At 44.9% G+C, this 57,671-nt stretch carries 54 protein-coding genes and 2 pseudogenes (1 of these 56 running past the window's edge); 20 read left to right on the plus strand and 36 right to left on the minus strand.

What is annotated here, in order from left to right; genetic code table 11:
- Positions 1 to 90: 90 nt before the first annotated feature.
- Together KJS52_RS24590 and KJS52_RS24595 are read right to left on the minus strand one after the other, a co-directional pair.
- On the minus strand, positions 91 to 1,014 hold the full coding sequence (locus KJS52_RS24590) for an ABC transporter ATP-binding protein (protein ID WP_213519947.1): 924 nt from the start codon (positions 1,012 to 1,014) through the stop codon (positions 91 to 93).
- Between the two features lie 69 nt (positions 1,015 to 1,083).
- Positions 1,084 to 3,171 carry a multicopper oxidase family protein gene (locus KJS52_RS24595; RefSeq protein ID WP_213519948.1) on the minus strand — a complete coding sequence of 696 codons (2,088 nt, stop codon included), beginning with the start codon at positions 3,169 to 3,171 and terminating at the stop codon, positions 1,084 to 1,086.
- A 179-nt stretch (positions 3,172 to 3,350) separates the two neighbouring features.
- On the opposite strand from KJS52_RS24595, the gene KJS52_RS24600 reads away from it, so the two are divergent.
- Positions 3,351 to 3,827 carry a MarR family winged helix-turn-helix transcriptional regulator gene (locus tag KJS52_RS24600; protein ID WP_213519949.1) on the plus strand — a complete coding sequence of 159 codons (477 nt, stop codon included), beginning with the start codon at positions 3,351 to 3,353 and terminating at the stop codon, positions 3,825 to 3,827.
- A gap of 158 nt (positions 3,828 to 3,985) precedes the next feature.
- On the opposite strand, the gene KJS52_RS24605 is transcribed toward KJS52_RS24600, so the two are convergent.
- The 4 genes from KJS52_RS24605 to KJS52_RS24620 all read right to left on the minus strand — a co-directional run bounded on the left by KJS52_RS24605 (position 3,986) and on the right by KJS52_RS24620 (position 10,094).
- On the minus strand, positions 3,986 to 4,417 hold the full coding sequence (locus KJS52_RS24605) for an SRPBCC family protein (protein WP_213519950.1): 432 nt from the start codon (positions 4,415 to 4,417) through the stop codon (positions 3,986 to 3,988).
- Between the two features lie 35 nt (positions 4,418 to 4,452).
- Positions 4,453 to 6,084, minus strand: coding sequence for an FAD-dependent monooxygenase (locus KJS52_RS24610; protein WP_213519951.1), 1,632 nt, complete (start codon positions 6,082 to 6,084; stop codon positions 4,453 to 4,455).
- A gap of 676 nt (positions 6,085 to 6,760) precedes the next feature.
- Complete coding sequence (gene ilvB / locus KJS52_RS24615) at positions 6,761 to 8,491, minus strand: biosynthetic-type acetolactate synthase large subunit (protein WP_213519952.1); 1,731 nt, start codon at positions 8,489 to 8,491, stop codon at positions 6,761 to 6,763.
- Positions 8,492 to 9,215: 724 nt separating this feature from the next.
- On the minus strand, positions 9,216 to 10,094 hold the full coding sequence (locus KJS52_RS24620) for a helix-turn-helix transcriptional regulator (RefSeq protein ID WP_213519953.1): 879 nt from the start codon (positions 10,092 to 10,094) through the stop codon (positions 9,216 to 9,218).
- A 192-nt stretch (positions 10,095 to 10,286) separates the two neighbouring features.
- Here KJS52_RS24620 and KJS52_RS24625 point away from each other — a divergent pair, with 192 nt between their 5' ends.
- Together KJS52_RS24625 and KJS52_RS24630 are read left to right on the plus strand one after the other, a co-directional pair.
- Positions 10,287 to 10,850 (plus strand): NADPH-dependent FMN reductase, encoded by a 564-nt coding sequence (locus KJS52_RS24625; RefSeq protein WP_213520098.1) that lies wholly within the window; start codon positions 10,287 to 10,289, stop codon positions 10,848 to 10,850.
- 29 nt (positions 10,851 to 10,879) lie between these two features.
- Positions 10,880 to 11,182, plus strand: a complete 303-nt coding sequence (locus KJS52_RS24630) for a Dabb family protein (RefSeq protein WP_213519954.1) — start codon at positions 10,880 to 10,882, stop codon at positions 11,180 to 11,182.
- 109 nt (positions 11,183 to 11,291) lie between these two features.
- On the opposite strand, the gene KJS52_RS24635 is transcribed toward KJS52_RS24630, so the two are convergent.
- Entirely contained in the window at positions 11,292 to 11,735 is a 444-nt protein-coding gene (locus KJS52_RS24635; protein ID WP_306433597.1) for an SgcJ/EcaC family oxidoreductase, read from the minus strand.
- 221 nt (positions 11,736 to 11,956) lie between these two features.
- Here KJS52_RS24635 and KJS52_RS24640 point away from each other — a divergent pair, with 221 nt between their 5' ends.
- Complete coding sequence (locus KJS52_RS24640) at positions 11,957 to 12,460, plus strand: MarR family transcriptional regulator (protein WP_213519955.1); 504 nt, start codon at positions 11,957 to 11,959, stop codon at positions 12,458 to 12,460.
- 265 nt (positions 12,461 to 12,725) lie between these two features.
- Here the strand turns inward: KJS52_RS24640 and KJS52_RS24645 are convergent, their stop codons facing one another.
- Together KJS52_RS24645 and KJS52_RS24650 are read right to left on the minus strand one after the other, a co-directional pair.
- Entirely contained in the window at positions 12,726 to 14,135 is a 1,410-nt protein-coding gene (locus KJS52_RS24645) for a M23/M56 family metallopeptidase (RefSeq protein ID WP_213519956.1), read from the minus strand.
- Positions 14,136 to 14,504, minus strand: coding sequence for a BlaI/MecI/CopY family transcriptional regulator (locus tag KJS52_RS24650; protein ID WP_281425700.1), 369 nt, complete (start codon positions 14,502 to 14,504; stop codon positions 14,136 to 14,138).
- Between the two features lie 224 nt (positions 14,505 to 14,728).
- Here KJS52_RS24650 and KJS52_RS24655 point away from each other — a divergent pair, with 224 nt between their 5' ends.
- On the plus strand, positions 14,729 to 16,792 hold the full coding sequence (locus KJS52_RS24655; RefSeq protein WP_213519957.1) for a beta-galactosidase: 2,064 nt from the start codon (positions 14,729 to 14,731) through the stop codon (positions 16,790 to 16,792).
- Between the two features lie 193 nt (positions 16,793 to 16,985).
- On the plus strand, positions 16,986 to 17,486 hold the full coding sequence (locus KJS52_RS24660) for a C40 family peptidase (protein ID WP_213519958.1): 501 nt from the start codon (positions 16,986 to 16,988) through the stop codon (positions 17,484 to 17,486).
- 45 nt (positions 17,487 to 17,531) lie between these two features.
- On the opposite strand, the gene KJS52_RS24665 is transcribed toward KJS52_RS24660, so the two are convergent.
- From KJS52_RS24665 to KJS52_RS24680, 4 genes are all read right to left on the minus strand, one after another.
- Positions 17,532 to 18,695, minus strand: a complete 1,164-nt coding sequence (locus KJS52_RS24665; RefSeq protein ID WP_213519959.1) for an NAD(P)/FAD-dependent oxidoreductase — start codon at positions 18,693 to 18,695, stop codon at positions 17,532 to 17,534.
- 71 nt (positions 18,696 to 18,766) lie between these two features.
- Positions 18,767 to 19,471 carry a methyltransferase domain-containing protein gene (locus KJS52_RS24670; RefSeq protein WP_213520105.1) on the minus strand — a complete coding sequence of 235 codons (705 nt, stop codon included), beginning with the start codon at positions 19,469 to 19,471 and terminating at the stop codon, positions 18,767 to 18,769.
- Positions 19,464 to 20,615 (minus strand): type III polyketide synthase, encoded by a 1,152-nt coding sequence (locus KJS52_RS24675; protein WP_213519960.1) that lies wholly within the window; start codon positions 20,613 to 20,615, stop codon positions 19,464 to 19,466. The genes KJS52_RS24670 and KJS52_RS24675 overlap by 8 nt, the downstream gene beginning before the upstream one ends.
- Positions 20,616 to 20,813: 198 nt before the next feature.
- Complete coding sequence (locus KJS52_RS24680; RefSeq protein ID WP_213519961.1) at positions 20,814 to 21,404, minus strand: TetR/AcrR family transcriptional regulator; 591 nt, start codon at positions 21,402 to 21,404, stop codon at positions 20,814 to 20,816.
- A gap of 187 nt (positions 21,405 to 21,591) precedes the next feature.
- On the opposite strand from KJS52_RS24680, the gene KJS52_RS24685 reads away from it, so the two are divergent.
- Positions 21,592 to 22,764, plus strand: coding sequence for an MFS transporter (locus tag KJS52_RS24685; protein ID WP_213519962.1), 1,173 nt, complete (start codon positions 21,592 to 21,594; stop codon positions 22,762 to 22,764).
- 150 nt (positions 22,765 to 22,914) lie between these two features.
- Here the strand turns inward: KJS52_RS24685 and KJS52_RS24690 are convergent, their stop codons facing one another.
- Entirely contained in the window at positions 22,915 to 23,550 is a 636-nt protein-coding gene (locus KJS52_RS24690) for an Rpn family recombination-promoting nuclease/putative transposase (protein ID WP_281425703.1), read from the minus strand.
- An 89-nt stretch (positions 23,551 to 23,639) separates the two neighbouring features.
- On the opposite strand from KJS52_RS24690, the gene KJS52_RS24695 reads away from it, so the two are divergent.
- Complete coding sequence (locus KJS52_RS24695) at positions 23,640 to 24,224, plus strand: DUF4304 domain-containing protein (RefSeq protein ID WP_306433602.1); 585 nt, start codon at positions 23,640 to 23,642, stop codon at positions 24,222 to 24,224.
- 117 nt (positions 24,225 to 24,341) lie between these two features.
- On the opposite strand, the gene KJS52_RS24700 is transcribed toward KJS52_RS24695, so the two are convergent.
- Positions 24,342 to 24,986, minus strand: a complete 645-nt coding sequence (locus KJS52_RS24700; RefSeq protein WP_246563926.1) for a helix-turn-helix transcriptional regulator — start codon at positions 24,984 to 24,986, stop codon at positions 24,342 to 24,344.
- A gap of 201 nt (positions 24,987 to 25,187) precedes the next feature.
- Here KJS52_RS24700 and KJS52_RS24705 point away from each other — a divergent pair, with 201 nt between their 5' ends.
- Both KJS52_RS24705 and fdxA read left to right on the plus strand, forming a co-directional pair.
- The gene (locus tag KJS52_RS24705) at positions 25,188 to 25,799 is read left to right on the plus strand and encodes a superoxide dismutase (protein WP_213519963.1); all 612 of its coding nucleotides are present in this window, start codon (positions 25,188 to 25,190) and stop codon (positions 25,797 to 25,799) included.
- Between the two features lie 54 nt (positions 25,800 to 25,853).
- Positions 25,854 to 26,093, plus strand: a complete 240-nt coding sequence (gene fdxA / locus KJS52_RS24710; protein WP_213519964.1) for a 4Fe-4S ferredoxin — start codon at positions 25,854 to 25,856, stop codon at positions 26,091 to 26,093.
- A 66-nt stretch (positions 26,094 to 26,159) separates the two neighbouring features.
- On the opposite strand, the gene KJS52_RS24715 is transcribed toward fdxA, so the two are convergent.
- The 3 genes and pseudogenes from KJS52_RS24715 to KJS52_RS24725 form a co-directional block, all read right to left on the minus strand.
- Entirely contained in the window at positions 26,160 to 26,699 is a 540-nt protein-coding gene (locus KJS52_RS24715) for an NADPH-dependent FMN reductase (RefSeq protein WP_213519965.1), read from the minus strand.
- A gap of 193 nt (positions 26,700 to 26,892) precedes the next feature.
- The gene (locus tag KJS52_RS24720) at positions 26,893 to 27,246 is read right to left on the minus strand and encodes a HesB/IscA family protein (RefSeq protein ID WP_213519966.1); all 354 of its coding nucleotides are present in this window, start codon (positions 27,244 to 27,246) and stop codon (positions 26,893 to 26,895) included.
- 183 nt (positions 27,247 to 27,429) lie between these two features.
- A pseudogene (locus tag KJS52_RS24725) lies at positions 27,430 to 27,786 on the minus strand (MerR family transcriptional regulator); the annotation flags it as partial.
- Positions 27,787 to 27,988: 202 nt separating this feature from the next.
- Between KJS52_RS24725 and KJS52_RS24730 the strand changes: the two are divergent.
- Positions 27,989 to 28,921, plus strand: coding sequence for an alpha/beta hydrolase family protein (locus KJS52_RS24730; RefSeq protein WP_213519968.1), 933 nt, complete (start codon positions 27,989 to 27,991; stop codon positions 28,919 to 28,921).
- A gap of 86 nt (positions 28,922 to 29,007) precedes the next feature.
- Here KJS52_RS24730 and KJS52_RS24735 read toward each other — a convergent pair whose 3' ends face one another.
- Complete coding sequence (locus KJS52_RS24735; protein WP_213519969.1) at positions 29,008 to 29,619, minus strand: TetR/AcrR family transcriptional regulator; 612 nt, start codon at positions 29,617 to 29,619, stop codon at positions 29,008 to 29,010.
- A 150-nt stretch (positions 29,620 to 29,769) separates the two neighbouring features.
- Between KJS52_RS24735 and KJS52_RS24740 the strand changes: the two genes are divergently transcribed.
- Positions 29,770 to 31,065 (plus strand): FAD-dependent oxidoreductase, encoded by a 1,296-nt coding sequence (locus KJS52_RS24740; RefSeq protein ID WP_213519970.1) that lies wholly within the window; start codon positions 29,770 to 29,772, stop codon positions 31,063 to 31,065.
- A gap of 90 nt (positions 31,066 to 31,155) precedes the next feature.
- Here the strand turns inward: KJS52_RS24740 and KJS52_RS24745 are convergent, their stop codons facing one another.
- The gene (locus tag KJS52_RS24745; protein WP_213519971.1) at positions 31,156 to 31,758 is read right to left on the minus strand and encodes a TetR/AcrR family transcriptional regulator; all 603 of its coding nucleotides are present in this window, start codon (positions 31,756 to 31,758) and stop codon (positions 31,156 to 31,158) included.
- 140 nt (positions 31,759 to 31,898) lie between these two features.
- Here KJS52_RS24745 and KJS52_RS24750 point away from each other — a divergent pair, with 140 nt between their 5' ends.
- Entirely contained in the window at positions 31,899 to 33,242 is a 1,344-nt protein-coding gene (locus KJS52_RS24750) for an MFS transporter (protein WP_213519972.1), read from the plus strand.
- Positions 33,243 to 33,444: 202 nt separating this feature from the next.
- Here the strand turns inward: KJS52_RS24750 and KJS52_RS24755 are convergent, their stop codons facing one another.
- Positions 33,445 to 34,245: an SDR family NAD(P)-dependent oxidoreductase gene (locus tag KJS52_RS24755; RefSeq protein ID WP_213519973.1), complete on the minus strand. Its 801-nt coding sequence runs from the start codon at positions 34,243 to 34,245 to the stop codon at positions 33,445 to 33,447.
- Between the two features lie 247 nt (positions 34,246 to 34,492).
- Here KJS52_RS24755 and KJS52_RS24760 point away from each other — a divergent pair, with 247 nt between their 5' ends.
- Together KJS52_RS24760 and KJS52_RS24765 are read left to right on the plus strand one after the other, a co-directional pair.
- Complete coding sequence (locus KJS52_RS24760; RefSeq protein ID WP_246563928.1) at positions 34,493 to 35,344, plus strand: helix-turn-helix transcriptional regulator; 852 nt, start codon at positions 34,493 to 34,495, stop codon at positions 35,342 to 35,344.
- 96 nt (positions 35,345 to 35,440) lie between these two features.
- Positions 35,441 to 36,313 carry an SDR family oxidoreductase gene (locus tag KJS52_RS24765; protein WP_213519975.1) on the plus strand — a complete coding sequence of 291 codons (873 nt, stop codon included), beginning with the start codon at positions 35,441 to 35,443 and terminating at the stop codon, positions 36,311 to 36,313.
- Between the two features lie 295 nt (positions 36,314 to 36,608).
- On the opposite strand, the gene KJS52_RS24770 is transcribed toward KJS52_RS24765, so the two are convergent.
- Both KJS52_RS24770 and KJS52_RS24775 read right to left on the minus strand, forming a co-directional pair.
- Entirely contained in the window at positions 36,609 to 37,451 is an 843-nt protein-coding gene (locus KJS52_RS24770) for an oxidoreductase (RefSeq protein WP_213519976.1), read from the minus strand.
- Between the two features lie 56 nt (positions 37,452 to 37,507).
- Positions 37,508 to 37,897, minus strand: coding sequence for a MerR family transcriptional regulator (locus KJS52_RS24775; RefSeq protein WP_213519977.1), 390 nt, complete (start codon positions 37,895 to 37,897; stop codon positions 37,508 to 37,510).
- A gap of 628 nt (positions 37,898 to 38,525) precedes the next feature.
- Between KJS52_RS24775 and KJS52_RS24780 the strand changes: the two genes are divergently transcribed.
- Positions 38,526 to 39,683, plus strand: a complete 1,158-nt coding sequence (locus tag KJS52_RS24780) for an epoxide hydrolase family protein (protein ID WP_213519978.1) — start codon at positions 38,526 to 38,528, stop codon at positions 39,681 to 39,683.
- A 295-nt stretch (positions 39,684 to 39,978) separates the two neighbouring features.
- Here KJS52_RS24780 and KJS52_RS24785 read toward each other — a convergent pair whose 3' ends face one another.
- On the minus strand, positions 39,979 to 40,455 hold the full coding sequence (locus KJS52_RS24785) for a MarR family transcriptional regulator (protein WP_213519979.1): 477 nt from the start codon (positions 40,453 to 40,455) through the stop codon (positions 39,979 to 39,981).
- Between the two features lie 129 nt (positions 40,456 to 40,584).
- Between KJS52_RS24785 and KJS52_RS24790 the strand changes: the two genes are divergently transcribed.
- Both KJS52_RS24790 and KJS52_RS24795 read left to right on the plus strand, forming a co-directional pair.
- Positions 40,585 to 41,088 carry a RidA family protein gene (locus KJS52_RS24790; RefSeq protein WP_246563930.1) on the plus strand — a complete coding sequence of 168 codons (504 nt, stop codon included), beginning with the start codon at positions 40,585 to 40,587 and terminating at the stop codon, positions 41,086 to 41,088.
- Positions 41,089 to 41,112: 24 nt separating this feature from the next.
- The gene (locus tag KJS52_RS24795) at positions 41,113 to 42,609 is read left to right on the plus strand and encodes a monooxygenase (protein WP_213519980.1); all 1,497 of its coding nucleotides are present in this window, start codon (positions 41,113 to 41,115) and stop codon (positions 42,607 to 42,609) included.
- A 71-nt stretch (positions 42,610 to 42,680) separates the two neighbouring features.
- Here the strand turns inward: KJS52_RS24795 and KJS52_RS24800 are convergent, their stop codons facing one another.
- The 8 genes and pseudogenes from KJS52_RS24800 to KJS52_RS24835 form a co-directional block, all read right to left on the minus strand.
- Positions 42,681 to 43,856: an MFS transporter gene (locus KJS52_RS24800; protein WP_213519981.1), complete on the minus strand. Its 1,176-nt coding sequence runs from the start codon at positions 43,854 to 43,856 to the stop codon at positions 42,681 to 42,683.
- Positions 43,857 to 43,986: 130 nt separating this feature from the next.
- Positions 43,987 to 45,063 carry an LLM class flavin-dependent oxidoreductase gene (locus tag KJS52_RS24805; protein WP_373871390.1) on the minus strand — a complete coding sequence of 359 codons (1,077 nt, stop codon included), beginning with the start codon at positions 45,061 to 45,063 and terminating at the stop codon, positions 43,987 to 43,989.
- Positions 45,064 to 45,153: 90 nt separating this feature from the next.
- A complete protein-coding gene (locus KJS52_RS24810; RefSeq protein ID WP_213519982.1) occupies positions 45,154 to 45,435 on the minus strand; it encodes an ArsR/SmtB family transcription factor in 282 nt (93 codons plus the stop codon).
- 167 nt (positions 45,436 to 45,602) lie between these two features.
- Positions 45,603 to 45,861: pseudogene (locus KJS52_RS24815) on the minus strand (MFS transporter); the annotation flags it as partial.
- Positions 45,862 to 45,934: 73 nt separating this feature from the next.
- The gene (locus KJS52_RS24820; RefSeq protein WP_213519983.1) at positions 45,935 to 47,551 is read right to left on the minus strand and encodes a xylulokinase; all 1,617 of its coding nucleotides are present in this window, start codon (positions 47,549 to 47,551) and stop codon (positions 45,935 to 45,937) included.
- A 440-nt stretch (positions 47,552 to 47,991) separates the two neighbouring features.
- Positions 47,992 to 49,179 carry an MFS transporter gene (locus KJS52_RS24825; protein WP_213519984.1) on the minus strand — a complete coding sequence of 396 codons (1,188 nt, stop codon included), beginning with the start codon at positions 49,177 to 49,179 and terminating at the stop codon, positions 47,992 to 47,994.
- A 130-nt stretch (positions 49,180 to 49,309) separates the two neighbouring features.
- The gene (locus KJS52_RS24830; RefSeq protein ID WP_213519985.1) at positions 49,310 to 49,612 is read right to left on the minus strand and encodes an ArsR/SmtB family transcription factor; all 303 of its coding nucleotides are present in this window, start codon (positions 49,610 to 49,612) and stop codon (positions 49,310 to 49,312) included.
- Positions 49,613 to 49,691: 79 nt separating this feature from the next.
- On the minus strand, positions 49,692 to 50,297 hold the full coding sequence (locus tag KJS52_RS24835; RefSeq protein WP_213519987.1) for a TetR/AcrR family transcriptional regulator: 606 nt from the start codon (positions 50,295 to 50,297) through the stop codon (positions 49,692 to 49,694).
- A 192-nt stretch (positions 50,298 to 50,489) separates the two neighbouring features.
- Here KJS52_RS24835 and KJS52_RS24840 point away from each other — a divergent pair, with 192 nt between their 5' ends.
- Together KJS52_RS24840 and KJS52_RS24845 are read left to right on the plus strand one after the other, a co-directional pair.
- Positions 50,490 to 51,269: a nuclear transport factor 2 family protein gene (locus KJS52_RS24840; protein ID WP_213519989.1), complete on the plus strand. Its 780-nt coding sequence runs from the start codon at positions 50,490 to 50,492 to the stop codon at positions 51,267 to 51,269.
- Positions 51,270 to 51,364: 95 nt separating this feature from the next.
- Positions 51,365 to 52,546: a YhgE/Pip domain-containing protein gene (locus KJS52_RS24845; protein WP_213519991.1), complete on the plus strand. Its 1,182-nt coding sequence runs from the start codon at positions 51,365 to 51,367 to the stop codon at positions 52,544 to 52,546.
- 74 nt (positions 52,547 to 52,620) lie between these two features.
- Here KJS52_RS24845 and KJS52_RS24850 read toward each other — a convergent pair whose 3' ends face one another.
- The 4 genes from KJS52_RS24850 to KJS52_RS24865 form a co-directional block, all read right to left on the minus strand.
- Positions 52,621 to 53,526: a carbohydrate ABC transporter permease gene (locus KJS52_RS24850; RefSeq protein WP_213519993.1), complete on the minus strand. Its 906-nt coding sequence runs from the start codon at positions 53,524 to 53,526 to the stop codon at positions 52,621 to 52,623.
- Positions 53,527 to 53,540: 14 nt separating this feature from the next.
- Positions 53,541 to 54,500, minus strand: coding sequence for an ABC transporter permease (locus KJS52_RS24855; protein WP_306433598.1), 960 nt, complete (start codon positions 54,498 to 54,500; stop codon positions 53,541 to 53,543).
- A 35-nt stretch (positions 54,501 to 54,535) separates the two neighbouring features.
- Positions 54,536 to 56,176 (minus strand): extracellular solute-binding protein, encoded by a 1,641-nt coding sequence (locus KJS52_RS24860; RefSeq protein ID WP_246563932.1) that lies wholly within the window; start codon positions 56,174 to 56,176, stop codon positions 54,536 to 54,538.
- Between the two features lie 165 nt (positions 56,177 to 56,341).
- Positions 56,342 to 57,671 carry the 3' portion of a helix-turn-helix transcriptional regulator gene (locus KJS52_RS24865; RefSeq protein WP_213519995.1) on the minus strand. Its footprint extends 827 nt past the window's final position, so the window shows 1,330 of its 2,157 coding nt (coding positions 828-2,157); its start codon lies beyond the right edge, outside the window — the gene reads right to left on this strand; the stop codon is at positions 56,342 to 56,344.

The raw sequence follows: 57,671 nt of genomic DNA on the forward strand, positions 1-57,671 counted from the left end.
TAAAAAGGTATCCTTCACAATTATTTAGGCGATTTTTATTTGTCAAGTATTTTTTTGAATGATAACTGTTCATCTATTAAAGTCTTGCTCTTACAATTGTTGGGGCGAACTGCATAAGTCCTGTAACGATAAATTGGCTAATTCAATCTGATGTTCTTTTGTGAAGTTAATAATATCCGTAATTAATTCTTCACCTATGTCAGTGTAAATGGAAAATTTCATATTTGCTTCTGTCACTTTATCAAGTTCTAATTGTTTAAACAATCGTTTCATTTTTTCGCTGTCCTGCAGATGTTTCATTTCTATTGAAACAACTTCACTCGAAATCTTTTTCTTTAATTCTGTAGGTGTTCCTTCAGCGATAATATTGCCGTGGTCTATTATAATTAAACGGTCACATAACGCGTCCGCTTCTTCTAAATAGTGAGTCGTTAGGAAAACGGTCATTCCATTGTCACGTAATTTTTTAATGTGCTGCCATAAATTAGCACGGTTTTGCGGATCAAGTCCTGTCGTTGGTTCATCAAGAAATAAAACCTTTGGTTCATGTAAAATTCCTTGAGCAATCTCCACACGACGTTTTTGCCCGCCAGACAATGTACGAACAAAGCGCGGAAGTAATTCATGAAAATCTAGCAATTTACTCAATTGCTTAATTCTTTGCACTGTAACGTCATTTGATAGCCCATATAATTTTCCTGATAGCTCCAGGTTTTCCCGTACTGTGGCGTTTGGATCAGCGCCACCAAGCTGACTAACATAGCCTATATTGGCACGGACTTTTTTGGCTTCAGTTAACACATTATATCCAGCTATATAAGCTGTTCCGCTACTAATGGGCAACAATGTTGTCAGTATTCTTTGTGTAGTAGTTTTACCTGCTCCGCTCGGTCCAAGAAAACCAAAAATTTCTCCTTGATCGACTGTAAAGCTAATATTATCAACGGCAATAATTTTTTCCTTTTTGCTCACATAAGTCTTACTTAAACTTTCAACACTTATTAATTTGAACATAATGTTTACCCCCTTTTTTCTTTGTTTTTCAGCTTCTTTTAATAACCATGCTTTACGATAGCATCAAGCCTATTCCGGACTATTAACCGTCTCACTTCCTATCGCGAAAGGAGTGTATACATTTTCATAAGCCACATGCATTGTCATTCCTTTTTGGGCATGATCTAGATTGTGGCAGTGATCCATCCATAGTCCGGGATTGTTTGCCAAGAAAGCAACTTCAAACGTCTCGCCGGGTTCAATATTTACAGTATCTAGGACAAGTGGGCTACCACTAATCGGTTTTCCATTTTTACTAATGACTTGGACATGGTGTCCATGAAGGTGCATCGGATGATCGGCAAAACTCCGATTTACAAATGTTGTCTTCACAAGATCTCCCTCCTTGACCATAAGGGTCGGAGTATCAGGAAACGTTTTTCCGTTAATCACCCACTGTTGTCCCGCCTCTCCGTTATAGACACCAAAATAGGTCTGATCAAGAATGAGTGTAAACGTTCTGTCGAACACGGTCGAGGTGTTGAATGGAGTCTGTGCCGGTGATCCATATTTAGTGATATCTAAAACCTCTCCTTCATCGAGTACATTTTGTTTCCCATGTCCGTCTGGGCTATACACTATTCCGATTGGTTTGCCTTCCATTAGCATTGCCAGCGTAACGGCAGTGTCAGGCATGATGAATTCGACATCGTAACGCCCCCCTCCACCGATTCGTAATAAACTAGTCGTCAGAGTACCTGGCTCATTCAACTCAAAACCATCGATGGCTACAACCTTGAAAGGCACGCCGTTCAAGGAAAACGTACGAGTTAAATTACCCGCATTTACGAGACGTAGCCGTACAGGTGTTCCTGGATTAACCATTTTCCTTTGGAATGTATCTGCCGTATCGAGAGCTGGAATATTCCTGCCGTCCGGAGTGATCCAATCATGAGCCACAATCGTCGTATCCATCGTTTTTGTTTCATGTTGACTGGATGGATGGATGATAAAGGCCCCGAATAGCCCCTTTTGCACTTGAATGGAGGACTGCTGGTGGGAATGATACCAATGAGTTCCCTCCTCATTTACAACAAAACGATAGGTATACGACTCTCCAGGCATGACGGCATCCTGCGTCATCCCTGGAACGCCATCTTCACCATTAGGGACATCTACTCCGTGCCAATGAATGGTAACCCCGCTATCGATATTTTTATTCACCAATCTTACTTCCACCAAATCCCCTTCATTGGCGACAAGCTCTGGGCCTGGGCTCTGACCATTAAACGTCCACGCTTCAATGGTTTCACCGGAAGCAAGGCGAATCTTCTTCGTCTCTGCGTAGAGGACGTATTTTTTGTCAGGAATGTCTGTTTGAGGTCCTTTCAACTCCACAACACTAATCGGCTTACTGTCTGAATTGGAATCATGATCGTCATGGTGGGCATTTGTATTTTCATCTAAGCTGGAATCTCCACCCCCAAAATCAGCAGTATGGTGATGGACCATATTCATCCTGCCAGGAAATTCACTCATTCTTTGAGAAACGACTAATCCTGTTATGGCTACTACAAACACCAAAACGAAATATACAGCTCCTCTTATAATTCTTATGCTAAATCGTGGAAGCCGCTTTTCAAGTATCCTTATCCTTCTTCCATGGTAAAGCCATAGCAGACCTGCTGAAATGATCAGTGCCCCACCATAAATCAAAAGATCTTTTGTATTAGGAATTGCAGGTATGTCTATCGTTACTAAAAAAAAGGCAAGTACTGCTCCCACAGTCATTACATGTACAGACACAATAAAGAACAGTAAAGACTTTTTATTAGCTTCCCTCGATAAGTTAGGCAGCGCAAAGATCAACACAATTGCCGCTGGCAAGCTTAACAGAGGCAATAGGTTCAAGACCCGGTCCATGATAAATAGCCATCCGTAATTTTCGAAAATGATCATGATGTCCAGTGCCCAAACCATGATTAGGGCGGTACCGATATAGACGCCAACTTTGGCTGCTTTTAGCCATAATCGGAAGCTCGATTCACTCTCTCCCACATATTTGAGGTGATTCGCGGCATAGCCAGTAGCCCCTGAAACACCCACTAGTACCAGTAATAACAAAAATTCTACTCCCATAAGGAATTCGAACACGACTGTTCCCTCTTTTCCCGACATTTATCTTAATAATTAAGATATCCTCCATAATATCAATCAGTCGTTACCTTTACCTCCGTCTCAAGGCTGATTAAGAGTTCTTATACTTTTTGTTCTGACTGCCCCAACATAAATCTCTCAGTGAACGGATCCTCTATGCTATACTTTATGTATCGAGATAAATTAAAGGGGAATGTATTATGCGACCGACACAAACAGACCTTCATCTGTCACTTTTAGAAGCTTCCAAACAGTTATCCACTCAAACTATCATGTTTCATCAGGCGATAGCTGGGCATCTTGGCCTTAACATTACAGATCATAAGTGCTTAGATTTGATTCTAAGCAGAGGAAGAGCCACTGCAGGACATCTAGCAGAGTGGACGGGACTAACCACAGGTGCTATTACAAGCGTGCTAAATCGCTTAGAAAGAGCAGGCTATATCCGCCGGACGAAGGATCCTAACGATCTCAGAGTGGTCTATGCCGAGCCCATCTATTCGCAATTGCATACAATTAAAAAGGCATTCACTCCGTTAAACGATGCCATGCTTGAACTCTACTCAAAGTACAGTCAAGAGGAGTTACAGACCCTGCTCGATTATTTGATTCTCTCCTGTCAATCTCTTCGAAAGCTTACCGACGACCTTCGTAAACCAACTATAGAGAATCAGTAAAGGCGATATCGTTAGTCCAACCCCATTTATCTTAATTATTAAGATAAATGGGGTGATGAGGTATTTCTATTACAAATTTAGAACTAATTTTAGTCCTAGACTTAGCAGGCTATGCTGAAGCCTATACCACTCTCGCACTGCAGCAAACCGTATGGATGTTAACCCTTAAGGAGAGCTTTTAAGTCAGCAGCTGTTTGCCGCTGCTCCTTCTTCATCGATTGACGCATGAAAAATTCAGCTACCTTCGGAACGTTGTCAACTTGAATTGAGAAATGAACACGGCAAGATTGATCCGAGATCAGCTCAATACGATAGCTTTCGCGAAACGATTGTTTTTCATCAGGAACTGTCTCCATCGTTAACAATTGATCCTGAACAAGCTCGGTCACGATCATGTTTTTTTCGCTCTTGAAGCCTGAGTATTTTCCACTTTCGAAATACTTGGTCCCCAACTGAGCAGGTCCTTCTGGAGTAACTCGAGCCTCCATAATACCTTTAATCCAGGAAGGTCTCCCCTTTAAATCAACGAGGCGTGAAAAAACGATAGATGCGGGATAATCATAGATTTCGGTATATTCAAAGATAAGCATAATTATTATTCCTTTCCTTATTTGATGTAGTTGATTTAACGAAAAAGGATTGTCGACAGAGCATTGGTTAACATTTTTTCCATTTCTTCCTTATTCCCCCTGGTACCCGGTTTTCGCCATCCGATATACCCGTCTGGCCGCACGATGACAGCCCCTGTGGAAGTTATACCGTATGCATCAAGAAAATCGTTCCCAGGATTATTAAAATCAGCATGCCCATCAACCTGATAAATATCTATCGGGAAACGTAGCGTATCTTTAACATGCTCAGCAGCCTCAACCCAGTTTTTTCCGTCTGATCCAACGAGTAACACAAATCGAGAACCAAACAGATCGATGGTGGAAAGCCGCTGGCCGTTACGTTCCAAAACGACGTGCGCAGCGCGGCTTCCTGGCTGACCCGTCCACGACTCTGGCTGTTGTGCAAGGGGGAGGTTCTGCTCGTCTCCTTCCGGTATGAACGCGCCGTCTGGATAGCGATAACCCATATTGACATGTAGGGTGTTTACCGTAATTCCATTTGCTCCTTCGTGTTCGCGCTGCTGGGAGAGCATGACGACCTGTTCTACGGTGTAATTCGCTATAGGGCGGCGCTCCATGTCGTAAGTGGTAAGCAAGCCCTCGCCAGCTTCACTTCGCAACACGGCAGCCAGCTTCCAAGCGAGGTTGTGCGCCTCGGCAACCCCAGTATTGCCTCCCAAGCCGCCGCTTGGAGGTTGAACGCGTGCTGCATCACCAACAATAAATATACGGTCTTGTTGGAAGCGATCAGCTACTCGAGCAGCCATTTCCCAGGTTAATACCTTCTTGAACTTGACCGGAATGTCAGGTAATCCGATAGCTGCCCTTACCAATGCAATACACCGCTCTTCCGGGTAATCGTCAATCGTTTCTTCCTCCGGATCATAGATCACATCCAATCTGTATACATGAGGCCGCCTGTTTGTGCCGGGATACAAGACAAGGCTTCCGCTTGCATCTTCATTAGCGAAGAAACACATATGTGCATTCTGGTTCTTGAAGAGATCATGGATGTCCGCGTCGAAAATGACGCTGATCAGATGAAAAAGTGTCCCCTCTCCATGCTGCCCGATTCCTAAAGCTGCACGGATACCACTTTTGCCACCGTCGGCTCCAACCATATACTCGGACCGTATTTGGCGTGTTTTGCCGTTGGTTCGATCCCGAATGGTCGCCAAGATGCTATGCTCATCTGTTTCGAATCCGATCATTTCCGTGTTGTATCGAAGATCGGCACCTGCTTGTTCAGCCTTCATCTGAAGCACAGGCTCAAGTAAATCTTGTGCAATGCCGTTTCCTTCAACAGGGCTGGCATCCGTAAAATATGCGCTCATATCTTCCATCAGATTCTCGAATACTTCCCCGGCCAGACTCTCGACAAACATGATGCCGAATTCCCGTGGGAAAGGTGGTTCTTCACGGCGTATCTCCTCTTCAACTCCGGCAGAGCGAAAGATTTCCATCGTGCGGGCAGTCAAGCTTGAGACGCGCGGATGGATGGCCGTGCCCGAATGGCGTTCGACGACGATTGACTTTATCCCTTGTTTAGCCAGAAACAGGGAGAGGGATAGACCTACGAGACTCCCCCCCCCCACAATAAGCACAGGTACCGTTTCGTCAATCGTTGTGGAATTTAACGGATTCATTATGATCATGTCCTTTCGTTATTCAATTTCTTTTTCACCCAATCGGTTATCGATTGACTCGTCTCTCTTGCGCAGCTCCTCCATGCTCCATGTCAGCCTTCAATCGTTTGATAAATACTTGCTCGATGGCGAATATTTATTACCTCGTCCTTCTCCCTTTCTTTAATTAACTGTTGCATTCGATACTGATGGATTGCTCCTCAATAAGGAAACAAAGGATGGCTAAAGCGACAGGTGACTTTTTAATATTTTTGGTAATCATAGTAATAATATAACTAGTAATAATATGACGTGTCAACAAAAAAAAATAACTTTTTTTCATTCGCGTAAAATAAAGATGTCCTCAAGGGGATTGGAAAACCGTAAAAATCATAGTAGAACCCGTGCTACATTTTCGAACCTCTTGGGACTTAGGCCCGGGAACCAACAAAAAACAGGTAAATCCCTTAACCCAACATATCGCATTGGTTTCCCACACTTCCAAGTAACAGACAATATTAGCTGACGCTTGAAACCGAAAAAGCGAAAGTCATGGACGAGAAAATAATGTCCTGGACTTTCGCTTTTTCATTGAACGTTAATGTTACCCGTTAAATTATACCCATAAAAGTATTAAGCAATCGGTGTACATGAGTAGCCTCGCTCCTTTAAACAGATTTTTATCTCTTCAGCGCCATTATTCGTCGTACTCTAAAATCATTTGATCCAGCGGCGTGCCGGCAAGCACCATTGGGTATACGTTCTCGTCGGTCGGAATGACGAACTCGACGAGCACAGGTCCTGTCGTCTGCAGCGCCTCAAGCCAAACCTTGGAGGCTTGAGCCTTGTTTGTCGCCCTCAATCCCTTGATTCCGTATGCTTCAGCAAGCTTGACGAAGTCCGGGCTGCCGGATAGATCAATCTGGCTGTAGCGTCGTTCGTACATCAATTCCTGCTGCTGCTTAACCATGCCGAGCACCTGATTGTTGAAGACCACGATCTTGACCGGAATCTGATGAATCGCGCAGATCGCCATCTCCTGCGCGCACATCTGCATGCCTCCGTCGCCGTTGATCGAGATGACGAGACGATCCGGATTTCCGACTTTAGCTCCGATCGCAGCCGGGAAGCCAAAGCCCATCGTGCCAAGACCTCCTGACGTAATTAGCGAGCGAGGATGCTTGAAGCGGTAAAACTGCGCCGTCCACATTTGGTGCTGGCCTACATCGGTGGTGATGATTGCCTCTCCTTGCGTCATCTCGCTAATCATCTCGAGTACATATTGCGGTTTAATGACGGTATCCGAATCGGTATACCGAAGCGGATGCTGCAGCTTATACCCCTGAAGCTGCTCGAGCCAGGCAGCCGTACAGGCTGCTTGCGCTTTCGTATTCGCATAAGCCAGCACGTCTTTAATATCGCCGATGCAGGCGATATCTGTCTTAACGTTCTTGCCGATTTCCGCCGGATCGATATCAATATGGGCAATACATTTGGCCTGAGGCGCAAACCCGTCCAGCTTCATCGTAACACGGTCATCGAAACGCGAGCCAATTGAAATAATGAGATCCGCGTTCTGCACCGCCATGTTCGCCGCGTATAAGCCATGATGTCCGAGCATGCCCAGGCACAGCTCGTCATCGCTCGGAAACCCGCCGAGACCGAGCAGAGTCGTGGCGACCGGAATCCGGGTAGTGTGGACGAATGTGATCAGCTCCTGCGAGGCGTTCGCATAGACAACGCCGCCGCCCGCGATAATAACTGGCTTGCGCGCTTCTGCAATCGCCTGAAGCAGCGCATCTATTTGCGCCGGATTCGATTCCGGTGCTCCATGGTATCCACGCAATTGAACCGTGTCCGCAGGACGATATGCCATCCGCTGGTTGCTCACGTCTTTGGGAATATCGATCAACACAGGACCTTTGCGGCCCGTATTTGCGATATAGAACGCTTCATGAATGATGCGAGGAAGGTCGTGTACGTCGCGAACGATGTAGCTGTGCTTCGTAATCGGCATTGTGATGCTAACAATGTCCGCTTCCTGAAAAGCATCCGTGCCCATGACGGACGTAGATACATTCCCCGTTATGACCACCAGCGGCACCGAATCCATATAGGCGGTCGCAATGCCGGTCACCAGATTGGTTGCTCCTGGACCGGATGTCGCGATGCATACCCCAACCTTTCCCGTCGACCTGGCATAGCCGTCCGCCGCGTGGATCGCGCCTTGCTCGTGCCGGGTCAAAATATGCTTGAAGTCAGGCCGATTCACCATCGCGTCGTAAATATAGAGCACATTTCCTCCCGGATAGCCAAATACGCACTCTACGCCTTCCTTCAGCAAGCCGCGCAACAGTACCTCCGAACCAGTAATATATTCCTCCGATGGCGTCGTTGCTTCATTCGTCATTCCTACTTGCTGTTCCATAGGGCAGCCTCCTTTGCAAAATAAAATCCCCTCTTCTCCTAAACAAGCTAACAGCGGTCAGCTCATACAGGGACGAAAGGGGATTTTTTCGCGGTACCACCCAAGTTCGCTGCTATCTCGCGAATGCAGCCTCATGAGGTTAGGCCAATAGGCCTTACCTGCAGCGCGTTAACGAGCACCATTTCGGTTAAGTCTACTCGCGGGCATGGAAAAAGACTAGCCGCGCTTTCGGTTAACAGCTCCGAGACGACACCATACAAAGGGTTAAGGCAAAGGTTTCAGCGTTTCCTCTGCTCTCTGGGCATAACCGCCATTGTCGGCTTTCTCTTCATCGCCTGTTCGTATGAAATAAATAAACCCCTTCCTTCCCAAGGCTCAAAGCAGCTGCTTAAAGGCCTTGGGACGAAAGGGGAATGTTCGCGGTACCACCCAGGTTTACTGCAATCTCACAATTGCAGTCTCATGAGGTAAAGCCGATGCTTTACCTGCAGCATGTTAACGGATGCCAGGCCGGTTGAGCCTACTTGCGGGCGGGCAGGCAATTCATGCCTTCCTTCCGTGTTCGGTCAACAGCTCCGAGACGACACTATACATGCATTACGACAGAGGTTTCAGCAATCCCTCTGCTCTCTGGACATAAACGCGATTGTATAGCCTTCTCTTCTTCGCTATATTTGTATTTTTCTGATAATATCACAGACATCGCTTTTTTTCAAACCGAATTTTAAACACGTCGAGAAGATTCAAGCTGCTCTGCTTGCTGGCTCTCATAATCGTATAACAGTTGCTGCATCTTATCTACCGTGCCATCTGGATGAGGGACATGAATCGTAACGGTCAAATTAGAATCGTTCAAGTAATGAAACGTGACAAGATCAAAATTCAAGATCCCGAGGTTCGGACAATGCAATGTCTTAGGCGCATCAATAGCATCGAGAACCTCGTGAGAATCCCAAAATTGTCGAAACTCCCTGCTTGTCTGTGAAAGCGCCTCGAACTGCTCGATCCACCAAGGATCGTCAACGTGACGCGCATATCCGGCATGGAAGTTAGCGACGATTCGCCGAGCATGCTGCTCCCACTGGTCTCCCTTTATATAGCGGAAACGGGGAGAAGTAAACGTCATCCAGACCAAATTCCGCTCCCTATCCGACATAGCCGCAAGATTCCCATTTAATGCGCAGTATGCTTCGTTCCAGGCAATGATATTCATGCGCGCATCCATAACGTTCGTAGGGGATAGGTTCTGACTATCCAAAAAACGTTGAAGCTCCGGCGTTACCTTATTAGCTTGCTTCGTACCGGATAAGGGAAATTGCTTACGGGCAAGATGATACAGATGCTTGCGTTCGGATTCATCCAACCGAAGCACTTTTGCTATTCGATCAAGAACCTCAGCGGATACGTTGATATGACGCCCTTGTTCCAAATAAGTATACCAATCCAATCCCACGTCTGCCAGCAGAGCTACCTCGCTGCGGCGAAGTCCGGGTGTACGTCTGCGTCCGGAATCCGGCAACCCTGCTTGCTTTGGGGTTATTTGTTCACGACGTAATCGCAAAAAACGGGATAATTCCTCATATCGGTCTAATTTGTTTGCCATGATATCCATGCCTCCTGCTATTGAAGAACGTAGGATTCCCAATCCTACGATAACTAGATCTCTTCCTGGCCCCTTCGGGTTCATTTAGACTAGTATATGTCCTCCTTGGGAGGAATAGCAAGAATGGATAGACGGTGATGATCAGCCTTAGCTGTTCAAGTCCATTCAGACCATATTATTGAGGTGATGAAAATGAGAGTTGCCGCCATAGTCGGAAGCATTCGCAAAGATTCATACAATCTGAAGTTAGCCCGTTATATTCAAAATCGTTATCAGCATCTTTTTCAGCTGGATGTGCTGAACATTCGGGATCTCCCTTTTTACGATCAGGATATCGAGTCTGTTCCGCCGCAGGCTGTTATCGATTTTAAAGCGAAGGTCGCTGCTGCTGACGCGGTGTTATGGATTACTCCGGAATATAATTCGACTATTCCCGGCGTCATGGGGAACGCGATTGACTGGTTATCCCGCGTAGATCGAGTCATGATCGGGAAGCCCTCATGGATCATCGGATCTTCCATGGGATTGTTGGGATCAGTCAAAGCACAGGGCCATCTGCGTGACATTCTGTTCTCATCCGGTATTTCCTCGCCGCTGTTGCCTGGAAATGAAACGTACATTGGTCTTGTTCATGAGAAGCTTGATGAGAAGGGGGAACTGACCGATGGACCTACCATTCAGTACCTTGATCTTGTAACTGACAATTTCGTGAAATGGATGAAGGAGCTCTCCCAATTGAAGCAGCTCCAAGCCTAAAAATAAACAGAAGCCTTGGAGGGAATAAAATGTTTGAACATATCGTGCTATTGAAATTTAAGCCCGATGCTTCTATTGAAGTTCAAGAAAATGCAATAAAACTTGCATATGACTTTAAAGGGAACATTCCGGGAATCGTGCAACTTAGTGCCGGGATTAACGCTACGGAGGAAATAGAGCATACGCACGGGTTTACGCTGGGGATCCGGGTCACTTTTGAGGATCAACAGGCTTGCCGGGACTATATTCAGCATCCTCTGCATCAAAGCTTATTGCAATCCATTGGCCCGTTTGTTGAAGAAATCGTTGTTATGGATTACCCGTTTGCTTAATGCTCCCCTTTAGGTGTGATTCTATCTCTTGCGAGCAAGGAACCGCGGCCATTCCCTGATCCTGCATCAGGGAATGGCCGCATTATTTTTTTATACTGGTTACTTCTCATTACTTGCTTAATTTCATGAATATTTTTTGCATTAGGCCGGGTTTGGAGATCCTGCTGTTCTGAAAGGCAGCTATGACCCACTTGCCATTCTGATTTACAACGACATTCGTATTGATGGAGTCTCTTTGGCTTGGGGCGCTCTTTTGCCATCTTAATTTGACGACACCAAGCCCGTGAAAGATAGCGATCCCCGGCGTGATAAAGCGGATATTCTTGATCTCGCCTTCCAGCGTTGACCCTCTCAACACACCGTTCCATAATTCCTGATGCGTTTCGGCAATCGCATTTCTCCCTTGCAAATGCTCTCCCTGAAACGTCACATAGTCTGCATCTTCCGTAAAACATGAACCATAGGCCGTCCCATCGCCATGATCCCATGCGAATTTAAGCTTTTGAAAAAGGGATTCAATTTCTTTTATATCCTGTGTTTGCTTCATATCCATGTTGACTCACTCCTTTGTTTATTTTTTCTTCTTCTTTTAGGTAGTGGCAAACCAATTCTTGTTCGTATTCGTTGGTTGATCCTTTCCACGATTATATCGTTTGGTCATTCAGATAACTTGTGCTATAATCGGAGAAATAAAGTCTTGATACATAAATATTCTTAATACATTAATTATCTTTATTGATTAAGATATATTTATATTAACCAGGGGGTATTACAATGTCAAGGGATAATTCTTCTTTCGCTGAACTTTCTTCCGTGCAGCAAGATCTACTGCAGGAATTGCGACAAAACAGCGCACGCGCCGTCATCTTCCATCAATTCATTTCCGAAAAGCTAGGGTTGAATGCCACCGATCACAAATGCTTGGATTACCTGAATCATGCCGGACCTGTAACAGCTGGGCAGTTGGCACAGCTCACCGGGCTGACCACGGGAGCTGTAACGAGTGTAATCGATCGTTTGGAACAAACAGGTTATGTAGTTCGGGATAAGGATCCGAATGATCGCAGGCGTGTAGTCGTCAAGCCTGTGCCGGAAGGATCAGCTAGAATCTCGCCCATGTTCCAATCGGTCATGCAATCAACGCTTCAGATCATTTCCCAATATACCGATCAGGAGCTGCAGTTAATTCTTAACTTTATTAAGCAGTGCAATGAAATGACGTTAGCCGAGATAAACAAGCTGAAGAAGGAAACGGAGAAGGGGCTGTCTGAAAAGTAAAGGGCTGAAAGGCTGGCAAAAGGATGGCTAGTCGCTAAGGAAGCTGGATAACGTTATGTGTGACCAAACGGATCATTTAACGTTATCCAGCTTCTTTAATCTTCACTTTAACCTTGCAAAAGGCTTACAGCTCAGCCTCTTCTCTTTTGTTTACTAGACACTTCTTCTCAGGTCCTCTCTTTAATGTAAAGAATCCGCCCACAAAAAAAAGCTCTCAGGATGTATAATCCTGAGAGCTGAACTCAGTATGGATACGCAAAACTGCTTATTGTTGCTCTACTGGCTCCAGTGGATCAATCGCTGTTTCACCATTCCAGAGCATCCACTTCACATGCGGACCTGTGCTATGCCCAGTTGATCCCATAGTACCAATTTGTGCCCCTGCACTCACTCGTTCTCCAGCTTTAACCTGCAAGCTTTCCAAGTGACTATATGTCGTGACATAGCCTCCATCATGAGCAATGCGAATATAATTGCCTTCCTTTTTAACATATTCCGCCTGCTCCACAACACCGTCTGCTGCTGCGAATATAGCTGTTCCTTCAGCATTCGCTATACTCACATAAGGCCGTTCGGTCTGAAATTCATTCGTTACTTTACCTTCAGCAGGAATATTGAATGTCAGAACATTTAACTCTTTCGATAAAGCTGTCGTATTCTTCCCTGTAAATGTCATGATGGCGATAATAACGACCACTCCAACAAGAAGCGGTGTCCATACTCGTTTATTGCTTGCAACTTGCTTGATCATTTCAATCCTCCTTCTGGTCAATGTTCGCGATGACGAACCTTTAAAAGATAGAAGCCCGTGAACGACTTGTCCTTGCATTAGCTTCCATGATGCCACTCGCAGCAACGTTGTCCCATATTGCTGACTATCCGTGTATCGCAGTGCCACACGATCACAAGACAATTCCTGATCCTCCCGCATCATACGATAAGCTATCCATACTAACGGATTAAACCAATTGACAATAACCAGCATAGCCATAGCATGATTCCAAATTATATCGCCTCTGCGCACATGAATGAGTTCATGCAGCAAAATATTGCGCCATTCATCAGCATGCAAATGACCGATTAGCTTGGAAGGAATAAGAATCCGCGGTCTGATCCATCCACTCAAAACTGGATACGCTACCCGATTGGATTGTGCAATCCTCACATGTCTTCGCATCTTTAATTCTTGTTTGCACTTGTCCAATATTAGACGCAATTCGTCAGCCGGCCTACAACCCGCACGACGAATCGTATAGATAGCGTACACGGACAGACCTGCGTAGACCAGAAACAAGGCAGCCGTTACAACTGCCCATATCGCGAATATAATCTCCCAAACATTCAAGGCTCCACTCATCTCTTTCCACTGCTGAACAGGTGCAGCGAGTGAACGCAGTTCAGAGCTTGTCCATAGCGCAGCCGCTTCATTGTGACTGACCACGGCTCCTCCACCTTGAATAGACTGCCAAAGCTGAATCGGGCCTGGCGGCGTCCACGGCATCCACAATCTTACAATACATATAAGCCAAAGTGTGTAGACAACATGGACATGCAGCCGCAGCACGGGCATTCTGCGTATCAACAAGATAAGCAAGATGAGTCCGACTGCTACCGGAGCCGTTACAAGAACATGTTGGAATAAGGAAAATGCCCATCCTGCGATATTGGCCTGCATTTAGCGTTTTTCCTCCAACATTTTTTTCAATTGCTCGATCTCTTCCTTGCTCAATTGCTCATCCTGAATAAAGTGGGCGAGCATCGGTGATAGCGCCCCACCATAAATGCGTTGCAAAAAAGTTTTGCGCTCTTCACGAATACAATCTTCCTCCGCAACAAGTGGCGAATAGTAATACACACGTCCTCTCGATTCAAATTGAATGGCACCCTTCTTCAACAGACGATTGATTAACGCCTTCACTGTTTTCGGACTCCACTCCATCGGTTCAGAGAGCTGGTCAATGACTTCCTGAGCAGTGATCGGTGATTTCCTCCAAAGCACTTTCATCACTTCCCACTCTGCCGCAGATATATTCGGGATGTTCACCTCGTAAAACAACACCTTTCTAAATTAGGATTACACGTGTAATTCTAATTTATATGATTACACGTGTAATCGTAAATGTCAAGCTTTGTCATTTACATTTTAATTTTCATGAAAATGTTCATTTTGTGCTACTTTCTCATTATGAAATCCTATCGACTTAGTCATCTCTTAAGCTACAATAGCTTTAATAGTAACGAGACGAAGAGATGAGAGGATGAATAGCGATGTATACGTTCAAGGATTATCAGCAGCCAAAGATATTAAAGAATCATTTGAAGCTTGGAGGATCGAATCCGGAAGGAGAAAAAATGGATATCACCAGCTTATATTTTACCCGTAACGGTAAACCATGGATTCCAGTAATGGGTGAATTTCATTTTTCAAGATATGATAGAGCATATTGGTATGAAGAGCTCTGCAAAATGAAAGCAGGCGGTGTTACGCTTGTATCTACTTACATCTTCTGGATCTATCACGAGGAAATTGAAGGTGAATTCGACTTCTCAGGTGACAATGATCTGCGTGCTTTTATACTTGAATGTAAAAGAGCCGGACTGGAGGTCGTCATTCGCATTGGACCATGGGCGCATGGTGAATGCAGGAACGGAGGATTCCCTGATTGGCTGCTCAAGAAATCATTCAAGCTGCGCGAAAATAATGCTGAATACCTTGAACTCGTACGTACATTTTACGGAAAAATTGCAGAGCAGGTGCAGGGGCTTTTTTATAAGGACGGAGGAAATATCATCGCCGTCCAATTAGAGAATGAATTAACGCACGATGCAGATCATCTGCTTCAATTAAAAGAGATTGCTATCGAATGCGGTATGATTGCTCCTATATATACAGTAACAGGCTGGAATGCTGCTGCAGGCGCCAAAATTCCTGTTGATGAAGTCGTTCCTGTGTTTGGCGGATACTGTGATGCGCCTTGGGACAATCACTTGAATCAACTGCCGCCATCTCCGCATTACTTTTTTACGGGCATGCGCAATGACACAGGAATCGGAGCCGATCTCCTTCCGCAGGAGCTTACAAGCGATGATGGTTGGCAGCTGCCATATGAAAGGTATCCGTTTGCAACCTGCGAGTTAGGTGGAGGGATGCAAGTCACTCATCACCGCAGACCGCTTGTTAAAGGGATGGATATCTATGCGATATCACTTGTTAAGCTCGGAGATGGTAACAATCTGGTTGGCTACTATATGTACCATGGTGGCACGAATAAGCTGGGCAAACGATCGACATTACAGGAATCGAAAGCTACAGGGTATCCGAATGATTACCCTATTCTTTCCTATGACTTTCAGACTGCACTATCGGAATACGGCGAGGTGCGAGAGCAATACAGGCTGCTAAACCTCTTGCATTTATTTGTACAAGATTTCGGGGAAGCTTTGGCGCCACTGGTCAGAGTAGAGGCTCAAAATACTGTGAAACGAGACGATACTTCTTCCTTGCGCTATGTGATGCGTACAGACGGCGAGCGAGGGTTTGTATTTATCAATCATTACCAGAGACTTACCAAGCTTGAGGACATCCGAAATGTTGTTATCAATACGGGCGCCGTCACCTTTCCAGCAATAGATGTTTGTGGAGATGCAAGCTTCTTTATGCCATTCCATATGAACCTGTCCGGCAATATTCTGAACTATGCAACGGCGCAGCCATTATGCAGGCAAGGAGATACTTATTTCTTCGCACAAATACCAGGGGTTACAGCGGAATATCAATTTAGTGACGGTCAGAGGCTGACAGCTGAGCCAGGGATTGACGCATTGCTTAAAATCAATGATATTGTCATTGTGACACTCACCTGGGAGCAAGCGAAATATTTGCGCAAATTAGATGGTGAGATTTATTTAGGTGACGGGTGCGACCTTTATAAAGCTAACGACACCATATATGCCGTAGCAGATGGAGAATACCAATATTGGCGCTGGAACGGGGAAGGCTTTCAACGTAATTTCATTCAGCAGCCTTACACCGAGCCCGTTGTTTCCTTTATCAATATCGAGCCGCCACCGTTTACTGCTAAATATGTCGATGAACTGCATATCGGCGGTGAAAGGAACCTATCATGGCAAAAAATTGTGGTGCATGGAACTCAAGGCTTTGTAAATATAGATTATTACGGCGATGCTGCACAGCTATATGCTGATGGAGAGCTTGTTGCCGACAGCTTTTATTACGGAGAGGTTTGGAGAGTACCAGCACGTCTTCTGCATGGGAAGGAATGCTATCTTGTCGTATCTGAGCTGCGGGATGATTTTTATCGAGAGTTTTAACGAGTATAGAATGCGCTGTCAAGCCCTTTAACATTAGATTTTTATCATCGAATTCTAATAAACCTCTCATTTATCAAGTATGATCAAGCTTTACTTTGCTACAGGTAAATTGCGGCAATCTTTTCTGTGCTATACTGTTTTTCGGGACAGGCCCATACTAAAATATTTTATAGTCATCAGGAGGATTGCCACAATGAAACTGAATAAAAGCTCTCTTATTAAATTCATCGCAGTTGCCAGCGTATGCTTCACGGTCGCTTTTAGCGGAATAGCAGTTACTGCCTCTAATACTAATACGGTTCATGCGGCGACAAGCGGCTCTGCGAGCAGCGTGATCGCAACAGGGAAACAATATCTCGGTGTTCCTTATGAATTTGGAGCAAAATCAGGCATTACATCTGCCTTCGATTGCTCGTCCTTTACACAATATGTGTTCAAAAAGAACGGGATTTCTCTTCCGAGAACCTCGAGACAGCAAGCAAAAGCAGGTACGTATGTATCGAAATCAAATTTGCAGGCTGGCGATTTGATTTTCTCCGATACGAATCGTGACGGCGTCATCAACCATGTGAGCATATATATGGGCGATAACAAGCTTCTTCATACTTACAGCAAAAACGTTGGCGTAACGATCTCGACTTTTAAAGGCAGCACATGGGATAAAACCTATGTAACAGCCCGTCGCGTATTGTAAGAACATCTAAAGAATATCCTAAATAGCATCTAAAGGACGTGTAGCTCATTGAAAATCGAGCGGCACGTCCTTTATTCGTGTCGCTTGAATCAGCCTCTGCATTAATCCAGGGGTATAACGGACGCACGGTACGAGCAGACGCGGCAATGCAGGAGCAGCAATCATCCATTGCAGCAGCCTTCCCCACTGTCGCGGACCTTTCAACTGCTGTTCAATGAACCGCTCGTAGTGATGGCGCCAAAGCTCAAAGGAAATTTGACCGCTTAAATAACGATTTGCAAGCGCAGCGCACACCAGAGCAGAGCGCAGCGCCATTGACATCCCATCCCCGCATAACGGTGGAATCATAAGCCCGGCATCTCCGACCCGGGGATATGAATTCCAGGCAAGCGGCTTGCGGCTAATTTGAACCGGGGCGACGGCTGCTTCAGTTCCTGCGATCGGCACTGCATTGGACAGCTTGTGCAGCAGCTGCGGGCTTCTGCTGCAAGCCGCATCTATCCAGCCTTGAATCGTTTTCGGCTTTGGCTCAAATGCTTTCTGCCTTAGCAGTGCTGAAACATTGTACCTTCCATCCTCCACCGGAGATATGCCTAAATAACCCCCTTCAAAAAAGTAAAGCTCTACCGCTGCATCCGTTGTAATTCCAGCAACATGTGATTTGACGCCTACATACGGATTTTTCGTCTCCCTTGAGTTGGACCGCGCAGGGTGTAATGCTGTGCCTGGCATCCGCCCGTTGCCGCCCCAGGCGGCCATCACCGTTCGGACCTTATAGGAGACCGTTTCTGCTCCTTGCTTCGCCTCAATGATGAAGCCTTCATTCGCAGGAGTGACAGCTGTTACTGTCGCTCCCGTCTGCACATGTGCGCCGGCAAGCTGTGCTGAGCTCAGAAGTGCGGCATCAAGCGAATAACGGCTAACTCCTAGTGCATGGCTTGCTAAAGGCGCTTCCAGCACATCTCCATGGCTGAAGATGAGACGAGAGCGTTCGATCAAGCTGGGCCGAAGTGATTGGATCAGCTCATTTACTCCAAGCGAGTCAAGCATGCTTTTCGCTTCCGGTGACAGAAATTCACCACATACTTTATGTCGGGGAAATTTCTTGCTTTCAAACAGTATCGTATTCCAGCCGCTATCGGCTAAAGACTTGGCTATTGCGCTGCCAGCAATTCCTGCTCCGATAATGGCCGCATCATACGCATACATAACGAATCACTCCGATAATTTCAAGATCTGTTTTTCGCAGGCGTACCGAGGGTACGTCAAGAGAAAGTAACTCACTTCCTAATGGTAACTACATATCGGAACAACGGTCTCCAGCGGTACGCCATCTCTGGAGCTCCCAGCGCATCTTTTAAATTTCTCCAGTCCTCAGCACGAAATCCTTTGGCTACAGACAGAGGAGCGTCATGGCGAATATAACGATTAGTGGAGATGAGATGCGCTGTCAGCCATACGGCTGACCATGGAATCCAGTGCCGATGAATATCATTGATGACAATCCCTGTTTTTGATGCACGCAACATGCTTCGGGCAACCTCGGGCAGTTCCTCCTGGCTGAAATGGTGAACGAACTGCGTGCCGGTGACAATGTCGAAGCTGTCGGGCGGAAGCTCGAACAAGTCGCATTGCACAACCTCGACGCGCGCTTCATTGCGAAAAAGCTGCCTTGCCTCCTCGCAAGCTTCCTCCGTTCGATCCGCTAAAGTAAGCTTCATATCTATTCCGTTGGCACTCGCCCAGCGCAGAAGCAGCCGATTTACATCGCCTGACCCCGCTCCAATATCGAGAATGGTTAAATGAGTGGGCTTGCCGGCTTCCTGCCACAATTGCTGTACGCCATACTTCATCGGTCCCGCTGCTTGAAATATGCGATTAATGAGTCTGAGCTGCTGCAAAGCTTCGCGCAGCTCGGCTCCCCCCATTGAAAAATCGTCCATCAGCTCATCCTCAAGCGCTCGATACCGCAGCTTTTTAAACATAGGCTTCATCCATCTGCCGCAATTCCGGCTGGACGCGCGGAACATATGTAATTTGTATCATTTCGCAGGTAAGACCCGGACCGAACGCGAGCGCTATGCCGCTTGTCATCTCTTTCTTAGCCTCCTCCAGCTCGCGCTTCATCTCCTGCAGCACGAACAATATCGTTGCTGACGACATGTTTCCATAATCGCGCAGAATCGTGCGACTTGGTCTTGTCTGCTCGTCGGACAATCCGTATACATCCGCAAGCTTCTCGATGATTCCTCGGCCTCCAGGGTGAATCGCCCATAGATCGATTGGTTCATTGCCGCCAAGCGTGGAAATTTGTTCTGGAACAAATTGACCGATCAGCTTCGGAATCGTTGTCGACAGATACAAATCAAAGCCGAAATTGCCTACCTCCCACACCATATCTGCGGCACCGCCTTGCAGCACAACTGAATGATCATCGCCTAATAGAAATTGACCGCGATTGACCTCATCCGATGCATGACCAACAATACAAGCCGAAGCTCCATCGCCAAAGAAGGAAGCGCCGAATAAATCCTCGCGCTTGCTGGAGGGTTGAATATGAAGGGTGCACAGCTCCACACTGACGATCAACACCTTGGCGTCATGCTGTTGGGCTGCCAATTCTTTAGCGAGGCACACCGCCCGCAATCCTGCGGCACAGCCTAGAAAGTTAAGCGGAATTCGTTTGATATTAGAAGCAAGCCCAAGCTGTTGCACCAGTTGGGTGTCCATGCCAGGCAGAAATTGACCCGTGCAGCTCACCGTGATCAGATGGCTAATTTCCGAGACATCGGCCTGTCCATCCTGCAGCGCATTGCGTGCTGCTCGCAGCGCCAGCGGCACCGATTCACGCTTGTAGATTTCCATCCGCTCAGCTGTTGTTGGCACAGCTTGCAGAGATTGCTGCGAAAAATAACGGCAGTCTTGAGCTTTTTCCAGCAAATTAGGCTCACAGGTATAGCGATTTTCCACACCACATTGCTTGAACAGTCTTTTCGCCCAACGAGCGGAGTCCGGATTGCTGCTTAGCGCCTCGCTTAAACGCTGTGCAGTATCGGCTTGATTCAGCCGATATTCTGGAACTGCTGTCCCAATTCCCAGTATCGCAAGCTCTGGATTTGTAGCATTCATATCGTTCAGCCACCTCTCACATTATCCATTTTCGGACAGACAAGCCCGATTTAAACCAACATATTCGGACAACAACTGTAATATGATGGAATTTCAAGAATAATGTGCAAAAAAAGCTCTCAAGATGAATAAACTTGAGAGCTTGGTTGATGGAATTGAGGCTGGTGAACGGACAGGACAGAACGATAGCGCCACGATCTATCCCAGCAGCTCCCGGGCTCCGTTCAATACTAAGGGCATAGCCTGTTGCACGAATAATTCCGCACTTGTCAAACTCCCCTCATTGTTCCAAACGTAAGCCGCACCATACATCGCCCAACTTAACATGACAGCAGCTGTAGTTATTGAAAATGGCGCATTTGGAGTCGATAGCATCTTGTCTTTCTCGATAAAGGAAAGAAGTATCGTTTGAATTTTTTGCTTTATTTGAATTTCGAATACAGGTGCAAGCGATGTATTTCGTCTTTTACAAATAGTGCTTAGACTTTTATGAAATTCGCATACCCCCAGAAAAATACTCTGAATCGTTTCTTCATTCAATACTTCGTGGCCGCTTATTCTACGGTCCATAATTGTCATAAATGATTCCATCAGTCTGACCTCAAGAATTTCGAATTTATCTACAAAATGCGCATAAAAAGTCGCTCTGTTCACAGTAGCCCGCTCTGCAATATCCCTAACGGTTATCGATTCAAAGTCTTTTTCTTGAATTAATGAATCAAAAGCGTCTTGAAGAAGGCGTCGTGTACGGATCACACGAGGATCTGCTTGATTGTTTTTAGTTGTCATCGTTAAGATCTCCCCAGTAAAAACGACATTATAGAAATGGTGTTGTCTATACAACGGTTTAACGTTATTGATGATTGCGACCATTCGGTTGTTATTATAGCATACTAGTACAACAGACGTTGTTCGAACGACCTAATGTTGTATGGAAACAAAATGCTGAATGTCAAAAACATTAGGAGAATGAATTATGAAAAGTACATGGAAAATTTACGTTCTAGCCTTGATCAGCTTTTTAGTTGGAACATCCAATTACATCATTTCCGGGATATTAGACCGAATCGCAGAGACATTGGGAACAAGCGTTGCGGCAGCAGGCCAGCTCATTACTGTTTATTCCCTTGCCTATGCGGTCGGCACACCTATTTTGATGGCGCTGACGGCGAAAATGGACCGGCGTAAGCTGCTTCTTTATTCGCTGGGCCTCTTTATTGTCGCAAATCTGTTGACATATATATTGTCCGGCTTCGGTTTCTTCATAGCCGCGAGAATCATTACGGCATTAGGCGCCGGAGTGGTCACCGTAAACGCGCTCAGCATCGCTGCCAAAATCGCTCCGCCAGGCAAGCAGGCCAGCGCGATCGCCAACGTTACGATGGGCATTACTGCATCGCTCATCATCGGCGTTCCGCTCGGCAGAATGGTAGCCTCGGCTTTTGGCTGGAAAGCAGTATTTCTGGCCATCGCAATTGTCGGAGTCATCGCCATGCTTGTCATTGCTGTGGTGCTTCCACGTATGCAGGGCGACAAGCCTGTCCCGTTGATCAATCAATTTGCATTGTTAAAAAAACCTCAGGTCTTGGTTGCTTTAGCGATTACTTTTTTCTGGTTGGGAGGATATTCCCTCGCCTACACTTATATATCCCCTTTTCTGCTAGATGTGACTCATTTAAATGAATCATTGATTAGCGCAGCTTTGTTCGTGTTCGGCATTGCCAGCTTGATTGGCTCGAAAATCGGCGGCTACAGCGCGGATAAACGTGGGATCAAATACACACTCGTTTCAGGGATGGTGCTTCACGTCATTTCGTTAATATTGCTATCCTTAGTCGGAGAGTCGGTCATTGCCATATTCGCCATTTTGATCCTTTGGTCTTTTGCCGCATGGTCATCCGCACCAGCGCAGCAATTTAATCTGGTTTCGCTTGTTCCCGAATCCTCGGGCGTCATGCTGAGCTTGAACAGTTCCATGATGCAGCTTGCTATGGCTGTCGGCGCAGGGGTCGGCGGGGTGATCGTTAACCGTATTTCTTTGGCATCCATTACCTGGTTCGGGGCACTTAGTGTACTCATCGCCATCATTGCCGTATTTGCATTGTCCAGCATAGCATCGCGCTATTCCGCGGTGCAGTCACCGAATTAAGGCATGCTAAACATGGGACTGTCCAATAAGCTCACAAACAATAAAAACGCTGAGCGAGGAATTCAAGTTTTCTCGTTCAGCGTTTTTGTGCGCACAAAGGATGGAACACTAATCTATGAAAAAAAGAAAACCGCTCCAGAGGAACGGAAATTAGTAAGCCTGCTTACGCCAATCTTCAATGGTTTGGAGCGAAAATCCGGTAGCTTTGGCAATGGATGAATCATCCATCCCCATTCGTATTAACTGTTTAGCTACGTCTTCTTTACCTTTTTGCTCACCTTTGTGTTGCCCTCTACGTTCAATATCGTCCAAGATTTTTTCCAGTCCCATGAACGAAGCATCCCCTTTCACGTTTTGGATAAATTGCTGCAAGCTTGGCTCATTCTCCGGCAACTTCTGCAATAGAATGTTTGCCATCCAAGCCACAAATTTCTGCTGGCTGTCTGTTGGCAGCTGTTGAATCGTATTCATTAGCTTGCCGAGACGATTTAATAATTGTTCCTGGTCTTCGGTCTGATCAAGCAGAAAAACAGACCCTATCGTGTTCGACAAAGACAATAGTTCTTCTTCAGTATAGCGTGCAACATCTATAAGCAAATATTCGAAATTGAGCAGTTCTGCACCAAACAGATTTTCATTAGCAAGCAGCTTACGAAACTGCAGTTCCGCTGACCACTTTTGCTTTCCATTATACAATACAATCGGAACAATAGGCGGTAATTGAAATGTTTTCCGGTTAGACAATGCATCCTCTTCATTTTGCAATAAGTAACGCCAAAGATGTATGTTATAATGTCGTTAAGACGATTAGAAGCCATGGAAAGGCTAGCCATCTTCCAGGAGGGGTTATTTTGCAGCAGTTCTTTAACGATTTGATGAAGCAAGACGTCAAACACTTCCTTTCCAAGCACGGTTTTTCAAAGAAGAGTTTGAATTTCTATAAGCGATCCGGAAGCCTCGTCTACATGTTCAATTTCCAAAAATCCCATGGCAATGCGGCGGATCATTTTATGTTTTATGTGAACTGCGGTATTTATGCAGCGGAGCTGGCGCGGATCCAATCGAGAGAGGTATTAGCAGAACCCAAGGAAGCGGAGTGTCACTTTCGGGCAAGAATCGAGCAAATCGCCAAGTCGGTCCCGGATCGCTTCTCGATCACCCCCGATACGAATAGGGATGATTTGAGAATGACACTGTTGAGCGGATTGGAAGCAGTTATTCATTTCTATGACACGATGACCGAGGCCAGATCGATTGTTGATTATTACACCTCAAGTTCATCTTTGCATCTGAGCGAAGAAAGCTTTCATTTGCTGCTGCAATCCGACGATACAGCAGCAGCTAAACGGTATTTGACGGCTTTACAGGATAAGTACGGAACGGAAAAGCGATGGGCCATATTCGAAAGCAAATACAAGGCTATCTTCGATCAATACGAAGTGGAATTTAATCCACTGTAGGTTAGCGTTAACCTGCGAATTCATTTCAGAGTAGCTGAAGCTCATAGTAGTACTATGAAGCTAAAATCAAATTTTTAAAATAAAAACAGTGAGCTCGTAATCACGGCCTCACTGTTTTTACTTTTTCTTTTTTTTGATCGAGTAGGTACAGCGTTGTCCGCCCTTAGCTAAACAATCCGTCCTCGTAACTTCTGCATCTCCCAGTAAAGACTCAAACAGCTTTAATTCACATCGACAAGCATGCTGATATTTTGTTGCTACCTGCTCGATTGGACAGTTATGCTCCTTCAACAAATATTGTTCATCATTAATCTTCTCGAGCTCAACCATATAGCCATTCTCATTTTGAATATCGGCAAGCATAGATACTCGTTCAGCAAGATCTTTACCTTGCATGCTTGCATCGTATTTCTTAAGCAGCTTATCTTTACGACCTTCAAACAGCTGTTCAACTGCCGATGCACCAAAATGCTCTTCCAGCTCATCCAACAGTTCTAGCGTTAAGATATGATACTTTCGCGGAAAGAAGTCTTCAACATGCTCTGTCAAGCAATAAACCGCTGTTGGTCTGCCCATCGACTGTCGCACCATTTTAGAATCAATGAGCTTATCCCGTTCTAACGATTGAATATGACGTCTCACAGCCATCACGGTTATACCAAGCTCATCTGTTAACTCCTTGGTGCTCATGGCGCCTTTCGTTTTAAGCAGATGAAGAATATAGTCTCTAGTTGAAAGCTGTCCTTGCTCTAAATTTGACACGTAATCACCACCCAATCTATTGCGTCTAAACAAACTTTTGCGTTTTTATATACTATTATATCTATAAAACTTAATAATTTGAACTGGTAATTTATTTGCCGCCAGCAACATACTATATTTAATATACATTTATGTTGAATAAGTATATAAAATGAGTTATCATTAAAGGGAATTTACAATCTCATTATTGGAGGAATGAATATGTCTTATCAATTACCTGCGTTACCTTATGCCAACAATGCGTTAGAACCACATATCGATGAGCAAACGATGATTATTCATCATGACCGTCATCACAATACTTACGTAACCAACCTGAATACTGCGCTTGAATCAGCTCCAGAATTACAAGGGAAATCCGTTGAAGAATTGATCTCTGACCTTGCCAGTGTTCCCGAAGCTATTCGTACAGCAGTGCGCAACAATGGCGGAGGTCATGCAAACCATAGCTTGTTCTGGGAAACAATTGGACCTGATGCCGGCGGTGAACCAACAGGTGCCCTTGCAACAGCTATCCATAACGAGCTAGGTGGCTTTGAAGCTTTCAAGGCTGAATTTACAAAAGCTGCAACTACCAGATTCGGCAGCGGATGGGCGTTCCTTTCTGTCGCTAATGGAAAGTTGAAAATCTCCAGCCTGCCCAATCAAGACAGCCCTCTTATGGAAGGTGAAACTCCAATTCTTGGGCTAGATGTTTGGGAGCATGCCTATTACCTGAAATATCAATACAAACGCCCTGAATACATTGCAGCATTCTGGAACGTTGTTAATTGGAATGAAGTTGGTAAACGCTATGAGGCTGCAATTAAGTAGATCGAATTTTGATCACATCTGATTCTAATCTGATAAAAGAGGTGTAATCATAAAATGGCATTTGTGATAACGGAAGCCTGCATTAGTGAAAAAGCAGCAGATTGTGCAGATGTCTGCCCGGTCGATTGTATTCAAGAAGGTGACGATCAATATTTCATTGATGGAGATCTATGTATTGATTGTGGTGCTTGTGAAGCTGCATGCCCGGTTGGTGCAATTTATTATGAAGATGATCTAACAGAGGATCGTCAAATATATTTAGACAAAGCAAAGCAATTTTTTAGTCATAACTAAATTGGATGCAAGTAGAAAAGGTCGCTCCTTCACTTCAATCAGATGAGAGCGACCTTTTTCTATAGGTTAAGATTGCTTCAGTCTTTGCTGCATAAACACAACTTCACCTGCTAATCGTTCGATCCGCGACAAAATGTCCGAATCAACAATTTCTTTTGCACTGTTGAAATGATCGTCATGAATGTATACATAGCTCGGAGCTACATAAGCTCTGAAGAAACCTGCAATCGGCTTTAACTGATTCTCCACGACCAAATAATGCTGGTATGTCCCACCTGTAGCAACAAACCCCATAACTTTCTCATACAGGGCTGATACAGGAATGAGATCGAACAAATTTTTTAATACACCTGTAAGCGAAGATTGGAATATAGGCGTTCCAATAATATAGAAATCCGCGTTTGTAACCTTATCGATAACGATTTTTGTGTCCCCCGTATACGCTGAAGGATCACGACCATCACAAAATTGAATATCATATTGTTTTAAATCAAGCAGCTCTGTTTCGATCTCGGGATGCGTCCTCTTAATAGCTTCTAATACCTTGCTGACCGCGACACCTGTTTTTGAACCTACGATCGTCCCTGATATTCCAAGCACCTTCATCCGATATTCCCCTCCCTCTTATTGAAGCTTTCCAACTCATACTCTATTCTCCGCCTTATAAGATCAATACACTCTTGTTGACTCTTGGCGAATATCCGCTTTCCATTGATTGATCCAGCTTGAGTTACAAATTTCCACAATGATAATGCCTATCGTCTGTCTCCTCTCCCGTTTGGTAAAGAAGCCTAAGCTTTTAACATTTTTCGGCTTTTCCTCGGTACGTAGCCGTACGGAAGCTTGCACCACAGCCGCAGCTCGCTTTCACGTTAGGGTTATCCATAGTAAATCCGCCTGTCATTCCTTGGACCTTGTAACCAATTTTTAAACCTTCTAAAAACTCAACACTTTTCGAATCAATTAACAGATTAAAGCCCTTCATCTCGAAAAACAGATCATCATCTGTTTGTTCTTCATCAAGCCTTAAATCATAGGACAATCCACTACAGCCTCCATCAACCACACCGACACGAAGGAACATTTTGTCGGTAGCCTGACTTTCAATCATTTCCTTAATTTGATCAGAAGCTAAATCGCTTATTTCTATCATCTTGTCACCTCATTCAATTGCAGTTAATATACATTTTAGTATAATATATATAATATCAATATAGACTTAACTATTATTTTAGTCAATATGCGTTTTTATTACGTCCACAAAAACCAGGTCAACCAGTAAACTCTGGTTAACCTGATATTACGAAGAGCCCGGATCGGGCTTTAATTATTGGGACCTGCCTTCTTTCAGCCGTATGTCAATAAAATCAACGGCCTGCTGAAGTAAAGAAATTTGCGTCATAATATGGTCACGTTGACTTCTTAATTTTTCCACCAGCTCAGGATAATTAACGGAATCGGAGTCGATTGATGCAACCAAAAATGGCCGCATAGCCTCGAGCGACATTCCCGTTTTTTTAAGACAGGTTATTTGCTTGATCCTGTAAATGTCTTCTTTTCGATAGAAGCGATGTCCGTTTTCCTTCCGTTCTGCCCGAGGCAGCAGCATAATCTTTTCGTAATAGCGGATTGTGTCCTCGGAAATACCGGTTTGCTCGGCGACTTGCTTGATCGTAAACGCTATTTCTTCCATTATGGCCCCTCCCTTAATTGCCGTTTTGAGCATTATACATCTTGGAGCTTACTCCAAGTCAAACTTATTTCCATTCTCTATCCTTGATCGTTTTTTTTGTTTTCACGCCTTGACTTGGATTATACTCCAACTTTTATTATGGGATCTGCAGGGAGAAAACTCCCGGCAACAATCTATCTTAAGAAGGGCAGGAACATTGATTATGGAACTAAAAATTACCGCACCCGCTCCAGTTGTCTCGGTGAAGCCGATCGTGCTTTCAGCCCCGGGCCGTGGCGAGAATCTGCATGTGAGAGTCTCCGCACCGACGACAGGTCGTAACTTACCTATTATTATTTTCTCACACGGCTCTGGTTCGTCGTTGGAGGGATATGGCCCCTTGGTTGACTTCTGGGCTGCGCATGGCTTTGTGGTCATTCAACCTACCCATCTCGACTCGCGGACATTGGGTATCCCTCAGAGCGATCCCCGTACACCACGGATATGGCGTTTCCGAGTGGAAGACATGAAGCGCATCCTTGATCAGCTTGATCTGCTGGAATCTGCCGTTCCCGGCCTCAGCGGGCGCCTTGATCGAAGCCGCATTGCTACAGCCGGACACTCCTTTGGCGGCCAAACGGCGGGCAACCTGTTAGGTTTGCGCGTGCTCAATCCCGAAACCGGGAAGGAAGAGGACCTGTCCGACTCGCGTATCAAAGCAGGCGTGCTATTCGCCACCGCTGGGCAAGGTGGCGACAGTCTGACACCGTTCGCAGCCGAGAAGATGCCGCATCTGAACGTGAGCTTCGAGCACATGACCAAGCCCGCCCTCGTGGTCGTTGGGGATCAGGACGACACTCCTAACAAGTATCAGCTGACCGTTCGCGGACCGGATTGGATGACCGACCCTTACTTCCTTAGCCCAGGGGCCGAGAGTTTGCTCACCCTTTTTGGCGCAGAACACTCACTTGGAGGAATCGCCGGTTACGAGGTTAAAGAAACAACCGACGAAAACCCGGAACGAGTTGCCCTGATCCAGAAGGTTACATGGGCTTACCTTCGACATGTACTCGATATTGAGCAGTCCAGCTGGTCGGCAGTGAAAAAGACTTTGTCTGAGACAGCCAATTCCATTGGTCGAATTGAATCCAAATAAAGCTCCAGAGAAAGACGGCGAGCTCCCCTACCGGCATAATGCCTGTGAGGGAGCTCACTCTCGTTTTTTAATCTCCAAATGAGAATTCACTGTTTCGAAAAATATAAAATTGCTGGCAACACCACATGATCAACAATCTCTTCCAATTTCTGATGCGACACCCATCCATTTTCAAGCATAAACGTATAGCGAATTTGCTCAAAAAGAATGAGTTTGGTCGCTTTAGGTGGGAGCTTTGTGATTTCTCCCCGTTGCACGGCCTGTTGAAGTACGTAATCCATAATTTTAATATTGGAACCCGTTGCTTCGGCCAACATCTGGCTTGTCCGTTCTCGCTCCTGCTGGCTAATCATCTCGGAAAACAGCATTTTAAATAATCTAAACGGTCCATTGTCGGACTCCAATATAAATTGCTGACCAACATATAATAAATGATCACGGAGACTGCCCCTCTCGAAATCCAGACTCTTGAATATCCCTTCCGATTGTTGCATCCGTTGTTGGACAGCTGCAAACACTAAATCAAACGGAGTATCCCAATATCGATAAACTACCGAACGACTAGTATTCGCCTCACGAGCAATACGCGCAAAATTAATCGCACTGTACCCTTCCGTCTCCAGCAGACGATACGTTGCTGCATAAATATCATTTTGTAATTGGTCGCCGCGGCGGCGGCTTTTATTTGACTCAGTCATTACTCTTCTCTCCTTATACGTTCATTATACAGCATACTGTATCTTAAATAAATAAGATTCACACGTGTATCTAATTGACTTTTTAAGGTACATTGATGTATCCTAATTATAAAAATAAGATACAGTGATGTATTCAAAGGAGAGGTAATCATGAAAATAATTGTTTTAGGAGCATCTCACGGGGGGATTGAAGCGGTTGAAGCGTTACGATTGATGTGTCCAAAAGCGAACGTTCAATGGTATGACAAAGGAGACTTCTCCTCCACTTCGGCCAAGGATCTTGAATCCATTCAACAACAAGGAGTATCCATCTTCGGCAACACTGAAATAACTCAAATAGAACCTGGCAAACACCAAGTGGAAATCTTCAATCATATGACAGGGGAAACACGAAAGGAAAGTTATGACAAACTCATTTTAAGTCCTGGTGCAAAGCCATTTATTCTTCCTGTCCCTGGACAGCATTTAAAAAACATCGGTACGATGAGCAGTCGACAAGATATATTCAATATGAGAAAACATGCTGCAGATCCCGATATTAAAAACGTTGTTATTGTTGGCGCAGGATACATTGGAACTGGAGCAGCATCATTATTTGCTGAATCAGGGAAAAAGGTTACGCTAATGGACATCAACGATCGTCCTTTAAGCTCTTATTTGGATAAAGAATTTACGGATGTACTTGAAAAAGAAATGAAAGATCGAGGTGTGGAATTGGCACTAGGCAACTCGATTATCGAATTTGTCGGTGATGAAAATGATCGAGTCATCAAGGTTGTAACTATAAAAGGCAGCTATTCAGCTGACCTGGTCATCTTGTCTGCCGGCAATCGTCCCAACACGGAATGGTTGCAAGGCGCAGTGGAATTATTGCCGGATGGCAGAATTAAAACAGATGAATACATGCGCACAAGTGAACCGGATATTTTCGCCATTGGGGATGCAACAACGGTTTGGTACAATCCCGGTAAAATGCGGATGAATGTTTCATTAGGTACCAACGCGCGTCGTCAAGCACATTATGCAGTAAAAAACTTATTCGAAGCCATTCATCCGCTTCCTGGTGTACAAGGCTCTTCAGGTGCGCATATTTTCGATCATTATTTCGCCACAGTTGGTTTGAATGATAAAACGGCAAAAAAGCTTGGCATTGAAATAAAATCCGTCTACCTGGAACAAGAGACAGCCCTGTTTTCTCCTGAGACGACCGTTATGTTTAAACTGGTTTACGATCCAACAACTTTAGAAATTTTAGGGGGACAAATCATGTCTAAAGTTGATTTGACTGCTAATATCAATACGGTTTCCCTTGCGATTCAAACCGGATGCACATTAGAACAATTGGCCTATGCCGACTTCTTCTTTCAGCCAGAATTAAACACACCATGGAATGTAATAAATTCGGCAGGATTAAAAGCATTACTGCAGGAGTTTGTCTTGTTTTGAAAGCTTTGAAAAGGAAAATCCATTGAACCGCCGGCCTTGGCCACCTGACTTCCATAGCCAGGTGGCTAACTTTTTGAGGTTCAACCCCCTTTAAATGAATGTTGAGCAAAGGTGTTCCAAAATTTCATCGGGTGAATAGCCACGAACATCTCTTTGATAAAAATATGAATCAATACTTATGGCGACCAGCAGCATATCTGCTTTAAATATACTATTTGGGCTTGGATGATCCGCTGTTGCCATCTCATCGAATAACTCGACTGTGATTTGATGCATTTTGTTATAGAGCGGATTCTGTGATTGATACGGAAGTCGCTTAGCTGACGCGGATCCCTTGCCCCCTGTTAACAGCTGTGCTTTCTTCTCAATGAAAGGCATGTAAATTTTGAGAATTCCCTTTAACCGTTGATCCGGCGGCTCTTGCTGATGCTGTAATAGATACTGCTCAATATCTTCGAAGAACCGAAGGACACTGTCTTTGATTAAATCCAAACACAATTCACCTTTATTGGCATAACGACGATATAGGGTGCCCGGACCTATCTGGGCTTCCACTGCGATCTGATTCATACTTACCTGGTCCACGCCGTTCTGCTCAAAAAGTTTATGGGCTGCGGCCAATATTCGTTGACGATTCTCTGCGGCATCACGTCGTTCAAATCGCGACTGGCTTATCTTGATCTCCTCCGACATATTAACACCCCTAATAATAAATTTGGTCCATATTGACATGCGGAGTGCTCTCCGCTTAATATAAAAAGGAGAGCTCTCCGTTTTATATTAATCTAATTTGAGTGCAAATTCAACAGAACTATGGCAGAAGGAGATTGAGGATGGATTCTATCGCAAAGCCTATAAACGAAAAAGCATTACTGGCCATATTATTAATTGCCTCATCATTGGCCACGATGAATGTCTATATGTTCAATATTGCTGTTCCATTTATTATTAAAGACCTGCATCTGTCCACTTCCGAAAGCAGTCTGGTCACGACGCTGTATGCAGTTGTACTAGCAGCAGGTTCGGGTACGTATGGAAAGCTTACCGACCGTTTCTCTGCACGGTCATTAATACTAATAGGGATAGCCCTATTCACTCTGGGTTCGCTAATGGGGGTATTTTCTAGCTCTTTTCCGGCCGTTGTAACTGCAAGAATTATTCAAGCAGCTGGTGCTGCGGCTATTCCCTCGCTAGCGTATGTAGTTCCGCCTAAATATTTCAAACCCGAGAACAGAGGCAAAGCATTAAGCCTTGTGTCTACTACTTTCGCGCTGATGGGCGGAGTAGCCCCAGTCCTCAGTGGATTTATTATTCAACTGTTTGGTTGGCACGGTCTTTTTGTTGTTTCTCTCTTGATCGTATTTATTATCCCATTTGTTGTGAAACACTTCCCTACTAATGTTGCACAAGGGGAGAAATTCGATGTCTTAGGAGCTATATTATTTTCCTTGGCAGTAGGCATTCTGGTACTAGGTATCAGCCTAAATCCTTATCTTTTAATAATTGCTGTCCTGATGCTTATTGCGTTTTCATTCCACATACGCGGGAAGAAAGCACCTTTTATCACCATCTCTTTACTTGCTAACAAAAACTACAGAAATTCCTTGCTCTCTGTATTTGCAGGCACATCTGCATATCCGGCCGCTTTATTTTTATTGCCCTTGGTTCTAAAACAGGGCGGTAACTTGCAAGCAAGCCTGATCGGCATCGTCATGTTCCCAGGCGCACTGATTGGTTCGTTGTTCGGCCCTTACATGGGAGCACTTTCTCGCAAGTACAATGGCAGGATCATTATTCTGACTGGTCATGGTTTTATGATTCTGGGAGCACTGCTTATGGCGGTTTTGCAAGACATGCCCATCGGCATTGGGATAGTCATGTTCATCTTTGCGCTCGGCTATACCACATTAGTCTCATCTGCTGCCAATGTTGTGCCATCGACCTTAAAAAAGACGGAGATTGGTATCGGGATGGGACTCTTCACGCTTTTAAGTATTTTAGGAGGTGCATTTGGTCCTTCTATTTTAAGTCGATTTTTATCCTTCAATACTAACTTTACAATCTCCTTTATCATCGTCATCGTTATGTCAGTTATCGGCATTTTTCTAATACTCGCAACGCGAGCAGATAATTCCCAAGGTGATCTGAACAGGCAACCGGCCAATGGCTTAAGGTGAATTTAGGGATATCCCAGTGTACGCTGGACGACAGGAAGCATATCGGCAGCGTCGAGCTCGCCTTCAACGAGGAGACCAAAAAGTATTTTTTAAGCTTAGCCCCTTCCGCTGAAACAATAGCGCAAGGGGCTTTTCCTTTATCCTGATAGGTCTTACCTTACTAAATAATTCTGAGCAAAGATCCTCAAAGAACCGGATCCCGCTATCCGTGCCTTTTTGGCCTGGACATGCGTTCCATGATCAAGGCTACCCTGCGCCTGCTAAAAAGTCTGATCATCTGAGACATAAAGTAGTTGTTACGACCATCAATGATGTAGCTTCGTCCCTGGTCAATCCCGCGAAATCCGGCCTGAACAACCTTCTCCGGGGTCGAGAGCTTTTGGCCCGCGCCCATTTCCTCGCTACCTACCGCATCGAAGAACCCTGTCTCGGTTGCACCAGGGCACAGTGCGAGCACGCGAACGCCTCGCCCGCGCATTTCCGCCCATAGTGCCTCAGAGAAGGACAATACAAATGCTTTGGTAGCCCCATAAACGGCCGAATAAGCACAAGGCATAAACGCGGCCATCGATGCCACGTTAACGATGACTCCATCCTCTCGCTTCAGCATATTAGGCAGCAACCGGTGCGTAAGATCGACTAACGCGGCCGTGTTCAGCATAATCTCCTCTTGCTCGCGCTCGGGGGCTATTTCCTCGAAACGGCCGTAAGTGCCAACGCCTGCGTTGTTGATAAGAATATCCACGGACAAGCCCAGTTCGGAAATTTGTTCGACCAGTTGGCGCGGGGCGTTCGCTTTGGACAAATCGCAAGCCAATGCATAAGCCTGTACGCCATACTGGCGGTTGATTTCCCTGGCTATTGAATCCAGTTTGTCCTTGGAGCGCGCTACCAGAACGACATGACAGCCTTGTGCCGCCAGTTCGTTGGCATAGGCTTTCCCAATTCCGGATGAAGCACCGGTGACTACTGCTAACTTGTTTCGATAAGTATACCTGTTCAAGAAAAAAACCTCCTATTTAGCACTTCTCTGACATACATTATCTTCATCGTACTGTCGATAGGCATCGGTTAACCACACCATGTTTATACTATTAGCGGGATTAATAGCCTCAGTGCTCGTTTTGGTTCTCTTTTGTAGAAAGGGCATTCAATAGAGACTATAATAATCATATATAGAGTGCTTTTGTTGTTTGGTTAATAGCGATATGTATCTTCCATATGATTAAATAGAGGTGACCCACTTGAAAATGAATAATTCCTCATCCGCATTAGGTGACTTCCTTAAATCTCGCAGAGAACGGTTGCAGCCTTCAGAGGTCGGGATTCAGCCGCTGCCCGGACGAAGACGCACTCCGGGACTTCGAAGAGAAGAAGTCTCTTATCTTGCCAATATAAGCGTGACTTACTATGCCTGGCTGGAGCAAGGCAAGGAGGTTAATCCTTCGCCGGAAGTGCTGCTAAGTATCAGCAAAGCGCTTCAGCTTGACGAAGACGAGCAGAAGCATCTATTCGATCTGGCCAATGTAGATGTGGCGAGCGTCGTCGTCACAGTACCAAATAACGGTGGGCCGGATACGGGAGTTCTGCAGAAAATCGTAAATCAATTGCATTATCCTTCTTTTATCACAGACGAAGGTACGGATGTTATCGTCTGGAATCGGGCCGCTGAACTGATCGTAGCCGATTTCGGCAGTCTGCCGGACAACGAACGGAATATGATGGACATTATGTTTTTAAAGCCTGATTACCGCAACAGACTGGTGAATTGGGAAGGCGCTGCCCGTTACGCTGTAGCCGTTCTGCGGGCAAGCTTCGATCTTTACAAGAACAACCCGTTATATATGGAACGGTTTGAACGCTTGATGCGGGAAAGCGTGGAGTTCGTACATTTCTGGGAGCTATATGAAATCAAACAAAAACGCGTAGCAACTGCTTTATTCCGCGTTCCTGACGCACAGGAGATGGAGTTCGAGCTCCATTCTGCGGCTGTAATCGATAATGACCCGGGACTGCACTGGTGCTTCTTTGTTCCGGTGCCCGGTTCAGGCACGGAGGAGAGATTATTGCATTTACTCGAGCAGGACAGGCAGCTGCCGTAGACTGTTACTCCTGTTAATAGAATAGACGTGCTGTGGCTAGCCCCCTCCAGTTGTTTGTATGATTCAGTGGAAGACAACGATTGGAGGGTATTTAGTATGCAAACATGGTTCATTACAGGAGCGTCAGGAGGCTTGGCTTCACGTATAACTCGCCGATTGCTTGAGAGGGGGGACCGTGTAGCTGCAACGGTACGTAAGTCAGGGGTGCTGGATGATTTGCAGTCACAGTATGGCTCTAGGCTTTGGCAGGCTAATTTAGATCTGACGAACTCTCAGCAAATTGCTGAAGTGGTGGAACGTGCATTTTTAGAACTGGGCACGATCGATGTGTTTGTCAATAATGCAGCCTATGGCTTGTATGGCGCAGTGGAAGAAGCAAGCGACAGACAAATTGAGCATCAGTTTATGACCAATGTGCTTGGCTCCCTGCGTGCAGCGCGTGCAGTCCTGCCCTTTTTCCGTAAGCAGGGCGGCGGTCACATCGTACAGATTTCGAGTATGGCGGGTCATTATTCTATTCCGGGTATGGGACTGTATTGCTCTTCGAAATGGGCGGTCGAAGGAGCCTTTGAAGCGCTAGCTAAGGAAGTGGCTCCGTTCAATATTAAGACCACTATGGTGGAGCCCGGCGGAATCCGAACGAATTTCATTACAAGCAACGCCGTATTCGGCGAGCGGATGGATGAATACCGGGATACAGAGGCGGGCCAATTCGTTAGCCTGATGAAAGGAGAACTGCCTGGTATAGATATGAGCATGTTCAATCAAATGGTTGTCGGCGATCCGGATAAAATGGCGCAGCAGATTATCCGCCGAGTCGACCAGGGAGAGGGCCCGCTACGTATGGCGTTGGGTAGCGACGCCTATGAGCAAATCCGGGCAGCCCTGCTGGACAGACTGGCCGCTCTGGAAGCCCAGAAAGAGCTGGCTTACTCCACTGATGCAGACGATGTGGTAAAACAAGTTTAAAGGACACCAAAGAATTCGACTGATACAGTTCTCCGTTTCACCTATAGAACAAGATTAAAAGACATCCTCTCGGATTTCTTCAGACCGTAGACAAAGGGGCTGTTGCACAATCAGGAAACTGATCGTGCAACAGTTTTTTGATGTATGTGAATGACCAGCATTTGTCTAGCTTAATTTGACAAAGTTTCGGGTGACAGCGCTTGTTGCAACGTCCCTTGCTTTTCAAGTTCCTTACAGCCTAGCGTTGTCCGTTCAAAAAAAATCTGTGAACATTCTCAAGACGGTGTTTTGATTGTTATTCAAAATCAGCGTTGAGCGTGATTTCTTTCCATTCTTCTATGTCTGAAAGCATACCTGTGAATTTATGTGTTGCTGCTTGATATGCAGCTTTACCAAGAAGTAAACGAAGTGGTGGGCTTGGTGTCTCAACTACCTTGATTACAGCTGCTGCTGCTTTTACTGGATCGCCAGATTCTTGTCCACTATTTTGCTGCACACCTTGCAGCATCTGTCCTACAAACGAATCCTTCAATTCAGGGATTTGAGTATCCGTCTTAACGGACGATCTGCCGCCCCAATCCGTACGGAAGCCGCTTGGTTCTATTAATGTTACTGCAATGTTAAAAGGCGTCAGTTCTTGCGCCAAGCTTTCTGAAATCCCTTCAACTGCATATTTGGTTGCATGATAGTAACCGAGTGTTGGAAAGGAAGTTAAACCACCGATAGAGGAGAAATTAATGATATGACCAGACTTCTGAGCTCTCATATGCGGGAGAACAGCATTGGTCATATGCATAAGCCCCCAGAAGTTAATTTCGAACATTCGGCGTGTCTCTTCTTCTAGGCTTTCTTCCACTGAACTAAAGTATCCAATCCCAGCATTGTTCACTAGAACATCGATGCGCCCGAACTTGTCCATGGTCTGCTGAACTGCGTCTTTAATTTGATCATCGTTAGTTACATCCAATGGCAACGCAAGCGTGTTCTCTTCATGTCCTGATACGATATCTTGAATCTGCTCGACTCTACGTGCAGTCACGACAACCTTATAACCAGCTTCAATTGCTTGTACCGCTATTTGGCGGCCAAATCCAGTAGAGCAGCCCGTAATAAACCAAACTTTTTTTTCTAGAGACATTCTAATCACTCCTTTTAGATGATACCTCTAGCTTACTTCTTCAAGTATACTTTAAGTCAAGTAAGCAAATCACCGGAGCTTTCTCTTTTCTTATATAGCAAAACGTCATAAACAGCTATCTTACGAATAATTTTTTCAAGTTGATACTGTTGTTTAGCCAAGGTGTTCTCTACATTTTTTTTGTGTTCAGTTAGAAAATCTCTTCTGACATCCAACGTGTCATCCCCTTGTAGGATAAGCTCTGTATACGATTTTATTTCTTCTATCGTCATTCCTGTCTCTTTTAATGCCACCACGAGTTCAAGCCACTCGAGTACTTTCTCATTATATTCTCTTCGTCCATTCACGTTTCTTTTCACTTCGGGAAGAATCCCCACTTGTTCATAATAGCGAAGCGTAGATGCTGGTATTCCGGTTTTTTTTACAAGCTCGTTGATACTATACATTGGAGAAAACCCCTTTTTTGTTAAAGTTGGCTTTAAAATAATACATATGAGGTAGTTAGTCAATATTTCATACAAGTCATTACCATGTGAACGGATCAGAGGAAAAAATCGTCCATGTTTGGGCTGGAATTGTTATGCTTTTGTACCCCTGAGATTTACTTGAATCCCTTTTAAATGCGGATAGCATATATCTCAATACGATAACTCATAGCCTTTTCCTCTTTAATTGAAATAAGTATGGAAAGCCACGGTAAGGCTTTAAGGGAAGTCCCTTCTTCTTGAACCATTGCTGGATTAACACCAATTTGGATTGTTCCTCGATATGAATTAAATTACATCTGTCTGTTTCGAAACATTAATTGTAACTATATTATCTTGCTCGTTTCGCATTTGGATTTCCTGGATTTTGGCCAGCCGTTTGTGTTGTCTCTCCGGATCGTTCGTTTGGCGTTGGTAAGTTGGTACCTCTTCAATTGCCAGATTGCGAAGCGAAACAAAGGGGACAAACCATCCTTGTTAATGGTGGGTTCATTTAGGACGTGCTGAATACTAAATCGATTTATGGTATGATTTGAGAAAACGATTAGAGCATTAATGACGATGTATTAAGAAGAGGAGGGAAATCATTTTGACTATTGAACGTTTTCAAATCCAGGTCTCTGATGAAATCCTGAACGATCTGCAATACAGAATCCATCACGTCCGTTGGCCGGATCAATTGGAAAATACGGCTTGGGAACGAGGCACGGAATTAAATTACTTAAAATCGTTAGTTTCGTATTGGAGGGATCATTATGATTGGCGCGCACAAGAAGCCAAGTTGAACCGCTTCTCCCAGTTTCGCTGCCAGATCGATGGGATCGACGTGCACTTCGTACATGAACGCGGTAAAGGTCCTGACCCTTTGCCCCTGATTCTTACTCACGGATGGCCCGACAGTTATCTTCGTTACCAAAAAATCATCCCGCTGCTTACGGATCCGGCCAGCTATGGCGGCAACCCCGAGGACGCTTTTGACGTAATCGTCCCTTCATTACCTGGCTTTGGATTCTCCAGCCGCCCTAAACATCCAGGCGTCAACAATTTTCGTGTCGCCGAAATGTGGGCTAAGCTCATGACCGAAGAATTAGGCTACAATAAATTCGCTGCCGCCGGTGGGGATATGGGCTCCGGTGTGACCAGATACCTGGCAGCAAACCATCCCGAACGGTTATATGGAATCCATCTGACCGATATCGGGATTATCCGAGATCTCATAGCTTCATCTGATCAAGCCACGCTTTCGGAAGAAGAGCGACAATACAAGAATAACGCTTCGGCATGGATGGCTCAGGAGGGCGGCTATATGTCCATTCAATCGACGCGCCCCCAAACCCTCGCATATGGACTTTCCGACTCACCAGTAGGTTTGGCCGGTTGGATGACGGAGAAATTCCGATCATGGAGCGATTGTAACGGCGATCTTGAGCAAAAATTCAGCAAGGATGAACTCCTTACGCATATTATGGTGTATTGGGTGACGAACAACATAGGATCGACAGCGCATATGTATTATAATAATGCACATTCTTTGCCGCCAATCGGCTACATCGAGGTTCCGACTGGCCTTGCCCTATTCCCGGCGGATATCCTGTTGCCGCCCAAAGAATGGGCCATGCGCAACCTGAATGTAACCCGCTGGACTTCGATGCCCCGCGGCGGACATTTTACCGCTCTGGAGGAACCAGAGCTTTTTGCCGATGACATTCACGCATTCTTCAGACCTTTTAGAACGAAAAGCTCGTGAATCTGAATCGTTTCGCGGGTAATGTTCCACAGGATAATTTGGGTGACCTTTCTATAATTCTCTATCACGGACGGCGGTCATTGCCTGCTCCTGTATCATGTATCATGAATCATGCAGCCGCTCAGTTCCCCTGTCGGGAAACGAGCGGCTTTCTCTTGACCTTGAAAGTACCTCTGGCCAGATTGCTCTGTACACACTTTAATAGACCACCCAATGGATTAATTAAAAGCGTCTCTCACTTGATCTGCATCCCCGATTGTTATTGATCTAACCTATGTACAGTTTATTGGGTACATTAACGATAGAAGTCAACCATATCCCCAAACAGCCGTTTAATAAATTCAAGCTCACTTTCGCTGTATCTTTCCAAAAATTCGTACATTCTTTGCCTTTCCTTCGCATGGAGCTCATGATGAGCAGCAAATAGCTTTTTACCGACAGGCGTTAGCCGAAAATACACTTCCTTTTTGTTATCATTGAGTTGGGCTTTTCGCACCCAACCTGCCTTTAGCAATTTATTTGCGATCTTGGATGTATTTCCTTTGCTTAAATTTAATCTCTCCGCGATGGAAGTGAGATTGATCGGCTCCTGCTCTCCGATGCACGCAATCGTGTGCAGTTCCGTCATATTCAAGCTGAATTCCGATTCAATATGCTTCCGAATATCCTCCAGATATGTGGCAGTTATTCGAGTTTCATATTGCTCTTTTTGCTCAAGAAACTGAACGAAAAATTCATGAATGGCGGTTTTATTTTTACTGACAGTATCCATGGTTATGCTGGCTCCTTGACTCATTTGTTTTATTATATCATAGATTGTTTTCTGAGAAACAAACGGATAAGCTCATGAGGTTGGGGTTGACAGGATAGCGAGCGACACAGTACAATAAAATTGTTTCATATGAAACAAAAATTATATATAATTTTGATTACTCTTATTTTAAAAGGCACTAAAAAAGTTTCTAACGAAACCATAACTAATGATGGAGGTGCATACCTGCCTATGGAAATCGTAAATCCGAAGACATTGACGGATAAGGTTACATCTGTAATTTCTCATGTCGTGGTAACTACTGCCTCTAAACTGGCCTTCATCTCAGGTCAGGTTGCTGTAGATGAAACAGGCGCATTGGTCGGTTCAGGGGACTATTACGCACAAGCGATTCAAGTATTCACCAATCTCAAGCATGCATTAGAAGCCGCACAAGCGGAACCATTGTACATTGCACAAATGAATATCTTTGTGGTAAACCACAACCCGGAACTGATTTCGATTATTTTTGACGCTGGATTTCATGTGTTTGGCTCTAACTGGCCGAAGACAGCAAGTACCTATATAGGCGTTCAAGCGTTAGCCGACCCTGAATGGCTTATCGAAATAAATGCTATCGTGATCTTCCCATAATGTTTAAGAAAAGAGGTTATTGATATGAAATATGAAGTCATTCTGATCGGTGGCGGACCTGTCGGCATGATGCTGGCTGGAGAGTTGGCATTAGCCGGTGTAAAGGTATGCGTCATTGAGCGATTAAAAGAGACAACCCCATATTCACGTGCGCTTACCGTGCATCCACGAACTCTTGAAATATTAGATATGCGTGGGGTGAAATCACAATTAATCAGTAAAGGCCGCTTACTTTCAAGAGGACATTTTGCAGGATTAGAAACTCCTTTGGATTTCTCGGCATTGGATTCTTCCTCCAATCATACTCTCTTTTTACCACAGAGTGAGACGGAGAAGGTGCTGGAGGAATGGGCGCTTGGCCTTGGTGCAGAGGTCTGGAGAGAGGTCGAGGCACTATCTGTGCATCAGGATGCGGATGGCGTCGATGTTAAGATCGCCGGTCCTAATGGAGAAACAACGTTACGAGCTGCTTATGTGGTAGGTACGGATGGAGCCAAAAGCTTGGTTCGCAAGCATGCCAATATATCGTTTGAAGGTACAGACGCGACCTTCACAGCTATTTTGGGGGATGCCGTTCTATCTGATTTGGCTCCTATGAGTGTCATATCCCGGATTACAGAACAAGGCTTGGTCAGCATCATGCCGATCAATGATCATATCTATCGGGTCTTAATTATCGATATGGAGAGACGTAACATCTCTAAGGATGAGCCCGTTACATTGGAAGAGTTTCGTTCATCGCTCATCCGCACGACCGGAAGCGACCTGGGATTGAACGATGTGAAATGGATGTCCCGTTTCGGAAATGCGACGCGGCAAGCGGGACGCTATCGGAATGGTCGATTGTTTTTGGCGGGAGATTCGGCGCACATTCATTTTCCGGCTGGTGGACAGGGAATGAACGTTGGCTTACAAGAAGCAATGAATTTAGGCTGGAAGCTTGCAGGAGCAATCAAAGGCTGGGCTCCGGGCTGGCTACTGGACAGTTATCATACCGAACGTTTCCCATGGAATACGGCCTTGCTTCGGAATACCGAAGTCCAAACCATGCTTCTGGACGCGACTCCTACCATCACAGAACTGCGAAGCATGCTGGCTAATTTGATTCGAATACCGGAGGCTAATTATCAAATCGCTGCACAGGTTTCCGCCATGGATGTACATTATGCACCCGACGCCGAAGCACCTTCCCATCCTTTAAACGGGAAACGGTTCAAGGATCTCAGCTTAAAGCTGAAAGATGGGCAATTGATTAACTCCTATCCGCTCCTGCACAAAGGTACTTTTCTACTGTTGCAATTCCATTCTAATGAACAGAATAGCGGTCAATGGGAAACGTATAACAACCTTCAAGTTGTACATGCCTCTTTGGCTGAGGCAGACACGGCTTGGAACGACGTCCACACCGCGCTTATTCGGCCGGATGGACATATTGCCTGGGCGATTTCTCTATCTGATCCAAATCCAATGCAAACCATAAATGAAGGAATCGCTCGCTGGTGCGGAAATATTACGAATTAATATAACAATACCGTCTAAGCGTTGTTGAATAACGCTTAGGCGGTATTGTCATTTCTGAGAAAGAAGGTACTTTACGTTCTGTTTCGTTCCGCAGTTGCAGATCGGCGACGCACGGATAATGAAATAATAGCCGGGATCAGTCCAATGGCAACGAAAGCTCCGCCAAACAAACCAACTGATGCTAGCGAGATGCTTTCTACAACGATGCCTCCAATTACAGCCCCTACAGCCATGCCCAACTGCACCATAGAATTATTCAAACTCAGGATGATCCCCGAAGCCTGGGGAGCCATGCCGATTAAATAAACTTGTTGAACCGGTCCCGTTGACCAAGCGAAAAAGGACCATAACATAAGCAAAGGCAACACAATCATGGACGAATGGGAGAACGCCGTCAGTAATAATAATATTCCTGAGTGAAAGAGCAAGCCTCCAATCATCGTACGGGGAATACCCCATTTATCTGCACCGTAGCCGCCTGCTTGGGAGCCTATGAGACTGGCCAGCCCAAACGCAAACAACCCGACATTTACCATCCCTTCACTCATCCCCGTAATATCCAGAAGAAACGGCGTTATATAGGTGTACAGCATCGTATAGCCTAGTATCCAGAAAAAACTGATGGAAAGCGCGACAGAGATTCGGGGACTTTTTAATAAGGCAAGCTGTTCCCGAATAGGAACGGGAGCCTCTCCTTCCGATTTCGGAATCGTCAGCAAAAGGACCAGCATCGCGATCAAGCTCAGGGCTCCGACTCCCGTGAAGATGATTTTCCAATCATGTGAGCCCGCAATGATTCTTCCAAGCGGAACCCCTAGAATAAGTGCGAGGTTAAAGCCCACCAGAACCGTGGCAATAGCGCTGCCCTGTTTTCCAGGTTGAGATATTTTAGCGGCAACCGTCAGGGCGACGACCATAAATACCCCTGTGCTGAAAGCCAAAATAATTCTTGCTCCAAGCAGCATGACGTAGCCTGTCGTAGTGACAGTGATCAAGTTCCCGACGAAAAATAATCCCAAAGCCGACAGCATAAGCTTTCTTCGATCCATTTTTGCCGTAAGTGCAATAAGAATCGGGGTGCCGATTGCATAAGCAAGTGAGTAGACCGTAATCAACTGCCCGGCCGCCGCTACCGACACTCCAATATCACTTGCAAGCATATCCAAAATCCCCGCAATCACGAACTCTGAAGTTCCGACTAAAAAGCTGACAATCGCTAAAATATAAATTTTCCATGAATTTCTCATAAGTTTCTCCTCTTTTAATTCTATATTTCTAAATCTATCGAAATCATAAACAAAAAAATGAGTGCTCCATTCGCCGGTTTCATTTCTCGGCCTAATCAAGCCTCCCCGTTTCAAGCGTCCGGCCTCTGCTTTAGTCGTTATGTCCAGACGCCTGGCGGGCGAGCTCCTTTCGGACAATCGGTGCTACTTTGGTGCCTAGAAGCTCAATCGTCCGCAGCAAGTCGCGATGCGGCAGCGAACTAAAATCGTTGTACATCATAAAGCGAGTCAAGCCAAGGTTCTTATGGAGCAGCACGATTTTTTCTGCGACGTATTCGGGATCTCCGACGTAAAGAGCGCCGTGAAGACTGCGGGCTGAGTCGTACGAGTCTCGTGTATAGGTAGACCAGCCTCGTTCCCGTCCAATGTGGTTCATTTGACCAGCCATGACAGGGTAATACCGCTCAGCTGCCTCTTGTGTCGTATTCGCAATAAAGCCATGCGAATGTGTAGCAATTTGCAGCTTATTCGGATCGTGACCGGCTCTCACAGCGGCTTCTTTATAAAGCTCCACTAAAGGTGCGAATCTTTGCGGCGCTCCGCCTAGAATAGAGAAGACAATCGGAAGTCCCAGCAAGCCGGCCCGAACAGCCGATTCCGGGCTGCCCCCTGTGCCGATCCAGACAGGCAAAGGCTCCTGCTGTGCACGGGGATAGACGCCCATGCTGTCAATCGCCGGGCGATGACCGCCACGCCAGGTCACCTTTTCGGATGCGCGAATCTTCAACAGCAGTTCCAGTTTCTCTTCATACAATTCCTCATAATCTTTCAGGTCATAGCCGAATAGTGGGAACGATTCGATGAACGAACCCCGTCCGGCCATGATCTCCGCTCGCCCATTCGACAGACCGTCCAACGTTGCAAAGTCCTGATATACCCGCACCGGATCGTCTGAAGATAGCACCGTTACAGCGCTCGAGAGCCGGATCCGCTTCGTTGTAGCTGCAGCTGCTGCCAGAATGACAGCTGGCGAGGAGCTTGTGTATTCGATCCGATGATGCTCGCCGATGGCATAGACGTCAAGGCCGACCTGATCTGCCAATTGGATTTCTTCGATTGCTTGGCGCAGCCTCTCGGCATGCGAGACACCGCCATTTCCGGGATTTGCATGGAGAAAGGTGCTCATTCCAATCTCCATTGTATTTGTTTGACTGCTTATACCGCTCATAGCTATTCTCTCCTTCTTAATATTGGATTAGGGATAATGAATTCCATCGTTTCTACTGTTCTAAAAATATAGAAATGATTTTGAAAAAAATTACGCCAACAAAAATGGCGCAAATTTTTCCGCTACTTTTCGATTGACGTTATAGTGAATAAACGATCCATTCTTGCGAGAATCAATCAAGCCAGAGTCCGTCAATTGCTTTAAATGATGCGATAGCGTCGAGCCTGCAACCGTTTCAAGCCTTTCGCCGACAGCCGTGAAGCATAAATTACTCTCCTTCGCGAGCAGTAAAGCGATTTTCAAGCGGGTTGGCTCCCCCAAAGCTTTGTACACTTTAACCGCTTGCCCGATATCTTCTTGATTTTCTCCCACTGTATCCACCTCCCCGCACATCTTCTGCAGTTCTATAACTATCGAAATCAATATTAGCACCATATCGTTCAAATGTAAAGGGCGTATTTGTTTTGATACCTATAATCATGCATCATCTTCCGAAAAGCAGAAGATGATGCATGATAGTCGGTTTCAATCAGGTGCAGCAGCCACGAATGCGTATAGGTAACGGTTAGAGAAAGGAGAAGCAGCGCTATGACGTGCAAGAGCATTCCCCCTGACAGCGTCGGGAATACGCCCCATTTATCCGTGCTGAAACCGCCGAATTTCGATCCGAGCAGGCTAGCGATGCCGAAAGCCAACAGCCAACAGCACTCCGCTCATTATCCCTTCCTTCAATCCGGCAACATTAAGTAGATATGGTGAAATGTAGGTGTAGGCGATCGAGTATCCACCAAGCCAGAAAGTCGAACACTTATGCTTTGCGGATGATTGCCATCCGGCGCGCATTGTTCCAGGAGGTTGCTTTTGTTGGGTATCATTTCTTCCAGTTTTCTACAAAATAATCTACCGCCGCCTGCTCAATTACCAGCCCTTCTGTGTATCGCTCCATAAACAAAGCAAAGCCATCCACATCTGCGCTGTCTGGGTAAACCTCTTGTACTTCTGCATCATTAAATACTTTAGTGGTAAGATAATCTACCAAGCTCTCGTGCTGTTCCTTGTTAATCATATAGGATGCCAAAATTGCCATCCCCCATGCGCCACCCTCTCCAGCTGTAGACATGACCGAAACAGGAACATTCAGTGCTGCGGCACACATTTTTTGACCGACAAGGGGCGTTTTGAACAACCCGCCATGTGCCAAAATACCATCAATCGTTATATGCTCTTTCAGTGTCAAAATATCCATTCCGAGCCTTAGCGCAGCAAATGCGGTATAAAAATGTGTTCTCATAAAGTTAGCCAAATTGAAGCGGCTTTCTGGGGAACGAACGAACAGTGGACGACCTTGTGCTAGCCCGGTAATGCTCTCGCCTGAATAGTAGCCGTAGCTTAGCAAGCCACCTCCGTCGGCGTCAGCTTCCAGTGCTTTATTGAACAATACACTGAATATCTGGTTTGTATCAGGTTTTATTCCCATTGCTTCATAAGATTCGCAAAACAATCTGACCCATGCATTAATATCGCTGGAGCAGTTGTTAGCAAAAGTCATACCGACGGGGCTGCCATCAGGTGTTGACATGATGTCAATCTCAGGATACACCGTAGATAAATCTTTCTCCAGTACAAACATCGCAAAAATCGATGTGCCTACGGAGATATTACCGGTACGCTTTTTAACGCTATTCGTAGCAACCATGCCTGTTGCGCCATCACCTTCTGGGGGACATAGCGGAATGCCATTTTGCAAGCTGCCTGATGGATCTAATAGCCTTGCACCTGCTTCAGTGAGATACCCGGCATGCTCACCCGCGGTATGAACCTTAGGCAAAATATCTTTGAGATTCCACGGGTAGCCTTTATCGGCAATTAGTTCGTCGAATTGCTTCATCATTTTTTCATTATATTGCTGTGCAGATTCATCGATTGGAAACATACCAGAAGCATCCCCTATTCCAAGTGCCTTGCTGCCAGTCAACAGCCAATGTACGTAACCCGACAACGTTGTAAGATAATCTATGCTAGTGATATGATCTTCATCGTTTAAAATCGCTTGATACAAATGTGCGATGCTCCAGCGCTGAGGAATTTTAAATTGGAATTTCTCGGTTAGCACCGATGCAGCTGTACTCGTTGTAATATTGCGCCATGTACGAAATGGAACCAATGGCTCGCCTGCTTGGTCAAGTACAATATAGCCCTGCATCATAGCAGAACATCCGATTGAACCGATTTTTTGCAGGATTACGCCATAATTATTTTCAATTTCTTGCTTTAATAGGTGATAGGTTTCTTGCAACCCATTGATTATTTCGTTGAAATTGTAAGTCCAATAACCGTCAATCAATTGATTTTCCCATTCATAAGTGCTGGAAGCGATTATTTCAAAATTGTAATCAATCAGTACAGCCTTAATTCTTGTAGATCCAAATTCAATCCCAAGCGAGGTTTCTCCTTTAAGTATCGTCGCCTGCTTAACATTTTGATCCATGATGGCTTTAGCCTCCTTTAAAATGTATGAGGAAAAGTTTAGGTTGTCTTGGTGTAATGATAACATTCATAACTTAGTTTGTCTATTAAACAAACTAAGTTATGAATGTCGGATTGTGACATCTACTTCACCGCTGCTCGCAAACTTATTTGCTTCTCTTGTTTTGCGCAGCCCTTTACTGGAGCAACTTTGTCTTACGCTTTGGCGAAGATTACGTTCCGCGACACCGTTTATGTGGTCTCCTTCGTTCTAATCGGGATGCTGCTTCACCTCAATGAAACGCATGATTGCAGCCTCGATTACCTTAACGCAAGTTCTCATCCTTTCTGGAGTAGTTCTAGCCAATGTGCAGGGACAGCGAACAAGGAAAACACAAGAGGATAAACAAGCCAAAGGGATCGCTTTAGTTCAACGCTCCCTTTGGCTTTTAAAATGGCAACTTATCCGGAATACTCTGCGGTACGTTGACGGCCGGCACTCATTCGCATCCTCAAGAACGACACCACCACGATCGCAATAGCGACTCCAACCATCCCGACCCATGTAATGGATGACAAAGACACACGGTCGACCATCACGCCTCCAATTGCAGCACCCGCAGCCATGGACAATTGCATCATGGATTGGTTCAGGCTCAGCATAATTCCAGAATAATTCGGTTCAATCCGAACCAGATTGACTTGTTGCGTTGGACCGGAGGACCATGCCGCAAACGACCATAAGATCAGGAGGATGACGATCGGCAGCCACGAATGCGTATAGGTAACAGTTAGTGATAGGAGAAGCAGCGCTATGACATGCAAGAGCATTCCCCCTGACAGCGTCGGGAATACGCCCCATTTATCCGTGCTGAAACCTCCGAATTTCGATCCGAGCAGGCTAGCGATGCCGAAAGCCAAAAGCACTCCGCTCAGTATCCCTTCCTTCAATCTGGCAACATTAAGTAGATACGGTGAAATGTAGGTGTAGGCGATCGAGTATCCACCAAGCCAGAAAAAGGTAATCGCCAGCCCTAGCGCTACGTTTCCGTTTTTCAAGAAGGCAAGTTGTTTTGACAGCGGAATCGGTTTATCGCCTTGAACTCGAGGGATGATGGCGTACAGAACGAACATAGCCGCCAGACCGGCTAGTGCCAATATACCAAAAACAGCTTTCCATCCGAGTTGAGCTGCAACGATACGTCCAAGCGGCACGCCGATAATCAAGGAAGCGGTAAAGCCCATCACCACTGTAGCAATCGCGCTGGCTTGTTTGCCTGGGGCGGCAATTTTCGCGGCGATGTCCAAAGCGGTTACCACGACCATTCCCGCGCCTAGAGCCATGATGACGCGAGCTGCGAGAAACGATGCGTAGCCAGGCAAAGCGAATGACAGTATATTCCCAATTACGAAGATGCCTAGCGCCCAAACCAGCAGTTTATGTCTTTCCACCTTAGCAGTCAACGCCATAAGAATCGGGGTGCCAATCGCGTATACAAAGGAAAAAATCGTGACTAACTGCCCCGCAGAAGTAACGGAAATCCCCATTGTATCCGAGATCTTATCCAAAATGCCGGAAATAACGTACTCTGATGTACCCACCAAAAAAGTAACTAATGCCAATAAATAGACTTTCCACGTATTAGACAATGCATTCACTTCTCCTTTTTGTTATTTAATAGTTATCAATATGAGGACCCGTTCAACGAATATACATATCGTAATATGTCGATATGTTTGATCAAAAAAAACTGAATACGTTTGAGGTATTCAGTTTAGATTAGAGTTTCTGGTTCAAATATGCAGCCAACTCGCTGATCTTCTCTTCGTCTCGCTTGTAGTACGTGTACTTGCCAATCCGCTCGGTTCGAATCAATCCGGCCCGTTGTAGAATGGACAAATACTGTGACGCTGTCGACTGTGTCATGTTCAACTTATCCGTCACTTGACTGACACACACCCCGATTTTCCTCATATCCACTCCTTCATGGGGCACAAAATGTTTTTCGGGCTCCTTAAGCCACTGTAAAATTTGTAATCTCGACTCGTTAGACAACGCTTTGAACACTTCAATTGGATCCATGCCTTTTATTATATCTACATTTTGCGATATGTCAATCTCACTTAGTGTTTCTCCTCCTCCACCTCTACTCTCGCTGATTTTATTCCTCTACGTCGATGCCGGCAGCTCTTAAGTGCCCATAGGCAACGATTTTACTAAACTGAGCTGAAACCTCACTTGCAGAAAGGGGCTTATCGTTTTTAATCCACCAAATTACAATTCCCATAAAAGCAGATCCGAGGTATTCGATCAGCAATTCCTTGGATATCGCTAATGGGGAGTTTTGCTGGTCAAGTTTCCACCCCTCAATTAATTTATCTTTAACGATATGCTCCATTTTCGCTTGAAACGGATAGATTCGATTCTCTTCAATTAACATGGAACGGTAAAAAATCATATTTAGAGAAATATGCTCCAGTACAGTTTGCATAACCGTCTCGAGTAGAGAAATGCTGAAAGGATTCATGCTGATCGGACAAAGAAGAATGGCGTCCTTTAAATCGCTTAACAGTTCATTCATACATGTATCTAATAAATCAGGCTTGTTTTGGTAGTGGAGATAAAACGTATTTCGATTGATCATAGCCCGATCGGCAATATCCTGAACCGTTATCGCCTCGTATCCTTTTTCCTGAATAAGCTCATAAAACGCCTTTCGAATCGACTGTTTCGTGCGCAGTATTCTTAAGTCGGTTTTCTTATTCATTATTTTCATTCCCCCAAATTTTTTAGGTCGTTAAGCGACAACGTTTTATTAGTTGTCTGTTATCCATCATAACTAAAAATATTGAATATTGAGTGTTATATTAACCTCTATTATAATGAGCATCAGATAAATAAACAACGTACTGTTCATTATTTATCTAATGACCAAAAAATTTCCAAGGAGGATATTTCAATGACATCTAACCAGCAAAATGAGCTTGTTCGCAAGGCAGTCGCCGTCCTGGAAAGCTTCGAGAGCGGCAACCCCGAAGCGATTACGGCTTACGTTCATCCAGATCAATATATTCAGCACAACCAGGCTTTAATCGACGGTCGTGACGCCATGCTTGGCGCACTGGATCATTTAAAAGAGATTGGTACTAAGGTAAGCATTAAGCGGACTTTAGTCGACGGAAATGTTGTGGCACTACATTCTGTATATGATTTTCACGGCCCTAAAATCGTATTTGATATCTTCCGTTTTGAGAATGGACTCATCGTTGAACATTGGGATAATTTGCAGGAGATGGTGGAGAAAACACCAAGCAATCATACGATGATTGACGGACCGGTGACGATTAAGGATATCGACAAGACGGAGGCCAACAAAGCATTTGTCAAAAGCTATGTAGAGAACATCTTGCTCGGGAAGAACCCTGACTTGCTTCACACTTACTTTGATGGAGATAGCTACATTCAGCATAGTCCACATATTGCAGACGGCCTTTCTGGTCTTTACGCTGCTTTGCAGGCGCTGAAGCAAAGAAAAGTTGAGTTTCAATATACGCATGTCCATCAAGTCATTGGACAAGGTGATTTTGTTCTTGCCGTGAGTGAAGGTCTATTTGATGGTCAACCTACTGCCTTCTACGATTTGTTCCGCGTACAGGATGGAAAGATCGCGGAGCATTGGGACGTAATCGAGGCCATTTTGCCGGAAGAAAAACGAAAAAATACGAATAGTAGATTTTGAAGTTAGATTTTGCAGCTGAATCTAAAGAAAGACATCGCCGAATTTCATTTCGGCGATGTCTTTCGCTTCACGAGTACGACGATGGGGAGAGGATCATGAAAATACTGACACAAAAAATGATGTGGCTTGGATTAGCGCTCGTCCTGATCGTGTTGATCGTATTCGGGGTAGCGATGATGGGGTCGGTGCTTGGATCGAAGCCTAAGGAGCTCCCGGTGGCCCTCGTTGTCCTTGACCAGCCGGCGGAACTTCCAACAGGAGGAACGATTTCGGTTGGAGAAATGATTCGGGAAAAGTTGCTGTCAGACCCGGCAATGCCGTTCGTCTGGCATCTCGTGGATTCCGAGGAAACGGCTCGGGAAGGGCTGGATAACCGCGAATATTACGGAGTGATGGTCATTCCGGCGGATCTGAGCAGCGGTTTGCTCTCGTTAGCCACCCCCTCGCCGATTCATCCTAATGTGAAGATCATCGCCAACGAAGGGATGAACAGCCAAGCCTCGTTGGTCGTAAGACAGGCTATGAGGCAAGCGATGCAAATGATAAGCGAGGAACTGTTGCAGCTGCTGCTCGAGCAGATCGGACAGCAAACGGAGCAAATTCCTGTTGAATCGGCTGCAGCTTTAATGACACCGGTGACCGTTCAGGAGGAAGTCGTGCATCCACCGGGAGTGAATAATGCGTCGGGGAATGCGCCGGGGTTACTGACCCAGATCATGTGGATCGGCAGTCTGGTGACCGGGATAGTTTTGTTCCTCGCTAGCCAGAAGGCGGTCGCCGCGGGTTCAAGGAGATGGACAGTGAACGTGCTGCAAGCTATCGTAGGACTTGCGACCGCCTGCATAGCGTCGGGCTTCACCGTATGGATGGCTTCCTCGTGGTACGGCATGGAACTGGCGAACGCGAGGGAGACTTGGTTGTTCTTATGGTTGGCTGGATCAGCGTTCTTCTTGTTGCAATCTTCATTGCTCAATTGGATCGGATTCCGGTCTATGCCTCTGCTCGTCCTGTTAATGTTCTTCTCCATGCCGCTGCTGAACATGGCTCCTGAGTTCTTGACACAGACGACGCGAGATTGGATCTATTCGTGGACACCACTGCGCTTCGCAGCGGGAGGGTTGCGGGAACTGATGTACTTCGGCGGACTGGATGCGGTTAGCTCGAACGCCTACGTTTTGTGGGGCGTCGCCGTAGGATTTTTGCTCCTCCTGCTCGTTTCCGGATTTAAGGTCAGTCGAGCGACTGATGCGCCCTCTACTCCTGTTGCAGGGGATTAAAATGTGGTGTGAATAATCCGCTATGAAAAATACCACCTGGCTGCTAGCTGCCAGGTGGTATTTTTCATAGCGGATTAGCCTTTTACAGCACCAATCATAACGCCTTGTTCAAAGTACTTTTGAATAAATGGATACGCGCAAAGCACTGGTATCGTAGATACAATAATAACACCGTACTTTATCTGATCTGCGAGTTGCTGTGCATAAGCGCTTGCTCCTTCACTTGCTCCCGCCATAGCTTGATTGGAAAGTAAAATGTTGCGTAATACTATCTGTAATGGCTGGAGTGAATCGCTGTTCAAATAAAGCAAAGGAGAAAAGAAGCTATTCCAGTGACCAACTAAATAATAAAGCATGATAACAGCAATTACTGCTTTGGATAGTGGCAATACAATGGTCGCAAAGTATCTAAAATGCGAACAACCATCTAATACTGCTGCCTCATACAGTTCGTCTGGAATCGAGCTTTCGAAAAATGTTCGAGTAATAATTAAATTGTATACGCTTACTGCACCAATAACAATCATAATCCAAGGCGTATTGAGCAGATTTAAGCTCTTTACTAGCATATACGTTGGCACCATACCACCACTAAAATACATCGTAAATACAAACAATGTCATTACCACTTTACGTGGACGAAATGCTCGTCTTGAAAGGGAATATGCGGCTGGAAGGGTTACTGCCAAATTCAGCAATGTACCAACAACTGAATAAATGATTGTATTTCTGTAACCAATCCAAATTTGCTCATTTTTAAATATCTGCTGATAGCCGTACCAGCTAATATTTTTCGGAAGCAAAACCACCTTCCCCTGACTTACCAAAGCAGGGTCGCTAAACGAGGCTATTATAATAAAAAACAACGGATAAGCGACAATTAAAAATGCAGAAATTGCTATAATTCCAACAACAATGTGGAAGGCTTTGTCAGCAACATTGGGTTGATGAAGCAATGATCCGACATTAGGACTACTCATATTATCACACCCTTTTAAACCAAGCTAATGTTTGCCGCACGTTTTGCTAACTGATTGGCTAGTATCAAAAATAAGAAATTAATAAGTGTATTAAACAGTCCGACAGCCGAACCAAAACTGAATTGTCCGGACATAATTCCTACATTAAATACATAAGTGGAAATCACCTCGGACACCGACTTGTTCAGTGCATTTTGCATCAGAAATGTCTTTTCAAAGCCAACACTCAAGATCGTTCCCATATTCATAATTAGCAGAATAATAATTGTCGGTAAGATCGAAGGAATTTCTATATGCCGCACTTGCTGCCACTTATTCGCTCCGTCTACTTGACTCGCATCATATAAGTTTCTGTCTACCGCTGATAGAGCTGCAAGAAAAATAATGCTGTTCCAGCCAGCCATCTGCCAGATGCCTGATAGAACATATACCCAGACGAAGGCAGAGGAACTCCCTAATAAATTCATGTCCTGTGGAATGAGATGCATGGCTTTTAGTGCATTGCTAAACAGCCCCGTTGTAGGCGAAAGCATGATTTGTAGAAGAGCAACCATTACTACAATAGAAATGAAGTATGGTAAGTAGAGCGTTGTCTGAACTATTCGCTTAAATGCCTGTTTACGAATGGAATTTATAACTATTGCCAACAAAATCGGAATCGGGAAGCCGCAAATAAGCGAAAATAAGGAAATAATAAATGTGTTGCGCATAGTTGGCCAGAACATTGGGCTCTCAAAATATTGCATAAAATATTTTAAGCCCACCCAATTACCGCCTGTTATTCCCTTACTAAAATCATAGTCGCGAAACGCTAACTGCAAGCCATACATCGGCCCGTAGCAAAAAATGATAATATAGATAGCTGCTGGCAATAACATTGCCCAAAGCTGCCAATCTCTCCAGATGGATAGACCAGCAATGCGTGTACGTCGCGCCAGATTTAGCTTACTTCCTTTTGCATCTGCTTGATACACAGCAAAATCTCCTTCCTATCCTTTAGGCATACTTATTATAATTGAGCTAAATACGCCTCATAGGCTTTCTGACGAATTTCAAGGTTTTGTTTCATTCCTACATTGTTGACCTGTTTAACATAGTCATTCCATTCCGCTTCAATATCTTTACTAGCATCTGTCATCCAGATCGCCCAGCTCTGATCTGTAATATGATTGATGTTCGCTTGATTCATTGCAAGTATGTTGATGTCCTCTTGACTGTATTTCATAAAACCTTGTGGATAGACATTAATTCTTACATCGGCTTTAGCTAACAACTGATCGTACGTTGATTTTTCTTCAACTACTCGCTGCATGTCTTCCCCAAGCGTTAACTTTTGCTTCATCTCATCACGAATGTAGAATGCTCCCATATCGGCAAGTGAGTTCGTCCACTTCCATGTGCCTGGGTCAAGCTGCGCATCCGCAGGAGGAAGTACTTGATATGTGCCGTCACCATTATCTTTAATTCCCTTGTCCGTATCATTCATACCACCGAACAACACTTCAATACTTGTTTTCTCATCATACATTGCATCAATGAATTTCATTGCGGCTTCTTTGTTCTTCGTTTTACTGCTCATTGCCACCGCATTGCCTGAGTAGCCGATTTGATAATGATCGTAGCTCCAGTACAATTCATGAGTTGAATCGGAGTGCTGCTTTAGCTGTGGTAGTGCAACGTATTGACTTCGCAGCTCATTACCGAATCGATCTCCACTTTCCCATCCCCATGTAAAACCAACTTTAGCAATATTACCATCGCCACGAGCTAATGATTGATACTTCGAGTAGTCCTGCGTAATAACTTCCTGATTAATTAATCCTTCTTTATACAGCTTTTGCAAATAAATCATCAACGTTTTGAATCGATCATCAATCAAAAAGTTCTTTACTATGCCGTCTTCAACAAAATAACCATTTTGCGTATAGTTGCTTAAAGGTAATCCTAAGCTTCCCAACAATAATCTGGGAGAATATGACGAGGTTATTTTGTCAAAGTCCATTGGTATCTCATCTGTTGTGTCTCCATTTTGGTTCGGATCGCCATCACGGAAGGCAATAAGAACGTCCTCTAACTCATCCCAAGTAGTTGGCAGCTCTAAACCAAGATTGTCCAACCATGTTTTATTAATGAACATAGTCGGACTTGTGTCAGGCCATACCGATCTGTATCTTGGTACTCCATAGATTTTCCCATCTATCGTTTCAGCGAGTACCTTTGCTTCAGGATGGTCGTTGAACATTTGACTAATATTTGTAGCGCTTTCATTTATGAGTGGACTTAAATCCTCAAATAACCCTTGATATTGCACATAATCAGCATCAGTTGTCGCATTAAATAATAGATCTGGTATTTCGCCACTTGCAAATAATACACTTTTTTTCTGATCCCAATCCGCTGAAATTTGCTGCCATTCGATTTCAACACCAACAGAATCCTGTAGGTCATTCAGCCATTGCATCGTGTTCACATCTTTAGTCAGACTATGCTTTACAACTAAAGCTGTTAGTTTTACCTTTTCCGAGCTAGCAGATTGGTTCGTGTTCTTAGAACTGTTATTATCATTATTCCCCCCTCCCGCACACCCAGCTAAAGCAACTGTTATTAAGCATCCCGCCAGTGCCGTTGTAAAAAGCTGTGTCATTTTCATATTACGTGTCCCCTTTCTCATTCAATTTTTCTCAGCCATATAAGCAATGGCCTTGTAATCATTTTAGGTAGCATAATCGAGCATGGAAACGCCGAAAATTTGAATGAAACATCGGATAATTTTATATTTATATACGTAATTGAATAAATTGACGGTTTTCAAATATCAGATGCTATCATTTACTTCATATTGATATCGATTGCGATACACACTTGGCGTAACCCCTCGTAAGCGCTTAAATTTTTCAGTAAATACAGGCGTTGTGCTATACCCGAGCTTTTTAGCTACGTTATTAATTTGCTCACCCTCCGCAAGCATCTTCTCAGCTTGCTGGATGCGCATTTCGTCAAGTACATTAGATAATGTTTGTCCTGTTGCCTTCTTGAATTGATGACTCAGATTAGAGGGAGAGGTACCGAATTCTGCCGCCATGTATTTAATAGAAAAGTTCGGGGAAGTATAATTGTCGTTTAAATATTTGATTATATTGTGCAAATTACGAGGAATCTTGCGTCTTGATACCCTCTCTACAGTTTCTTGATCCAGTAATGAGGATTTCCAGGAATCCATCACCAGATGAGTTGTCTCAACATCAGCTATAAACAGCTCACTAATTAAAGCCTTCGCCTTCTCAAGATCTCCTCGACATATAATCGTACAGGTAGCCATTAGAATAGCACCACGCATCGATTCATTATTACAACTGATCGCTTGCTTAATCATATCAATGGAAAATTCTAATTTATTATGATTTTCCGTTTCAATTGCTTCTTGCAGCGCCATTAATTCAAGTATTGGGTACTTGGGAGAAAGCTCCGATTCATCTGAAAAAGTACCATTAAAAGAAGATACACTTTCATACGCCTTACGAATATTGTTTACGCCCTCAACGATGTTGCTAACAACTACATTCGCCTCGTTGGCGCGAAGCTCGGATAACCAAACCTCAAGCTCCTCTTTCTGCCAATCTGATGCGATTAAAAACAAATATTTATTTTTTTCAATATAGATTGAGTAAAAGTCTATTTTTTCAATCGCCTTAGCTTCATTAGATCTCAACATATCAAACAAATCATTATTTTCAACAGTATTATCCATTACTAAGCATGCAAACCAGCGTCGATCTACTCGAATACCCTCCGCTAGACATGCTTCGTACAATGAACTTTCAGGAGTTAAATCATTCACTAATATTTTGTATAAATATCGTTCGCGATGAAGCTCCTTCGATGATTCCTCTAACGTCTGCTTAGAATTAATTAGATCGTCTATCGCATAATTAATGTACTTAAACTCATCAATCATTCGTTCATGCGCAGCGTTAGCAGGGCTTGATAAGCGTCGAATAATTTGTTGGATCGGTTCGTAGCTTTTTCTGGTGAAATAGAGCACTAATATAAAGCTCACTGTTATTACTCCAAATGTCACTAATGTTTCAAGTAATATAATAGGCAACTGACGTTCCATAATTAGCTTCTTTTCTAACATCCACTTT

The organism is Paenibacillus montaniterrae, from assembly GCF_018403185.1.
In the GTDB taxonomy this organism is placed as follows: domain Bacteria; phylum Bacillota; class Bacilli; order Paenibacillales; family Paenibacillaceae; genus Pristimantibacillus; species Pristimantibacillus montaniterrae.

Coding starts and splice junctions, on each gene's coding strand:
- KJS52_RS24590 (WP_213519947.1), bottom strand. CDS start 1,014: ATGTTCAAATTAATAAGTGTTGAAAGTTTAAGTAAGACTTATGTGAGC.
- KJS52_RS24595 (WP_213519948.1), bottom strand. CDS start 3,171: ATGTCGGGAAAAGAGGGAACAGTCGTGTTCGAATTCCTTATGGGAGTA.
- KJS52_RS24600 (WP_213519949.1), top strand. CDS start 3,351: ATGCGACCGACACAAACAGACCTTCATCTGTCACTTTTAGAAGCTTCC.
- KJS52_RS24605 (WP_213519950.1), bottom strand. CDS start 4,417: ATGCTTATCTTTGAATATACCGAAATCTATGATTATCCCGCATCTATC.
- KJS52_RS24610 (WP_213519951.1), bottom strand. CDS start 6,084: ATGAATCCGTTAAATTCCACAACGATTGACGAAACGGTACCTGTGCTT.
- ilvB (WP_213519952.1), bottom strand. CDS start 8,491: ATGGAACAGCAAGTAGGAATGACGAATGAAGCAACGACGCCATCGGAG.
- KJS52_RS24620 (WP_213519953.1), bottom strand. CDS start 10,094: ATGGCAAACAAATTAGACCGATATGAGGAATTATCCCGTTTTTTGCGA.
- KJS52_RS24625 (WP_213520098.1), top strand. CDS start 10,287: ATGAGAGTTGCCGCCATAGTCGGAAGCATTCGCAAAGATTCATACAAT.
- KJS52_RS24630 (WP_213519954.1), top strand. CDS start 10,880: ATGTTTGAACATATCGTGCTATTGAAATTTAAGCCCGATGCTTCTATT.
- KJS52_RS24635 (WP_306433597.1), bottom strand. CDS start 11,735: ATGGATATGAAGCAAACACAGGATATAAAAGAAATTGAATCCCTTTTT.
- KJS52_RS24640 (WP_213519955.1), top strand. CDS start 11,957: ATGTCAAGGGATAATTCTTCTTTCGCTGAACTTTCTTCCGTGCAGCAA.
- KJS52_RS24645 (WP_213519956.1), bottom strand. CDS start 14,135: ATGCAGGCCAATATCGCAGGATGGGCATTTTCCTTATTCCAACATGTT.
- KJS52_RS24655 (WP_213519957.1), top strand. CDS start 14,729: ATGTATACGTTCAAGGATTATCAGCAGCCAAAGATATTAAAGAATCAT.
- KJS52_RS24660 (WP_213519958.1), top strand. CDS start 16,986: ATGAAACTGAATAAAAGCTCTCTTATTAAATTCATCGCAGTTGCCAGC.
- KJS52_RS24665 (WP_213519959.1), bottom strand. CDS start 18,695: ATGTATGCGTATGATGCGGCCATTATCGGAGCAGGAATTGCTGGCAGC.
- KJS52_RS24670 (WP_213520105.1), bottom strand. CDS start 19,471: ATGTTTAAAAAGCTGCGGTATCGAGCGCTTGAGGATGAGCTGATGGAC.
- KJS52_RS24675 (WP_213519960.1), bottom strand. CDS start 20,615: ATGAATGCTACAAATCCAGAGCTTGCGATACTGGGAATTGGGACAGCA.
- KJS52_RS24680 (WP_213519961.1), bottom strand. CDS start 21,404: ATGACAACTAAAAACAATCAAGCAGATCCTCGTGTGATCCGTACACGA.
- KJS52_RS24685 (WP_213519962.1), top strand. CDS start 21,592: ATGAAAAGTACATGGAAAATTTACGTTCTAGCCTTGATCAGCTTTTTA.
- KJS52_RS24695 (WP_306433602.1), top strand. CDS start 23,640: ATGAAGCAAGACGTCAAACACTTCCTTTCCAAGCACGGTTTTTCAAAG.
- KJS52_RS24705 (WP_213519963.1), top strand. CDS start 25,188: ATGTCTTATCAATTACCTGCGTTACCTTATGCCAACAATGCGTTAGAA.
- fdxA (WP_213519964.1), top strand. CDS start 25,854: ATGGCATTTGTGATAACGGAAGCCTGCATTAGTGAAAAAGCAGCAGAT.
- KJS52_RS24715 (WP_213519965.1), bottom strand. CDS start 26,699: ATGAAGGTGCTTGGAATATCAGGGACGATCGTAGGTTCAAAAACAGGT.
- KJS52_RS24720 (WP_213519966.1), bottom strand. CDS start 27,246: ATGATAGAAATAAGCGATTTAGCTTCTGATCAAATTAAGGAAATGATT.
- KJS52_RS24730 (WP_213519968.1), top strand. CDS start 27,989: ATGGAACTAAAAATTACCGCACCCGCTCCAGTTGTCTCGGTGAAGCCG.
- KJS52_RS24735 (WP_213519969.1), bottom strand. CDS start 29,619: ATGACTGAGTCAAATAAAAGCCGCCGCCGCGGCGACCAATTACAAAAT.
- KJS52_RS24740 (WP_213519970.1), top strand. CDS start 29,770: ATGAAAATAATTGTTTTAGGAGCATCTCACGGGGGGATTGAAGCGGTT.
- KJS52_RS24745 (WP_213519971.1), bottom strand. CDS start 31,758: ATGTCGGAGGAGATCAAGATAAGCCAGTCGCGATTTGAACGACGTGAT.
- KJS52_RS24750 (WP_213519972.1), top strand. CDS start 31,899: ATGGATTCTATCGCAAAGCCTATAAACGAAAAAGCATTACTGGCCATA.
- KJS52_RS24760 (WP_246563928.1), top strand. CDS start 34,493: ATGAATAATTCCTCATCCGCATTAGGTGACTTCCTTAAATCTCGCAGA.
- KJS52_RS24765 (WP_213519975.1), top strand. CDS start 35,441: ATGCAAACATGGTTCATTACAGGAGCGTCAGGAGGCTTGGCTTCACGT.
- KJS52_RS24770 (WP_213519976.1), bottom strand. CDS start 37,451: ATGTCTCTAGAAAAAAAAGTTTGGTTTATTACGGGCTGCTCTACTGGA.
- KJS52_RS24775 (WP_213519977.1), bottom strand. CDS start 37,897: ATGTATAGTATCAACGAGCTTGTAAAAAAAACCGGAATACCAGCATCT.
- KJS52_RS24785 (WP_213519979.1), bottom strand. CDS start 40,455: ATGGATACTGTCAGTAAAAATAAAACCGCCATTCATGAATTTTTCGTT.
- KJS52_RS24790 (WP_246563930.1), top strand. CDS start 40,585: ATGAAACAAAAATTATATATAATTTTGATTACTCTTATTTTAAAAGGC.
- KJS52_RS24795 (WP_213519980.1), top strand. CDS start 41,113: ATGAAATATGAAGTCATTCTGATCGGTGGCGGACCTGTCGGCATGATG.
- KJS52_RS24800 (WP_213519981.1), bottom strand. CDS start 43,856: ATGAGAAATTCATGGAAAATTTATATTTTAGCGATTGTCAGCTTTTTA.
- KJS52_RS24805 (WP_373871390.1), bottom strand. CDS start 45,063: ATGAGCGGTATAAGCAGTCAAACAAATACAATGGAGATTGGAATGAGC.
- KJS52_RS24820 (WP_213519983.1), bottom strand. CDS start 47,551: ATGGATCAAAATGTTAAGCAGGCGACGATACTTAAAGGAGAAACCTCG.
- KJS52_RS24830 (WP_213519985.1), bottom strand. CDS start 49,612: ATGGATCCAATTGAAGTGTTCAAAGCGTTGTCTAACGAGTCGAGATTA.
- KJS52_RS24835 (WP_213519987.1), bottom strand. CDS start 50,297: ATGAATAAGAAAACCGACTTAAGAATACTGCGCACGAAACAGTCGATT.
- KJS52_RS24840 (WP_213519989.1), top strand. CDS start 50,490: ATGACATCTAACCAGCAAAATGAGCTTGTTCGCAAGGCAGTCGCCGTC.
- KJS52_RS24845 (WP_213519991.1), top strand. CDS start 51,365: ATGAAAATACTGACACAAAAAATGATGTGGCTTGGATTAGCGCTCGTC.
- KJS52_RS24850 (WP_213519993.1), bottom strand. CDS start 53,526: ATGAGTAGTCCTAATGTCGGATCATTGCTTCATCAACCCAATGTTGCT.
- KJS52_RS24860 (WP_246563932.1), bottom strand. CDS start 56,176: ATGAAAATGACACAGCTTTTTACAACGGCACTGGCGGGATGCTTAATA.